57 protein-coding genes (2 of these 57 running past the window's edge) are annotated in these 56,983 nt (G+C 55.4%); 29 read left to right on the forward strand and 28 right to left on the reverse strand.

Annotation, left to right across the window (positions count from 1 at the left end; all coding sequences use genetic code 11):
* A protein-coding gene (locus MKS11_RS03410; RefSeq protein ID WP_032456492.1) for a fimbrial protein crosses the window boundary here: on the forward strand, window positions 1-240 show its 3' portion. Its footprint begins 855 nt before the window's first position; 240 of the gene's 1,095 nt are visible here — the last part of the coding sequence; the start codon falls outside the window, past its left edge; the stop codon is at window positions 238-240.
* Here the strand turns inward: MKS11_RS03410 and MKS11_RS03415 are convergent.
* Both MKS11_RS03415 and MKS11_RS03420 read right to left on the reverse strand, forming a co-directional pair.
* On the reverse strand, window positions 237-926 hold the full coding sequence (locus tag MKS11_RS03415) for a molecular chaperone (RefSeq protein ID WP_017900629.1): 690 nt from the start codon (window positions 924-926) through the stop codon (window positions 237-239). The genes MKS11_RS03410 and MKS11_RS03415 overlap by 4 nt on opposite strands.
* Window positions 927-968: 42 nt before the next feature.
* The gene (locus MKS11_RS03420; RefSeq protein ID WP_048295413.1) at window positions 969-1,520 is read right to left on the reverse strand and encodes a fimbrial protein; all 552 of its coding nucleotides are present in this window, start codon (window positions 1,518-1,520) and stop codon (window positions 969-971) included.
* Window positions 1,521-2,069: 549 nt separating this feature from the next.
* On the opposite strand from MKS11_RS03420, the gene MKS11_RS03425 reads away from it, so the two are divergent.
* Window positions 2,070-2,831 carry a transporter substrate-binding domain-containing protein gene (locus MKS11_RS03425; protein WP_032426131.1) on the forward strand — a complete coding sequence of 254 codons (762 nt, stop codon included), beginning with the start codon at window positions 2,070-2,072 and terminating at the stop codon, window positions 2,829-2,831.
* A gap of 54 nt (window positions 2,832-2,885) precedes the next feature.
* On the opposite strand, the gene MKS11_RS03430 is transcribed toward MKS11_RS03425, so the two are convergent.
* From MKS11_RS03430 to speB, 9 genes are all read right to left on the reverse strand, one after another.
* A complete protein-coding gene (locus MKS11_RS03430) occupies window positions 2,886-3,506 on the reverse strand; it encodes a hypothetical protein (protein WP_004205741.1) in 621 nt (206 codons plus the stop codon).
* Window positions 3,507-3,661: 155 nt separating this feature from the next.
* Window positions 3,662-4,456, reverse strand: a complete 795-nt coding sequence (locus MKS11_RS03435; RefSeq protein WP_043521343.1) for an SDR family NAD(P)-dependent oxidoreductase — start codon at window positions 4,454-4,456, stop codon at window positions 3,662-3,664.
* Between the two features lie 60 nt (window positions 4,457-4,516).
* A complete protein-coding gene (locus MKS11_RS03440; protein WP_284109372.1) occupies window positions 4,517-5,449 on the reverse strand; it encodes a glyoxylate/hydroxypyruvate reductase A in 933 nt (310 codons plus the stop codon).
* A 5-nt stretch (window positions 5,450-5,454) separates the two neighbouring features.
* Window positions 5,455-6,183, reverse strand: a complete 729-nt coding sequence (locus tag MKS11_RS03445) for a class II aldolase/adducin family protein (RefSeq protein WP_049093578.1) — start codon at window positions 6,181-6,183, stop codon at window positions 5,455-5,457.
* On the reverse strand, window positions 6,184-7,704 hold the full coding sequence (locus MKS11_RS03450; RefSeq protein ID WP_023318955.1) for an amino acid ABC transporter permease/ATP-binding protein: 1,521 nt from the start codon (window positions 7,702-7,704) through the stop codon (window positions 6,184-6,186).
* Window positions 7,705-7,734: 30 nt separating this feature from the next.
* Window positions 7,735-8,538, reverse strand: coding sequence for an ABC transporter substrate-binding protein (locus MKS11_RS03455; protein WP_087770862.1), 804 nt, complete (start codon window positions 8,536-8,538; stop codon window positions 7,735-7,737).
* A gap of 19 nt (window positions 8,539-8,557) precedes the next feature.
* A complete protein-coding gene (locus MKS11_RS03460) occupies window positions 8,558-9,625 on the reverse strand; it encodes an isopenicillin N synthase family oxygenase (protein WP_017900632.1) in 1,068 nt (355 codons plus the stop codon).
* Complete coding sequence (locus MKS11_RS03465) at window positions 9,622-10,485, reverse strand: sugar phosphate isomerase/epimerase (protein WP_048325427.1); 864 nt, start codon at window positions 10,483-10,485, stop codon at window positions 9,622-9,624. Before MKS11_RS03465 ends, MKS11_RS03460 begins: the two co-directional genes overlap by 4 nt.
* 10 nt (window positions 10,486-10,495) lie before the next feature.
* A complete protein-coding gene (speB, locus tag MKS11_RS03470; protein ID WP_004145693.1) occupies window positions 10,496-11,446 on the reverse strand; it encodes an agmatinase in 951 nt (316 codons plus the stop codon).
* A gap of 115 nt (window positions 11,447-11,561) precedes the next feature.
* Between speB and MKS11_RS03475 the strand changes: the two genes are divergently transcribed.
* Window positions 11,562-12,473: a LysR family transcriptional regulator gene (locus MKS11_RS03475; RefSeq protein WP_087770861.1), complete on the forward strand. Its 912-nt coding sequence runs from the start codon at window positions 11,562-11,564 to the stop codon at window positions 12,471-12,473.
* A 195-nt stretch (window positions 12,474-12,668) separates the two neighbouring features.
* On the opposite strand, the gene MKS11_RS03480 is transcribed toward MKS11_RS03475, so the two are convergent.
* Window positions 12,669-13,292: a hypothetical protein gene (locus tag MKS11_RS03480; protein ID WP_064183149.1), complete on the reverse strand. Its 624-nt coding sequence runs from the start codon at window positions 13,290-13,292 to the stop codon at window positions 12,669-12,671.
* 198 nt (window positions 13,293-13,490) lie between these two features.
* Window positions 13,491-14,612: an FAD-dependent oxidoreductase gene (locus tag MKS11_RS03485; protein WP_087770860.1), complete on the reverse strand. Its 1,122-nt coding sequence runs from the start codon at window positions 14,610-14,612 to the stop codon at window positions 13,491-13,493.
* A gap of 185 nt (window positions 14,613-14,797) precedes the next feature.
* Here MKS11_RS03485 and MKS11_RS03490 point away from each other — a divergent pair, with 185 nt between their 5' ends.
* The 8 genes from MKS11_RS03490 to MKS11_RS03525 all read left to right on the forward strand — a co-directional run bounded on the left by MKS11_RS03490 (window position 14,798) and on the right by MKS11_RS03525 (window position 22,973).
* Window positions 14,798-15,697 carry a LysR family transcriptional regulator gene (locus MKS11_RS03490; RefSeq protein ID WP_043521365.1) on the forward strand — a complete coding sequence of 300 codons (900 nt, stop codon included), beginning with the start codon at window positions 14,798-14,800 and terminating at the stop codon, window positions 15,695-15,697.
* Between the two features lie 120 nt (window positions 15,698-15,817).
* Window positions 15,818-16,975: a S9 family peptidase gene (locus MKS11_RS03495; RefSeq protein WP_064150737.1), complete on the forward strand. Its 1,158-nt coding sequence runs from the start codon at window positions 15,818-15,820 to the stop codon at window positions 16,973-16,975.
* Between the two features lie 22 nt (window positions 16,976-16,997).
* A complete protein-coding gene (locus tag MKS11_RS03500) occupies window positions 16,998-17,918 on the forward strand; it encodes a VOC family protein (protein ID WP_043521370.1) in 921 nt (306 codons plus the stop codon).
* On the forward strand, window positions 17,918-18,277 hold the full coding sequence (locus tag MKS11_RS03505; RefSeq protein ID WP_048295391.1) for a Rieske 2Fe-2S domain-containing protein: 360 nt from the start codon (window positions 17,918-17,920) through the stop codon (window positions 18,275-18,277). The genes MKS11_RS03500 and MKS11_RS03505 overlap by 1 nt, the downstream gene beginning before the upstream one ends.
* Window positions 18,255-19,238, forward strand: a complete 984-nt coding sequence (locus tag MKS11_RS03510) for a fumarylacetoacetate hydrolase family protein (RefSeq protein WP_048295389.1) — start codon at window positions 18,255-18,257, stop codon at window positions 19,236-19,238. Before MKS11_RS03505 ends, MKS11_RS03510 begins: the two co-directional genes overlap by 23 nt.
* Window positions 19,239-19,241: 3 nt before the next feature.
* Window positions 19,242-20,033, forward strand: coding sequence for a cyclase family protein (locus tag MKS11_RS03515; RefSeq protein WP_043521374.1), 792 nt, complete (start codon window positions 19,242-19,244; stop codon window positions 20,031-20,033).
* A 229-nt stretch (window positions 20,034-20,262) separates the two neighbouring features.
* Complete coding sequence (locus MKS11_RS03520) at window positions 20,263-21,465, forward strand: MFS transporter (RefSeq protein WP_224051453.1); 1,203 nt, start codon at window positions 20,263-20,265, stop codon at window positions 21,463-21,465.
* A gap of 233 nt (window positions 21,466-21,698) precedes the next feature.
* Window positions 21,699-22,973 carry a carbohydrate porin gene (locus MKS11_RS03525; protein WP_224998154.1) on the forward strand — a complete coding sequence of 425 codons (1,275 nt, stop codon included), beginning with the start codon at window positions 21,699-21,701 and terminating at the stop codon, window positions 22,971-22,973.
* A 136-nt stretch (window positions 22,974-23,109) separates the two neighbouring features.
* On the opposite strand, the gene MKS11_RS03530 is transcribed toward MKS11_RS03525, so the two are convergent.
* The 3 genes from MKS11_RS03530 to MKS11_RS03540 are packed head-to-tail and all read right to left on the reverse strand — an operon-like array spanning window position 23,110 to window position 27,267.
* Window positions 23,110-25,554 (reverse strand): glycoside hydrolase family 3 protein, encoded by a 2,445-nt coding sequence (locus MKS11_RS03530; RefSeq protein WP_087770859.1) that lies wholly within the window; start codon window positions 25,552-25,554, stop codon window positions 23,110-23,112.
* Entirely contained in the window at window positions 25,529-26,152 is a 624-nt protein-coding gene (locus MKS11_RS03535) for an NADPH-dependent FMN reductase (RefSeq protein WP_043521378.1), read from the reverse strand. Before MKS11_RS03535 ends, MKS11_RS03530 begins: the two co-directional genes overlap by 26 nt.
* A 20-nt stretch (window positions 26,153-26,172) precedes the next feature.
* Entirely contained in the window at window positions 26,173-27,267 is a 1,095-nt protein-coding gene (locus MKS11_RS03540) for an LLM class flavin-dependent oxidoreductase (protein ID WP_048325410.1), read from the reverse strand.
* A gap of 202 nt (window positions 27,268-27,469) precedes the next feature.
* Between MKS11_RS03540 and MKS11_RS03545 the strand changes: the two genes are divergently transcribed.
* A complete protein-coding gene (locus MKS11_RS03545) occupies window positions 27,470-28,114 on the forward strand; it encodes a TetR/AcrR family transcriptional regulator (protein WP_012967405.1) in 645 nt (214 codons plus the stop codon).
* 11 nt (window positions 28,115-28,125) lie between these two features.
* On the opposite strand, the gene MKS11_RS03550 is transcribed toward MKS11_RS03545, so the two are convergent.
* The 3 genes from MKS11_RS03550 to MKS11_RS03560 all read right to left on the reverse strand — a co-directional run bounded on the left by MKS11_RS03550 (window position 28,126) and on the right by MKS11_RS03560 (window position 32,727).
* Entirely contained in the window at window positions 28,126-29,373 is a 1,248-nt protein-coding gene (locus tag MKS11_RS03550; RefSeq protein WP_023290709.1) for an MFS transporter, read from the reverse strand.
* A 269-nt stretch (window positions 29,374-29,642) separates the two neighbouring features.
* Window positions 29,643-31,142, reverse strand: coding sequence for a GMC oxidoreductase (locus tag MKS11_RS03555; RefSeq protein WP_043521381.1), 1,500 nt, complete (start codon window positions 31,140-31,142; stop codon window positions 29,643-29,645).
* A 127-nt stretch (window positions 31,143-31,269) separates the two neighbouring features.
* Entirely contained in the window at window positions 31,270-32,727 is a 1,458-nt protein-coding gene (locus MKS11_RS03560) for an MFS transporter (RefSeq protein ID WP_087770857.1), read from the reverse strand.
* Window positions 32,728-32,947: 220 nt separating this feature from the next.
* Here MKS11_RS03560 and MKS11_RS03565 point away from each other — a divergent pair, with 220 nt between their 5' ends.
* From MKS11_RS03565 to MKS11_RS03580, 4 genes are all read left to right on the forward strand, one after another.
* Window positions 32,948-33,721 carry a TIM barrel protein gene (locus MKS11_RS03565; protein ID WP_043521383.1) on the forward strand — a complete coding sequence of 258 codons (774 nt, stop codon included), beginning with the start codon at window positions 32,948-32,950 and terminating at the stop codon, window positions 33,719-33,721.
* Between the two features lie 20 nt (window positions 33,722-33,741).
* A complete protein-coding gene (locus MKS11_RS03570) occupies window positions 33,742-34,755 on the forward strand; it encodes a sugar phosphate isomerase/epimerase (RefSeq protein ID WP_023290705.1) in 1,014 nt (337 codons plus the stop codon).
* Between the two features lie 11 nt (window positions 34,756-34,766).
* Entirely contained in the window at window positions 34,767-35,159 is a 393-nt protein-coding gene (locus MKS11_RS03575; RefSeq protein WP_050533619.1) for a DUF6379 domain-containing protein, read from the forward strand.
* A gap of 274 nt (window positions 35,160-35,433) precedes the next feature.
* The gene (locus MKS11_RS03580; RefSeq protein ID WP_064183144.1) at window positions 35,434-35,913 is read left to right on the forward strand and encodes an Rrf2 family transcriptional regulator; all 480 of its coding nucleotides are present in this window, start codon (window positions 35,434-35,436) and stop codon (window positions 35,911-35,913) included.
* A 68-nt stretch (window positions 35,914-35,981) separates the two neighbouring features.
* Here MKS11_RS03580 and oqxB read toward each other — a convergent pair whose 3' ends face one another.
* Together oqxB and oqxA are read right to left on the reverse strand one after the other, a co-directional pair.
* Entirely contained in the window at window positions 35,982-39,134 is a 3,153-nt protein-coding gene (oqxB, locus tag MKS11_RS03585; RefSeq protein WP_087770856.1) for a multidrug efflux RND transporter permease subunit OqxB, read from the reverse strand.
* A gap of 23 nt (window positions 39,135-39,157) precedes the next feature.
* Entirely contained in the window at window positions 39,158-40,333 is a 1,176-nt protein-coding gene (gene oqxA, locus MKS11_RS03590; protein ID WP_020803752.1) for a multidrug efflux RND transporter periplasmic adaptor subunit OqxA, read from the reverse strand.
* A gap of 333 nt (window positions 40,334-40,666) precedes the next feature.
* On the opposite strand from oqxA, the gene MKS11_RS03595 reads away from it, so the two are divergent.
* Window positions 40,667-41,029 (forward strand): helix-turn-helix domain-containing protein, encoded by a 363-nt coding sequence (locus MKS11_RS03595; protein WP_085783913.1) that lies wholly within the window; start codon window positions 40,667-40,669, stop codon window positions 41,027-41,029.
* Between the two features lie 10 nt (window positions 41,030-41,039).
* On the opposite strand, the gene MKS11_RS03600 is transcribed toward MKS11_RS03595, so the two are convergent.
* The gene (locus tag MKS11_RS03600; RefSeq protein WP_004174789.1) at window positions 41,040-41,612 is read right to left on the reverse strand and encodes a flavin reductase family protein; all 573 of its coding nucleotides are present in this window, start codon (window positions 41,610-41,612) and stop codon (window positions 41,040-41,042) included.
* 211 nt (window positions 41,613-41,823) lie between these two features.
* Between MKS11_RS03600 and MKS11_RS03605 the strand changes: the two genes are divergently transcribed.
* The 12 genes from MKS11_RS03605 to MKS11_RS03660 all read left to right on the forward strand — a co-directional run bounded on the left by MKS11_RS03605 (window position 41,824) and on the right by MKS11_RS03660 (window position 52,556).
* Window positions 41,824-42,708 (forward strand): LysR family transcriptional regulator, encoded by an 885-nt coding sequence (locus MKS11_RS03605; protein ID WP_087770855.1) that lies wholly within the window; start codon window positions 41,824-41,826, stop codon window positions 42,706-42,708.
* 134 nt (window positions 42,709-42,842) lie between these two features.
* On the forward strand, window positions 42,843-43,643 hold the full coding sequence (locus MKS11_RS03610; protein WP_087770854.1) for a hypothetical protein: 801 nt from the start codon (window positions 42,843-42,845) through the stop codon (window positions 43,641-43,643).
* Between the two features lie 572 nt (window positions 43,644-44,215).
* Window positions 44,216-45,061, forward strand: coding sequence for a DUF6387 family protein (locus tag MKS11_RS03615; protein ID WP_001067212.1), 846 nt, complete (start codon window positions 44,216-44,218; stop codon window positions 45,059-45,061).
* Window positions 45,062-45,341: 280 nt separating this feature from the next.
* Entirely contained in the window at window positions 45,342-45,548 is a 207-nt protein-coding gene (locus tag MKS11_RS03620; RefSeq protein ID WP_000795663.1) for an AlpA family transcriptional regulator, read from the forward strand.
* A gap of 20 nt (window positions 45,549-45,568) precedes the next feature.
* Window positions 45,569-45,868, forward strand: coding sequence for a hypothetical protein (locus MKS11_RS03625; protein ID WP_001019190.1), 300 nt, complete (start codon window positions 45,569-45,571; stop codon window positions 45,866-45,868).
* A 295-nt stretch (window positions 45,869-46,163) separates the two neighbouring features.
* Complete coding sequence (locus MKS11_RS03630; RefSeq protein ID WP_008322898.1) at window positions 46,164-47,366, forward strand: site-specific integrase; 1,203 nt, start codon at window positions 46,164-46,166, stop codon at window positions 47,364-47,366.
* Window positions 47,359-48,663: a tyrosine-type recombinase/integrase gene (locus MKS11_RS03635; RefSeq protein ID WP_008322896.1), complete on the forward strand. Its 1,305-nt coding sequence runs from the start codon at window positions 47,359-47,361 to the stop codon at window positions 48,661-48,663. The genes MKS11_RS03630 and MKS11_RS03635 overlap by 8 nt, the downstream gene beginning before the upstream one ends.
* A complete protein-coding gene (locus MKS11_RS03640) occupies window positions 48,660-50,534 on the forward strand; it encodes a hypothetical protein (RefSeq protein WP_059347504.1) in 1,875 nt (624 codons plus the stop codon). The genes MKS11_RS03635 and MKS11_RS03640 overlap by 4 nt, the downstream gene beginning before the upstream one ends.
* Before the next feature lie 14 nt (window positions 50,535-50,548).
* Window positions 50,549-50,935 carry a hypothetical protein gene (locus tag MKS11_RS03645; protein WP_001062149.1) on the forward strand — a complete coding sequence of 129 codons (387 nt, stop codon included), beginning with the start codon at window positions 50,549-50,551 and terminating at the stop codon, window positions 50,933-50,935.
* 95 nt (window positions 50,936-51,030) lie between these two features.
* Window positions 51,031-51,459, forward strand: a complete 429-nt coding sequence (locus tag MKS11_RS03650) for a hypothetical protein (RefSeq protein WP_001549555.1) — start codon at window positions 51,031-51,033, stop codon at window positions 51,457-51,459.
* Between the two features lie 90 nt (window positions 51,460-51,549).
* Window positions 51,550-52,251, forward strand: a complete 702-nt coding sequence (locus MKS11_RS03655) for an ankyrin repeat domain-containing protein (protein ID WP_001549554.1) — start codon at window positions 51,550-51,552, stop codon at window positions 52,249-52,251.
* A 74-nt stretch (window positions 52,252-52,325) separates the two neighbouring features.
* Window positions 52,326-52,556, forward strand: a complete 231-nt coding sequence (locus MKS11_RS03660) for a hypothetical protein (protein WP_001549553.1) — start codon at window positions 52,326-52,328, stop codon at window positions 52,554-52,556.
* 54 nt (window positions 52,557-52,610) lie between these two features.
* Here MKS11_RS03660 and MKS11_RS03665 read toward each other — a convergent pair whose 3' ends face one another.
* The 6 genes from MKS11_RS03665 to MKS11_RS03690 all read right to left on the reverse strand — a co-directional run.
* Window positions 52,611-52,928, reverse strand: coding sequence for a hypothetical protein (locus tag MKS11_RS03665; protein ID WP_001549552.1), 318 nt, complete (start codon window positions 52,926-52,928; stop codon window positions 52,611-52,613).
* Between the two features lie 19 nt (window positions 52,929-52,947).
* Window positions 52,948-53,334: a hypothetical protein gene (locus tag MKS11_RS03670; RefSeq protein WP_001549551.1), complete on the reverse strand. Its 387-nt coding sequence runs from the start codon at window positions 53,332-53,334 to the stop codon at window positions 52,948-52,950.
* 530 nt (window positions 53,335-53,864) lie between these two features.
* Window positions 53,865-55,067, reverse strand: coding sequence for a relaxase/mobilization nuclease domain-containing protein (locus MKS11_RS03675; RefSeq protein WP_284109374.1), 1,203 nt, complete (start codon window positions 55,065-55,067; stop codon window positions 53,865-53,867).
* Window positions 55,036-55,473 (reverse strand): hypothetical protein, encoded by a 438-nt coding sequence (locus MKS11_RS03680; protein ID WP_001549549.1) that lies wholly within the window; start codon window positions 55,471-55,473, stop codon window positions 55,036-55,038. Before MKS11_RS03680 ends, MKS11_RS03675 begins: the two co-directional genes overlap by 32 nt.
* Window positions 55,474-55,879: 406 nt before the next feature.
* Entirely contained in the window at window positions 55,880-56,557 is a 678-nt protein-coding gene (locus tag MKS11_RS03685; protein WP_009308466.1) for a hypothetical protein, read from the reverse strand.
* A gap of 66 nt (window positions 56,558-56,623) precedes the next feature.
* A protein-coding gene (locus MKS11_RS03690) for a phospholipase D-like domain-containing protein (RefSeq protein WP_001549546.1) crosses the window boundary here: on the reverse strand, window positions 56,624-56,983 show its end. 1,458 nt of this gene lie beyond the right edge of the window; the window shows 360 of its 1,818 coding nt (coding positions 1,459-1,818); its start codon lies beyond the right edge, outside the window — the gene reads right to left on this strand; it ends in the stop codon at window positions 56,624-56,626.

Here is a 56,983-nt window from a genome sequence, read left to right on the forward strand (position 1 = left end):
AGCGCCAGCGGCGTCGGCGTGAAGCTGACCTACGGCAATAACCCCGGCGCGGCGGTGCCCGACGGCACCAGCGTTAAGATCAATGAGGCCAGCAATCTGCCGATCCTGAAAAGGGTAACCGGCGCCAGCGCCGGGACCGCCGAGGCTATCAATTTTAACGCGCAGTATGTGCAAACCGACGCCACCGTGGCGGCGGGCACGGCCAACAGCATGGTGACCTTCGCCCTGGAGTATAACTAGCCTGGCCCCGGGGGCAGACTGCCCTGCAGCGGGATCGGCACTACCGCGCCGTAGTCGTCGATATAGTTCAACTGGTACAGGCGAGCGCTGTCGGTGGTCATTACGGTATGGCTGCTGTAGGGCCGGAGCATCACGTTTCTCATCGGCGAGAGGTGGCCTTTATTATCGATCAGCGCTCCGTTGACCAGGGTGATATGCAGAGGGCCTGAGTTCGTCAAGCGCAGGTTATTGCCGCTCTGCTGCCACTGCAGCTTTTGCACCTCTTTGACGAGGGTGGTGGCGATGGCGGGTGGACGATAAAACAGCTTTAGACGGGTGCGGACGACAAATTGCAGCGTATGATTGTCGCCGGCGGTCGGCGGCGTCTCCTGGATATTGACCCAGAACAGGCTTTCCCGATCGTCGGGCAGCCCGCTGCCGAGATAGATAAAGCGCAGTTGGGCGGATTGCTGCGGCGATAAATAGACCAGCGGCGGCGTCGCCACCATCGGCAGGCCGACGCGCGAGGCATTGAGCCCGGCGTCCAGCCAGATCTGCACTTTATAGGGGGTGCTGCTGCGGTTATTGATATTCAGGCTGGCGACTTTGTCTTTTCCTGAATAGATCACCCGTGAGGCATTAATGGTTATCCCGGCGCAGGCCTGAAAGGCCAATGCGCTGAGCAAAACAGCCACCTGAGTTTTCATGATCGCTTCCTTTACGTCGACGTTTCATCCCTGACCGGAAAGCTATTCCTGCATAATGGTAAACCGGGCCGTCGCGTTGCCGTCGCCAGGATCCATGTGGGCTTTATCCCAGGTGTAGTAGAAAGCTTTGAGCCTGAAGGTGCCGGAGCCGCCGTCCACCGGGATCTCAATGCGGGGATCGTGTTGCGGATCGATGCGTTCATCGAGGCTGAGCGGAGTGCCTGTACGGTCGGTGAGCAGAATTCCTACGTTGCCGGCTGGCTTGCCGCGGCCGTCGAGGGCCAGTACGCGATGTTCAGGCATGCCGGTGGGGGTGGGGCCATCCACCACAATATAGTAGGTGCCTTTCTCACAATCTTTGACGCGAATATCGACACCTACCGCCGGCCCGGTGCCAGACTGACTGTTTTTCAGCCGCGACAGCGGAATGTCGCCCATGCTGACGTTGATGACCCCGTTGTCGCCCGCTCCCTCAAGCTTGCATGCCCCGTTCACAACCTTACCGATAAAGTTCAGCGTGCCGTCTGCCGCGCCAACCGGGCCGGCAACCAGTCCGGCAACCAATGTCGCCAGACACAGCGAGATTAATTTCATTTTCTTTCCTTCTGTATTGCCGATAAAACAGATCGCCAGAGCATGAATTCTGCCGCGTCAGGGGGGAATTATTTGCACTGGATATGTTTTTAATTAATTTATTTAACTTACCAATTTATTTACGTCTGGAAATAATCTGCGCATGTTATTTATTATCGCTTTACCGGGATATTAGCGTGGGAAAATAGCGGAGTAAATAAGACGGACAATGACCAGAGTGGAAGGGGGAATATCGCGAGATAAAATGTTTTGTTATTTTAATACAATGAGTTAGATTTTTCCTGCTGCTGTTTTTGAACCTAATTTCGACATCACGTCAGGCTGGAAAATACGATCGCTGGCGTAAGGCTACGCCCGGCGGATGAGAAATCATTCACCGGGCGTAGCCCTGTTTCGTTGTCAGATTTGCGATCGGCAACCGCCACGCCGGGTTGTATGTCCCGGAATTTAAAAATAGGATGAATTCCCTGTTACGCGCGGCGGAGGGTGCTGACTGAGAAGCGGCCCGCCACCCCGGCGCGCAAACCCGATAACAATAAGGATGGCGAGATGAAACTGACGGTGGGGCTGGCGCTGACGCTGGCGATAATGACCTGCGGCGCCCAGGCGCGCGATATGCAAACCATCGAGCGCAGCGGTGAACTGAAGGTCGGCGTGCCGGGCGACTACGCCCCGCTGGCGTTTCGCAATGCCGCCGGCGAGCTGCAGGGCTATGACGTCGACATGGCCCGCGATCTCGGGCGCACGCTGGGGCTGAAGGTGAGCTTCGTCTACACCAGCTGGCCCGCGCTCGCCGCCGATCTGCAGGCGGACAAATTCGATATTGCGATGGGCGGCGTGACGCAGACGCCGGCGCGGGCGAAGGACTTCGCCCTCAGCCACCCGGTGGTAGCGAACGGTAAAATCGCCTTAGCCAACTGTCAGGCTGCGCCACGGCTTGGATCGCTGGAGAAGATTGACCGTCCGGAGGTGAAGGTGGTCGTCAACCCTGGCGGCACAAACCAGAGCTTTGTCGATGAGCATATTAAGCAGGCGCAGATTATTCGCGTACAGAACAACGTCGATAATCTGGAGGCGCTGCGGCAGAAAACGGCCGATATGATGGTGACCGATCTGATCGAAGGCGACTATTACCAGAGCAAAGAACCCGGTGTGTTCTGCGTCGCCAACGAGACGCCGTTCGCCGGCACCGCCAGCGATAAGGTGTATATGATGAGTAAAGATAATCCGGCGCTGCTGGAGAAAGTGAACCAGTGGCTGGATAGCCAGGACAAAGAGGTTCTCAAACGGAAATGGAAAATTCGCGGTTAACGCGGCGGCGCGTCACCGCCGGCGGGCGCGTCCGGCGGTGGTTATCGGCCGCAGTCAGCCCTGCGGCGACAGCGCCTGTCGCGCCAGACCGCGGAAGTAGCAGGCGTAGCCGAGGGTGGCGGTCAGGCACAGCATATAGCCAAACGACTCGCTGCCTTCCTCCACCGTATTTTTCACCACCCGGGCGAAGTTCTCATTCAGTACGGCGTACCACAGGCCGTGCATGCCGAACAGCCGCGAGAAGACCAGAATCGCCAGCAGGCCGCTGATCATCATGCCGTAATAGGGCGTGCGGGTATAAGCCGCCAGCTGCGACAGGGTCTGACGCAGATGGCGCAGCGGCGCCAGCAGCGACCCCGCGGTGGCCAGCAGGGCAAACCACACCCAGCTGCCATGGGAAAGTAAATCAAACAGGCCATCCAGCTCACGGATCAGCATGGCGAGGAAGAAGCCGCCGATGAGGATATTGCTGTAGCGTAAGTGGGGGTAGTTGCGCGCCAGCAGGAAGTGAACCAGTACGATGACGGCCAGCACGCTCTCCTGCACCACTTCAGTCAGCGACACCTCCGGGATGTCGTTGCCAAATACCCGAATATCCACCCACAGGCAGAGTACCGCGAGAGCGGCTGCGACCGCCGCGCCGAGAAAGAAAAGCAAGCTTCGTAACAGAGACATTAACACCACAACTTATAGTTAAAACAAATATCATAAGTTTTGGGAATACATGTTCCTGTTCACTTTGTGCGACTTTGCGGCTGTTTTTTAACATTTTGCGCTTTTTAGCGCCGGGAAAGGCGACAGGGGAGGGGGACTCCCCTGAATGAGAGGCGTCAGAGAATATCATCCACCACGCCGCCGTCGACGCGCAGCGCGGCGCCGGAGGTGGCCGACGCCTGCGGCGAGCAGACGTAGACCACCATATTGGCGACCTCTTCCACCGAGGCCGCCCGCTGGATCACCGAACTCGGACGGTGGGTCATGACGAACGCTTTCGCCAGTTCCTCCAGCGACTGGCCGGTTCTCGCCACTTCGTCTTTCAGCATTTCGGCAAAGCCGTCAGAAATCGTCGGCCCCGGCAGAACGCTGTTAACGGTCACTCCACTGCCGGCGACATATTTCGCCAGGCCGCGGGCCAGCGACAGTTGGGCGGTCTTGGTGACGCCATAGTGGATCATATCCGCCGGGATATTGCGCGCCGATTCCGAGGAGATAAACACCACCCGTCCCCAGCCTTTGCTGACCATCGCCGGCAGCAGCCCCCGCGACAGGCGTACGCCGGACATGACGTTGGTCTGCCAGTAGTTGTCCCATGTCGCGTCGTCGGTGGCGTAGAAATCCTGCGGGCCATAGATCCCGGCGTTATTGACCAGGATATCGACGCCGGTCACCGCCCGCAGCAGCTGGGCTGCGCCGTCGGCACCGCTGAGGTCGGCGATGGCGGGTCGCACCTTCGCGCCCGACACCTCATTTTGCAGACGAGCGATGGCGGCGTTCACGCTCTGCTCGCTGCGCCCGTTAATGATGATCTCTGCGCCGCTCTCCGCCAGGCCTTTGGCGATAGCAAAGCCAATACCCGCCGTGGAGGCGGTGACCAGCGCGACTTTCCCCGATAAATCAATCTTCATGTTCCTGCCTTCTGGTTGTGAATCACCCATTAAGCGTAGCAGCGACGGTATCGGTGGGGATCAGTAACCGGCGTGCTTATTGACCAGGTTTTTGAGCGGCAGCCCGCGACGCTGGCGCTGAATGTTCTCCAGCAGCTGGCGGGCGATCACCTCGGCAGGGGCAGCAGAGGCCATATGCGGGGTGATCACCACCTGCGGATGGCGCCACAGCGGATCGTCAGCCGGCAGTGGCTCCTGCGGGAAGACGTCGAGCACTGCGCCGGCGAGCTGGCCGCTCTCCAGCGCCACCAGTACATCCTCATTGACCATATGCTCTCCGCGCCCGCAGTTGATTAATACCGCTCCGGCGGGAAGCCGGCTGAACAGCGGCGCGGCGAGGATACCCCGGGTCTGCGCGGTGAGCGGCAGGAGGTTAATCAGTCCGTCAAGCGACCCGAGGAAGCTGTCGAGCGCCTCCGCGCCGCGATAGCAGGTGACGCCAGCCAGCTGCTTTTCACTGCGCGACCAGCCGGAGACCCGATAGCCAAGGCGGGCCAGCTGGTCGGCGATATAGCCGCCAATTTCGCCGAGGCCCATAATGCCGATATGGAAGTCGGCGGCGGCGCGCTGGGGATAGAGCTTCCAGGTTTGGGTCCGCTGGTGGGCCAGCGCCCGGTCGAAATGGCGCTGAAACCACAGGACGCTCCACAGGGCATATTCGAACATGCCGTGACGAAAGTCCTCATCGATCACCCGGCACAGCGGGATATCGCTGGCGAACAGCGCGGGCGGCAGATGATCGACCCCGGCGGAGGCAGCCTGGATCAGCTTCAGCCCCGGCGAGCGGGTCAACAGCTGCGGGTTCGGGAACCAGCAGCTGGCGTACTGGGCGTCGCGCGCCGCCTGGTGATGGGGCAGGAGCGCGGTGACGTCGGGAAACTGCTGCAGGGCGGCGCAGATATCGCGGGCGAAATCCGCGTCGTTACAATCCACCACGATAGTGATATCAGACATAGGCGTTAGTCTTGGTAAGAGGTATCGAGACGGTCAAGACGGCGCAACCACGCCTGCCAGACCTGTTGACGTTCATGCTCCACGCCCATCAGCTGCTCGCAGGCGTGCTGGCTGAGATGCGGGGCGATGGTGTGGACCGGGCTGAGGGCCGCCAGCTGGGCGGCGGCCATCTGGATCTCGCAGGCGCGGTTGAGGTAGTACATGATGTAAAAGGCGTCAGCCACGGTGCGGCCCACCGACAGCAGGCCATGGCTCTGCAGGATCATGGCGATATTATTCCCCAGCGAGCGCTGAATGCGCGCCCGTTCGTCAAGGTCAAAGGCCACCCCTTCATAGGGGTGGTAGCCGACGCGCTGGTAAAACTCGGTGCTGATCTGGTTGAGCTGCAGCAGGCCATCCTCGCAGGCGGCCACCGCCATCCCCGGCAGGGTGTGGGTGTGGATCACGCAGTGGGCGTCTTCCCGGGCCATATGCACCGCACTGTGGATGGTGAAGCCCGCCGAGTTAGCCGGCGCGTCGCCCTCGACGACTTTGCCCTGCATATCCACCACGATCAGGTTGCTGGCGGTGACCTCGTCAAACATCATGCCGAAGGGATTAATTAAAAAGCGCGGCTCGCCGTCGCCGGGCAGGCGCACGGAGAAGTGGGTGTAGAGGGTATCCTCCCAGCCGAACAGCGCCGCCAGACGGTAGGCGGCGGCCAGCTGCTGGCGCAGGTGTTGCTCAGTTGCCATTTAGCGTACTCCCATAAATTCACGGATTCGTTGCAGAGAAGGGGCCTCCAGCGGGCTGCGGATCACCTGCGGGGCGATGTCGGCCTGCACCACGCCGTTCTCCATCAGCACCACGCGGTCGGAAATCGACAGGGCAAAATCCATCTCGTGGGTGACAATCAGCATGGTCATGCCTTCGCGGGCCAGTGACTGAATGACCTTTAGCACCTCGCCCACCAGCTCGGGATCCAGCGCTGAGGTCGGTTCGTCAAACAGCATGATGTCCGGCTTCAGCGCCAGCGCCCGGGCGATCGCCACGCGCTGCTGCTGGCCGCCGGAGAGCTGGCCGGGGTATTTGTGGGCGTGGGCCAGCAGACCGACGCGGTCGAGCAGCGCCAGGGCCTGCTCGCGGGCGACCGGCTGATCCAGCAGCTGGTGGTAGCGCGGAGCCAGCATCACGTTGTCGAGCACCGTGCGGTGGGGGAACAGGTTGAAGCTCTGGAAGACCATGCCGATACGCCGCACCCCGGCGCGCATCTGGCGTTTATCGACGATGGCTCCGCCTTTCAGGTAGTCCTCGCCGTAGAGAATGATCTCCCCGCCATCAATACTTTCGAGGGCGTTGATGGTGCGGATCAGGGTCGTTTTGCCTGAGCCGGACGGGCCGATGATGCTGATCACCTCCCCATTCTCCACCTGTAGGTCGATGCCTTTCAGCACCTCATGCTGACCCCAGGATTTGCGGATGCCCCGCAGATCCAGCGCCGGCGGCGCGCCGTTGACGGCCGGAGTTTTGATCTCCTCCGTCAGCGCCGGCAGGCTCTGGCGCAGCGCCTGGCATTCCGCCTCGCTGAGGGTTTGCGGACGCTTGCGCTGAATATCGAGGCTATTCTCCAGCCCCCGGAACAGCCAGGTGAAGACGGTAACCACCATGACGTAGTACACCGCCACCGCCAGCAGCGTCTCCATCACGAGGAAATTTTGCGCGTACAAGCGCTGGCCGGTGAGCAGCAGCTCGGGTAAGGAGACCACCGACAGAATCGAGCTCAGCTTAATGATGGTGATGTATTCATTGATCAGCGTCGGCAGCGAGATGCGAAACGCCTGAGGAATAATAATTAGCCGCTGGATGCCGATAAAGCTGAAGCTCAGCGCATGGCCCGCCTCGCTTTGCCCTTTGGCCACCGACAACAGCCCGCCGCGGTGGATCTCCGCCATATAGGCCGCTTCGGTGACGGTCATCGACACCAGCCCGGCGATAAACGGCACCCCGAGCAGCGGCTGGGTCACCGGAAACAGCTGCGGCAGGTTGTAGACAAACACCAGCAGCACCATCAGCGGCACGCTGCGGAAAAACCAAATATAGAGTTCGACGGGGATCTTGATCCAGCGCGGCGCCGAGAGCTTCGCGCAGGCTAGCAGAAAACCGACCACCAGGCCGATCCCCCAGGACAAGGTGCTGACCACGATCACGGTCACGCACGCCTGCCAGAATGCCCCAATGCTAAACAATGAAAAAAAGTATCCCCAATCGAACGCCATACCGACTCCTGTTGCGCAGTGCTTATTGTCTTAATCGATGCTTTCTAAGTTGTATTTTTTGATCAGCGCGGCATATTGGCCGTTGGCTTTCAGCGTGGCGAGGGTGGCCTTAATCGCCTCCGCCAGCTCCGTGTTGCCTTTGGCGACGTAGATCCCCAGCGGCAGCGGGTAGACCAGGCGCGTCGAGCTTATCGCCAGGCGACCGCGGCTCTTATCGACGATAATCTGCGCCGCCGGGGCAATCTCGAGCTGGGCGTCGATATTCTTCGACAGCAGCGCCTGGGAGGCTTCCGGCGCCGTCGGGAACTCCTGAATGGTGATGGCCGGTTTACCGTTTTTCAGGCACCACTCATCGGAGTGTTTTTTCAGGCTGGTCACCCAGGTGGTGCCTGCCTGCAGACCGACCTTCACGCCGCACAGCTCATCTTCGGTTTTCGGCTGCACCGCGCCGCCCTTCAGGGCGATGATCGACGCGCCGGAGAGGGCGTAAGGGATGGCGTCGGCTTGCTTCTGGCGTTCCGGCGTCACGTACATCCCGGAGATCACCGCGTCATATTTCTTGCCGATGCCGAGGATCAGGCTGGTGAACTTGGTGTCGATCAGCTGCGGTTTGGCCTGCAGATGCTCGGCGATCAGCGTCGCGAACTCCGGGTCGAGACCGACGATGTTGTTATTGCTGTCATAGGACTCAAACGGCGGGTAGGTAACCTCCATCCCCACCTTAAAGACGCCCTCGGTCAGCAGTTCCGCCGCCTGGGTGACAGGGGAAAAACAGGCGCTGACGGCGAGGGTAAGCGCGACACGGCGCGAGATTTTTTTCAGGGTGCTAGTCATCATGGTTCCTCACGGGGGGTTAGGGGTTTTTTTGCTGTGCCTGTTTTTTCAAATGGCCAAAGGTATTGGTGCCGCGCGCGCGCTCCGGCAGCTGGAGCTCGCCGCGATTGACCTTCTCGCGCAGATAGCGATAGGTTTGCAGCGCCTGGCTCCACATATGCTCTCCGATGCTCAGCTCCTGATATTCGCTGGCTTCGCCGGCGGCCAGAAAGGTCGGTAGCGGGCGGATCAGCGTGTGGTAATCGCAGGCGAAAAACAGCGGGAAGGAGTACCGCTCCTGCGGCACTTTGCGCACCCGGTGGGCTGTAGCAACAAATGTGCCAGCGCTGAGCACTTCCAGCATGTCGCCGATATTGATCACGAACGCCTCTTCTCCGGCGGCGTTCGTGACGGGAGGCGCGTCGATCCACACGCTTTCTTCATTGAGCACTTCAAGCCCGGGCTGGTCGGCGAGCAGCAGGGTGAAGCACTCATAGTCGGTGTGTGCACCAATTCCGGGAACATCTTCGACGCTGGCGTCGAACGGGTAATGGATTAGCCGCAGCTTAGCCGGCGGGCAGGTCACCATCGGTTTGAAATACCCTTCCGGCAGGCCGAGCGCGAGGGCGAAAGCGTCGAACAGGCGGTGGCCGAGGGCGAAGACCGCATCGTAGTAGGCCAGCACCCGCGCGCGGAAATCCGGCAGATCGGGCCACTCGTTGGCGCCGATCAGCGGTGTACCGGCGAGCACCAGCGGATGGTCGTCCGCCGCCTGGAAGCCGATATCGAACGCCTCTTTATGGTCCGGCTTGCCGGCGCCGTAGATCTCTTCTCCTTCCGGGACGTAGCCCTTATGGCTTTTGGAGCGGCCGATGTAGTAGTTCATCTTCTCCTCCATCGGCAGGGCGAAGATCTGCTTCGCCGCCTCGCGGACGCCGGCGATCAGCGCCGGGTCGATGCCGTGGCCGGTGATGTAGAAAAAGCCCACCTCGCGCGCCGCGCGGCCGATGGCGTCGGCCACCGCCTGGCGCCTGGCGAGATCGTCGCCGGCCAGATCGCGGATATCGATGGTCGGGAGTTCAGTAAAAGCGTGCTTCACGGCGGTCATGGCTGCGGTTCCTGTTCAGTGAGCGTTAAAAACTGCTGAAAGTGGGCCTGCTGGCGCGCGGCCATCCAGGCGTTGAGCGACCAGAGATCGGCCACCGGAACGTTGGTGAACGGCAGGTGGTGCAGATAGCCGTCGGCGCCAAACTCCGGCGTCAGGGTAGTTTGCTGATAGCCGCGCCGGCGCTGTGAATGCCAGATTTGCTCCCAGAAGCGCTCGGCAAAGGCCAGCGCCGGCTGATACTCCGGCGCCGCCGGGTGCGGCACCTGCGGCCCCTGGTCGTAGCCCACCCGGGCCTGCACGTGATGCACGCGGTCGATAAAGGCGCTGAAGTCATCGCAGGGGTCATCCAGCAAGCGCTCGCTGACCACCACCCAGTGGCTGATGTCGGCGGTAAAGCGCAACTGGGGGAGTTGCTGAACAATCTCCAGGGTGAGCCACGGGCTGTACAGCGAGGTGGCGCGATGGGTTTCAAAGCTGCAGGTCAACCCAAACCCGGCGGCCAGCTCGTGCGCCCTGCCGAGAAAATCGACCTGCTGCGCCAGCGGCCAGCGATCGTTGCCCGCCAGCAGATTGACAAAGCGCGGGTTGAGACCGCTGGCCTCGGCGAAGCGGGTCTGCAGGCGCGCCAGATGCTGTTCCGGCGTTTCATGCTGGGCGGGGAGCACCCCACCGCCGCTGAAGAGGATGGCGATATACTCCAGCCCCGACGCCTGCAGGCGGTCGGCGAGCTGCCGCCGCTCCTCCGCCGTCAACGGGACGCGGGCTTCGATACCGCAGCAGCCGACGCGCTGCAGTTCATCCAGCGTTTGCGGCCAGGGGGTCGTCACTCCCCAGAGGGTGCGAAAGCATTTCAGCTCCATGGCGGCTTCCTCAGGCGTACTTCACGCCGGGCAGGACGCAGAGCATCTCGTACAGCAGGTTGGCCGCCAGCTGGGAGGTATTACCGCTCACGTCGTAGGGGGGCGAGACCTCCACCAGATCGGCGCCAATCAGGTTCAGGCCGCGGCAGCCGCGGACGATCTCCAGCGCCTGAATGGAGGTCAGACCGCCAACTTCCGGCGTCCCGGTTCCCGGAGCCCAGATGGGATCGAGGCTGTCGATATCAAAACTGAGATACACCGGCCCGTCGCCCATCTGCTGGCGGACTTCGGCCATCAGCGGCGCCAGCGAGGTATGCCAGCACTGCTCCGCCTGCACCAGGCGAAAGCCCTGGTCAACGCCCCATTGGAAGTCGCCGGCGGCGTAGCCCTGGGCGCGCTGGCCAATCTGCACCACCCGTTTGAGGTCGAGCAGTCCCTCCTCAACGGCGCGGCGGAAGGTAGTGCCATGGGCGATTTTCTCACCGAACATCTCATCATTGGTGTCGGTATGGGCGTCGACATGGATGAGCCCCACCGGCCCATGTTTTTTGGTCAGCGCCCGCAGGATCGGCAGGGTAATGGTATGGTCCCCGCCGAGGGTGAGGGGGATCAGCGGATAACTATTCAAACCGGTGTAGTAATCTTCGATAATTTGCACCGATTTGAGCAAACTGTAGGTATTGATCGGCACATCGCCGATATCGGCCACCGACAGCGAGTCGAACGGCGCGGCGCCGGTCGCCATATTGTACGGACGGATCATCACCGATTCGGCGCGAATATAGCGTGGTCCGTAGCGCGTACCTGAGCGCTGCGAGGTGCCGATATCCAGCGGAATGCCGACAAACGCCGCATCAAGTCCCTGTAAATCTTCGATAAACGGCAGGCGCATCATCGTGGCGCGGCCGGCGAAGCGTGGCATCTCATTGCCACCCTGCGGTTGGTGAAAGAGGTTATCCATGTCTGCTCCTGAATCTGACGGATGAAACGTAACAGGAGAGATAGTGCGCAACCCGCGCTGGACTTTACATCGTCTGGCGTAAATACTCAGTTCATTTATTGGTGAACTAAATACGATGCATAATGACGCCAGCCTCAATATTCGCCAGCTGCAGGTTTTCGAGGCGGTGGCGCGCCTGGAGAGCTACAGCCGGGCCCAGCAGGAGCTGGGCATTTCGGTCTCCGCCATCAGCAATGCGATGTCGCAACTGGAGGGACAGCTCGGCTTCACCCTCTGTCAGCGCGGGCGCGGCGGCTTTTCCCTGACCGAGAAAGGTCAGCAGTTTTTACAGCAGGCGATCCGCGTGCTGAGCGAACTCAATGAGCTGGGGCGGCAGTCGGCCCTGCTTAAAGGGGAGCACAGCGGCACCCTGTGCATCTCGACGCTCGACTCCATCGAGACCGAAACGGCGCTCTCGCTGCCGGTGGTTCTGCGTAGCTTCAGCGACAAATTTCCCCATGTGCATATCAAACTGATTATTCGCACCCCGGCGGAGCAACTGAACGGGGTGCTGAACAACCATATCGACCTGGCCATCGGCAGCTACAACTCGCAGGTGCATAACATCATCAGCGAGCCGCTGTACCGCGAGCAGCACTGGCTCTACTGCAGCGATCTGCACCCGATGTTCTTCAGCCGCCAGCTCGATAAAGAGCAGATCAGCCAGTGCCCGCTGGTGACCCGCAGCTACTGGAACACCAGCGATCTCCGCCGCCGGGGCTTCAGCAAAGGCAGCGCCACCGTTGAGACCGTCGACGCCCAGCTGCTGCTGATCCTCTCGGGAAAATATATTGGCTATCTGCCGGAGCATTACGCCTGGCCGTGGATCAAAGAGAACCGCCTGCGGGTGCTGCTGCCCAACGAGTTTGGCTTTCAGTCGCCGTTCTCGGCTATCTGTAAGCGCGGGCGCAGCAATGAACCCTATCTGAAAGCGTTCCGCGATCTGCTGAAGAAGAACACGGTGGCGCGGCCGAAGTGGAATTATTAAGCGGGGCGGGCGCTTCCCTCCGCCGTGGCGGCGGTTTTCGCGCTAAGCGCGCTGCCCGGCGGGGGCGGTTTCCCTGTTCAAAAAACGAACGGCAGCCGGTAGCCCGCCCGGGCTGCGGCTGCCGGACAACTGCCTCCAGGTTATCCACAGGGTTAGGCGCCGCAGGTGTGGACAGCTCGCCTGGCGGCGTGGTCGTTAGCGATTCGCTTTAATGGTTTTTTCCGCGATCGCGATGGTGGAGATTTTGTGCAGGCAGATCAGCGCCAGACAAATCCCGCAGGCAAACAGATAACTCGCCATACTCAATTTTTGCAGACGGGATAAATGATTGATTCTGTCAATCACCGCCGGGCTGGCGAGACCTTCATACAGGAAAGGCAGGGCCGTTAAGAAGCCGCCAATAAAATAGAACACCAGACTGAAGACTTCGACAGCCTTACGGTATAACCAGAAGCGGTAACCCCATTTCTTCCATTTGAATATGCGTTTCTCATCGTTGACCGAAATCAGATGCTGGCATTTGCTGTAGTTATCAATATCGCTGACCGGATTTTTGCATTTCAATAATATCTTTCTTTGCGCCATGGTCAGGTTTTTATCTTTGGTCAGCGCGGCGATACCATATTCGTATGCGATCCGTTGCAGCTCGGGGTCGTTACTATTTTTGTACAGCGCGGCGGCGAATTCACTGATATTTTTGCGCGAGGTGAATATCTTATCTTTGGGAAATACCCAACCTGAACGCACGGCGACAATCTGAATAATCAACGTGATAATCGCGATCGCGTATTTGAAAAACTCTGCCGAGAGAATATTCATATCCGTATATTCCTTTCCATGATGAAGGGGAGCGCTGAAATATACCTTAGCCATGGGAGCGCAGGGGTGTCAAATATGATACTTCGCGAGAAGAATATCGTCGTTGACAAGGGATTAGCGGCGGGTGAAAGGGGAGTGCCGGCCAATGAACCGGGGAATAATCCGCCAGCGTGGCCGGCGGAGGGCGCCGGGCAGGGCTTATATCGGCTTCGCCGTCAGGGTCATCATATCGCCGATCGCCCGCTGTCGGTCAAAATGGCGATCGCGGTGGATCTCGCTCTCGCCGACCTGCAGCGAGGCGGCCCAGATCTGCTGACAGCGCGGCCGGCGGCGGGCGTCAAAGTGCGCCAGCGCGGCCGCGACGCTGTCGGTCTGCTGCAGCGCTTCGCGCAGCACGATGGCATCCTCAATCGCCATGCCCGCCCCCTGACCGAGATGCGGAGTGGTAGAGTGAACCGCGTCGCCCACCAGCACGACGCGTCCCTGATACCAGGGATCGTCGACGAACAGCTCTTCCAGCGGCTTATAGACGACCTCGTCGTTGTTAACGATATGCTCGCGCAGGCTGCCCGGCAACCCCGCACCGGGCGGCAGACGGCGGCGCATCTCCGCCGCCAGCTGATCGCGGGCGTAGCGGGGGTTATCCGCTTCGTGGGAGGTGATAAACAGATACATCAGATCGTCCCCCAGCGGCACCAGCCCGCAGTTGCAGCTCTCGCCCATAAAGCACATCAGATGGTCCACCTCCGGCGGTCGCGGAAAGTTGTAGCGCCATACGCCCTGACCGGTAAAGCGGGGGCGATAGCGCTCGCCGTACAGCATGCCGCGCACCCGGGAGTAGATCCCATCGGCGCCCACCAGCAGATCGTAGCGCCCCTGACCGCCACGGCTGAAGCTCACCTCAACCGCATCGTCAACCTGACGGAAGGCGTCAATGCTCTCGCCGGTGGTCAGTCGGACCCCCAGCTCCCGAGCGGTGGAACAGAGTACGTTGTGCAGGGCCAGGCGGGAGATGCCGACGTTGGCCGGGAACTGTTCACCGGCCAGCCGCTGGCCGGGAAAGCTGGCTAGCTGCTGGCCGCTCAGGGTGTGCACCGAGACGCTGTCAAACGGCCAGGCGGCGTCCAGATAGCGTTCCAGCACCCCAAGCCGCTGCATTTCGCGCACGACATTGTTCTGCTGAATGATACCGACGCCGTAGACCCGCCACTGCGGTTGGATCTCTACGACATCGACGGCGACGCCGGCCTGGCGGAGGGCGATGGCGGTACACAGACCGCCGATGCCGCCGCCAACGATTAATACGTTATTGATGTTCATCGTAGCTGTTTTCTCGAGGGGACAGAGTAGAGGACGTTAACCAGGCCAGCGGCGCGCTGACTAATCGCGATAAAGAATGATCGCTATCGCAAAAAACGATATCGCCGTGGAAATTGAAAACAAAAAGTTGCAGAAAAGTTAAATTAAGCCACAGGATAAGCACGCCATTTCTCGCCGGGGGACCCATGCGTTACCAACATCTTGATCTGAACTTACTGGTGGCACTGGATGTGTTACTTGACGAACAGAACATCACCCGCGCCGCGGGCCGGTTGCATATGACCCAGTCTGCCACCAGCGGGGTGCTCAACCGGTTACGCACCTACTTTGAGGATGATTTGCTCACCCAGGTGGGCAGAAAGATGCGGCCCACGCCGCTGGCGGAAGAGCTGCGGGAGCCGGTCCGCGACGTGCTGATGAAAATTCAGACCTCTATTGCCCGACGGCCGGTGGATGAGCCGGCAACCAGCAAGCGCCATTTCCGCATTATGGCCTCGGATTACGTGATCAACGTGATGCTGAAGGATGCGCTGCAAACGGTGCACCTGCAGGCGCCGAATATGACCTTTGAGTTTTTCTCGCCGGACGCCCAGTCCACCGGCATGCTCAACCGCGGCGAGCTGGATATCATCGTGGCGCCGGAGCGTTTTATGGCCGCCGACCATCCCGCCGAAGCGCTGTTTGACGAAGAGTTTGTCTGCCTGGCCTGGGCGGACAATCCCCACACCGGCGAGGCGCTGACCCTCGATGCCTGGCAACAGCTGGGGCACGTGTCGGTGGTCTTTGGCCGCGAGCGGCAGCCGGGGCTGGAGGGCAATCTGTTTGCCGAGTCGGGGCTCAGCCGCCGTATCGAGGTGGTGACCCACAGCTACCACTGCGTTCCGCAGCTGCTGATCGGCACCTCGCGGATCGCCACGCTGCACCGGCGGCTGGCGGAGCAGTACGCGGCGATGCTGCCGCTGCGTCTTTTCCCGGTCCCGGTGACGCTGCCGGTGATGCGCGAATTTATCGGCTGGCACCGCTCGCTGGATAACGATCCTATCTTCGGCTGGCTGAAAGCGAAAATCGTCGCCAGCGCACGCTAACCCACTGGTATTGTTCCCGTCGATACCTGACATCCTGAGACATGATTGGTCGCCCGCAGGTGCTTTATGTGACAGTGCCTGCGCTACAGCGATTGCGACTGAATGTTGAAGGATGACCCTATGTTTCGCTATTTCCCTAAAAACTATGTCTGGAACCTGTCGGTGGATCTCTCCATCGAGATGGGCGCCCGCATCGGTGAGATCGAAGAGATGTGCGCGCCGCTATTGGCCGCGTCCGAGCATCCCGACGCCGAAGGCACCCGCGCGTTCCGGGAAACCTGGTCCCGCATGGCCGATAAATTATGCGCGCTGGCCGGCGAAGATGAGGCGCGTGGACGGCGGCTGTCGGCAGGAGAGAAATATCTTCGGGCGGCCAACTATTACCTGACCTGCGAGCGCCTGCAGGCGCATGGCGCGCCGGACCGCGATGCGCTGTACTGCCGCTTTCTCGATGTCTTTGCCGCCGGGCTGCACCATACCCATGCTAACTGTCAGCGGGTGACTATCCCCTACGAGGGCAAAACCCTGTCGGCGCTTTACGTCCGCGCCGAAGGGATGACCGGCCGCGCGCCGCTGCTGGTGCAGGTCAACGGTCTCGACTCCACCAAAGAGATGAAATATCTGGTGGGGCTGCCGCAGTGGCTGGCGCGGCGCGGGGTCTCCTCGCTGGTGGTCGACCAGCCGGGAACCGGCGAAGCGCTACGTCTTCACGACATGCAGGCCCGCTATGACAGCGAGCACTGGGCCAGCCGCATCGTTGACTGGCTGGAACAGCACCCGGAGGTGGATGCCGGGCGCATCGGCATGGAAGGGGTCTCGCTGGGCGGCTATTACTGCCCGCGGGCGGTGGCGTTTGAGCCGCGCTTCGCCTGCGGCGTGGTATGGGGCGCCAATCACGACTGGCGAGAGGTGCAGCAGCGCCGCCGCGAACGCGAAGGGGATTTTCCGGTACCGCACTACTGGCAGCATGTGCGCTGGGTGTGGGGGGGTGAGGATATCGACGCTTTTATGCGCATCGCGGAGAACGTCCATCTCGACGGCATTCTTGACCGCATACGGGTGCCTTTTCTCGTCACCCATGGTGAAAAGGACTCGCAGATCCCGGTGAAATGGGCGCAGCGCACCTACGACCAGCTGGTGAACAGCCCGCGCCGCGAGCTGAAAATTTTCACTGACCGCGAGGGCGGTGTGCAGCACTCCAGCTTCGACAACTCGATTAACGCCGGGCACTACATCGCTGACTGGGTGGCGGAAGCCCTCGGCGGCCGGGTGGCCTGAACACGCATAAGGAACAACCGCGATGAATATTCTTGGTCCGGATTATCTGGTATTTGGCGTCGATGACCTGGCGGGCTGTCGACAGTTTCTTATCGACTACGGTTTACGCGAGCAGGAGAACGGTTTCTTTAGCGCGCTGGATGGCACCGGGGTGCTGCTGCGGGGACGTGACGATCCGTCGCTGCCCGCGGCGCTGCCCAGCGGCAGCCAGCTGCGGGAAACCGTCTATGGCGTGGCGGATAGCGCCACGCTTGAGGCTATTGCCGAGACGCTGCGCCGCGATCGCGAGGTGAAACTTGGCGCCGACGGCGTGCTGCGCTGCGTCGATGATGCCGGCTTTGCCCTCGGGTTTCGCGTCAGCCAGCGCCAGCCGCTGCAGCGGGAAGGTGAGAAAATCAACGCTCCGGGGGATCGCGCCGGGCGGCCGGTCAATCAGACCGGGGCCAGCGCCGACATGGCGGCGGAGCCGCGTTCGCTCTCCCATGTGGTCTATTTTGTGCCGGACGCCGCGCGCGCGGAAGCTTTTTATCAACGGCTGGGCTTTGTCTGTACCGATCGCTTCACCCACGTCGGCCCCTTCCTGCGACCCGCCGGCACCCAGGATCACCATACCCTGTTTCTGATCCAGGCCCCGCCGTTTATGACCGGCATTGAACACTTTACCTTCCACCTCGGCGGGCCCACCGAGTTGATGATGGCCGGCAGCCGCTTTCAGCAGAAGGGGTATCAGACCTTCTGGGGGCCGGGGCGCCATCAGCTGGGATCGAACTGGTTCTGGTACTTCAACAGCCCGCTCGGGTGTCATATCGAATACGACGCCGATATGGATCAGCACGATGACCACTGGCAGCCGCGCGAAGCGCTGCCGGGGGCCGATAACTCGCAATATTTCCTGCTGGGGTATCGCGAGAAGTGGGCTCCCGGTCCGGATAACGCCCGCTGATGGTTCGCCTGTGCCGTGCCGACAGCCTGGCTGAGGGCCAGGCGCGGGGATTTGACCCCACGGGCAGCGGGCAGGCGACGGTGATTGCCTGCCGCTATCAGGGAACGCTCTATCTGTGGCGCAACCGCTGTCCGCATCTCGATACCCCGATGAACTGGCGGCAGGACGCTTTTCTCAACGCCCGGGGCGACCGGCTGGTCTGCTTCGCCCACGGGGCGATTTTTATGCCGGACAGCGGCCTCTGCGTGCAGGGCGCCTGCGCTGGCCAACGTCTGAGTCCGCTGGCTGGCGACGTGGACGTCGACGGCTGGCTATGTCTGCTGGAGGAGGCAGGTCATGAAACTGGCAACACGAGATAACGGTGAACGCGACGGCTGCCTGGTGGTGGTCTCAGGCGATTTGACGCTGATGGCCGATGCGGCGGACATCGCTCCGACGCTTCAGCAGGCGCTGGAGCAGGCCGCGCGGGTGTGGCCTGCGCTGCAGGCGCGCTATCAGGCGCTCAATGCGCGCCGCTATCCGGCGGCGCAGCCCTATGATCCCCGGCGCCTGATGGCGCCGCTGCCCCGGGCGTGGCAGTGGCTGGACGGTTCGGCCTTCCTGAGCCATGGCGAGCGCATGCAGCGGGCCTTTCACCTGCCGCCGATTGCCGGCGCCGACCAGACGCCGCTGATGTATCAGGGCAGCGGGGACGACTTTCTTGCCCCCCACGCCGGGATAGTCTGCCGCCGGGTCGAGGATGGCCTCGACTTTGAGGGCGAGTTCGCGGTAGTCGTCGACGAGGTGCCGCAGGGCTGCTCGCCGCAACAGGCGCTGAGCTGTATCCGCCTGATCGTCTTGCTTAACGATATCAGTCTGCGGGCGCTGGCGCCGCGCGAGATGCAGACCGGGTTTGGTTTTATTCACGCCAAACCCGCCTCGGCCTTTGCACCGGTGGCCCTTACCCCGGATGAACTGGGGCAGGCCTGGCAGCACGGGCGGGCGGCGCTGACGCTGCAGGTGACCCGCAATGGCAAGCCGTTTGGCTGCCAGTCGGGTAGCGAGATGCATTTCCATTTTGGCGAACTGATTGCCCATGCGGCGCAGACCCGCCGTCTGCGCGCCGGGACGGTGGTGGGTTCCGGCACGGTGTCCGGGCCGGACGCCAGCCGCGGCGCCAGCTGTATCGCCGAGGTGCGGGCCATAGAGATGCTGGCCTTCGGCGAGCCGCGCACGCCGTTTTTATCCCCGGGGGAGCGGGTGACGATGGAAGCCCACGCCCCCGATGGCCGGCCGCTGTTTGGCGTACTGGATCAACACGTTGTGATGTTAACGGAGTAAACCATGATCAATCTTTTACAGGGGCGTCGGCTGGTCGACCTCTCCGTCACCCTGGACAACAATCCCTGGACCGATCCGCCGCCGCTGCTGCCGAGCATTGAGTATCAGGATCATCAGCAGGGATGGCCGGAAATGGCGGCGATGTTCCCGGGGCTGGAAAAAGCGCAGATGCCGGGAGAGGAGGCCTGGGCCTCGGAGCGCCTGACCGTGACGCCGCACAATGGCACCCATATGGATGCCCCCTGGCACTACAGCTCGACCACCAACGGCGGCGAACCGGCGTTTGGCATCGATGAGCTGCCGCTGGAGTGGTGCCTGCGCCCCGGCGTCCGGTTGGATTTTCGCCATGTCGCCGACGGGGCGATCCTGCAGCCGGAGGATCTGCAGCGCGAGCTGGCGCGAATAGACTATTGCCTGTCGCCGCTGGATATTGTGTTGATCAATACCGCGGCCGGCGCCCGCTACGGCCAGCCGGATTACCTGCAGCGCGGCTGCGGCATTGGCCGGGCGGCGACGCTGTGGCTGCTGGAGCAGGGGGTACGGGTGGTTGGCACCGACGCCTGGAGCTGGGATGCACCCTTCCACTTTACCCGCGAACGCTTTCAGGCCAGCGGCGACGCCGGGCTGATCTGGGAGGGGCATAAAGCCGGCAGGGAGATCGCCTATGGGCAAATGGAGAAGCTGAGTAACCTGGAGCAGCTTCCCGACCACGGCTTCTGGGTGAGCTGTTTTCCCTACAAGATCCGCCGCGGCTCGGCCGGTTTTATCCGCGCGGTGGCGATTGTCGACGCCTGAGGGAGTCGATGGTTATGTTAATTTAGTGTGAATGCATTGTATTAATTGTGATAGCAATCGCAGTCCATGCCACCTGCATCCGGTAGGGTAGAACGGTATGTGTGCTGAGTTCGCTGCGGCGTGTTCAGCCAGGATACCGGGGCGACAGAGCGCCTTTCTTTACCGATAAAAAATAGAACTGTAATTCATATTCTAAATAAAGAGCAGTGACGGAGAGCGGAAGATGGTGATGCACAAAGTTTCAGCAACCCCGCGCGAGGCGGGGGCCGTACAGGCGATGTTACTGATGTTGGCGGCACTGTTGCCGATCATGGGGACCTTGACCATGCTGCCGGTGATGCCGCTCCTGTTCAGTCATTTTGCCGCGCAGCCGCACGCCCAGCTGCTGGTGCCGATGATCATCACCATACCGGCGGCGAGCATGGCGCTGCTGGCTCCGCTGGCGGGGATGGTAGGCGATCGCCTGAGCCGTCGCCGCCTGCTGATTGCTGCCACCGCTCTGTACGCAGGGTTTGGCCTGCTGCCGGTGATGCTCGACGATCTGTATGCCATTTTGCTGGCGCGGCTGGTGATGGGTATTGCCGACGCCTTTATTCTTACCACCGCCAATGCGCTGATTGGCGACTACTTTACCGGTGAGGCGCGCAGCAAATGGCTGGCGGTGCAGAGCGGCATAGGGTCGATACTGTCGACGCTGATCGTGCTGGGCGCTGGCCTGCTGGGAACCCTGGGCTGGTATGGTCCGATCTACCTGTATGCTCTGGCGATCCCGGTCTTTATCGGCCTGTGTCTGTTCACCGCAGAGCCAGCGACGCGCCGTCGCGTGGACAGTGTCGCTGGCGAGGAGGCTGTCGCTTTTCCACGGCGCAAAATGGCGGCGATCGGCCTGATTACCCTCGCCAGCGCGATCCTCTATTTTCTCGAACCGCTGCAGATAAGCCAGGTGTTCAGTCAGCTCGGGCTGACCTCCAGCAGCCAGATTGGCATCGCTACCGCCGTTGCCGGCATTGGCGTGCCGCTGGGCGCCTGGCTGTATGGCCGCAACGCCAGGCAGCGCGTCGACAGGCAGTTTTTCCTTTTTTACGCCATTTTTGGCCTCGGGCTGCTGTTTATCGCCGTGGCCCACAATCCGCTGGCCGGCGTGGCGGCAGCGTTCGTCGCGCAGGTCGGTAACGGAATGCTGATCCCTCTGATGCTGGCCTGGATGATGAAAGCCTTGCCGGCGCCGCACCGGGCGACGGGGATCGGCATTTGGCACACCTTCTTTTTCCTCGGCATGTTCATCAGCCCGGTTCTGATGACCTTGCTGAATGGCATGACCGGCAGCATGCAGGACAGCCTGCTGCTGTTTGCGCTGCTGACGCTGGCTATCGCCGGCGCGACGGGTATCGCCAGCGCCCGGATGGGGGGCCGCCGCGCGCTGGCTCGTTAATTTCACCTGACGACATGATTACCACACGCCCGCCGGTCTCCCGGCGGGAAGGGGAGGCCATTATTTAGAAAAAGCGTACACCTTATTTAGCGTTAACTTTCAGCCTAATTAATCCCTGTAAATAAACGTATTGTGACCAATTTATTTTTCACGATATGGCGCATCTTACCTGCAAAAAATAAAAATGAGGGTTTATTATGAGTCTCTGCTGTACCGACGTAAGTAAGAAAATAGTGTTTCCACTTTCGGCGCTGACGCTGGCGATATTCTCCAGCACCGCGCTGGCCGATACCTGGACCTGTGAGCAACTGGATAAACTGAATACCCGCTCCGCGCAGGTCGTCAGCCCTCCGTCGACCTGCGAATCGCTCATCGGCGATATTGGCGGCTTTCGCAGCGCGCTGGCCGACCGCGGGTGGGGCGTCCAGTTAAGCTGGAACCCGATGGTGATGTACGATCTGAAAGGCCAGTCCGCCGACCCGCAACAATATGCCGGGCAGAATTTTACCTGGTCACAAAATATGTCGCTGAACGTCACCTATGATTTAAGTCGAATTGGTTTTAGCAAAGACGCGCAATTTACATTCTCTCCCCAGTGGGCGACCTCGAATTATCATGACAGCTATCCGGAACTGCATAATATTGCGGTGCTGGCGGTGAACCAGCCCTTATTAAACGGCCAGCTGGAGCTGCAGTATGGTTTTTATCCGTTAATTCGTCAGTTTTACGGCATGGTGCTGGGGGGCAACTCCTCCTCAGCCGCGCTGGGGCCGACCAGCGTGATACCGGTGCAGGTGGGGATCAGCCTCAATGCGCCGACGCCGACCTTCACCGCCATCGTCCGCGACAGCGATAAGAAATTCTATAACAACTTTGCCGTCAGCCGCAGTATGTCGCCTGCCGGACACCTCGACGACGTGGAGCAGAACCCCTCGGGGCTGAAATGGCACGTCGATGGCGCCAACCCGATCCTGGTAAACGAGTTTGGCTTTAAGCAGGCGGCGGGCGAGTCGCAGCGCTCGCTGTGGTTCCGCGCCGGGGCTATCTATAACACCTCGCACTACCAGTATTTTGACCAGCCCGGCGACAGCAGCAGTAACTATGCGTTCTACGTCGCCAACACCATGCAGCTGACCCAGCCGAAAAAGGGGCTTCCGCTGGGGCTGTATCTCGATGTGAAAGCGGACTACGCGCCGGACGATCGCAATGCTTACACCAGCGACTTCCAGGTGACCTTCTTTGACATCGGCCTGTTTCCCGGCCGAGAGCAGGATATGACCTCGCTGGGCTACACCCGCTCCTTTATCAGTAAGAAGTTCCGCGATTATGTCGGCGAGGCGGGAATGGAGGCGCCGCAGAGCATCAACGCCATCTCCCTGTCGCACGCCCTGCGCGTGACGAAAGGGATTTACTGGATCAACGGTATCACCTGGCAGGATAACCCGACGCTGGTGCCGAAGCATGAGTCGGCGGTCCTCTGGCAGTCCTCGATGTACTGGAACTTCTGACACAGACCGCCCGAGGATTTTAATCCCGCCCGTCGGTACGCTGCCGCCGGGCGGTTTTTTTATCGCGAACCGGCTGGCGCAGGAACAAAAAAAGAGGGCCGGCACGTTGCCGACCCTCTTTGCCATCGGTCCGGGCTTAGCCCCGGTGGCTGATTTTCCCGTCGGGAGTGAGCACGAAGTCAAAGGTTGCCCGGATATCGTCGCTGGCGAAACCCACCGCCAGCTGCCAGGGGCCGCTGGCCAGGCGCCATTCCTGGGCAGGCACCTGCCAGCGCTGCAGCGCGTGACGCGGCAGGACAAGGGTCAGGGCGGCCTCGTCGTGCGCCGGGACGCTGACTGCCGCAAACTCCGCCAGCGCCGACCAGGCCGTCTCCGGCCCCCGCAGGTAGAGCTGGACCACTGCTTTCCCGGCGCGGGCGGCGCGGTTTTCCAACCGGCAGCGCAGCTGCAGAGCGTCCACCTCGTCGCCTGTCAGCGCGGCGGCGATCAGGGTGATATCAGCATACCCCAGACCGTGGCCGAAGGCCCAGGCGGCGGGGCGTTCGCGGGCGTTAAACCAGCGATAGCCTACCTGCTGGCGCTCGTGATACCAGAGATCCCCCGCGGCGTCCGGCGTCAGACTGCGTACCGGATAGTCGTCCAGGCGCTGGGCGAAGGTGACCGGCAGGCGACCGCCAGGCTCACGATCCCCGGCCAGCACCGAGGCCAGCGCCGGGCCAAACTCCTGGCCAGGATACCAGACGACCATCACCGCCGCCGCGTCAGCCAGACACCCGGTATCCACCGGATGGGCGACATTCAGTACCACCACCGTCCGCGGGTTCGCCGCGCAGACGGCGCGGATCAGGGCAACCTGATGCGCCGGCAGCGCGGTAGCGTCCCGGTCGATGCTCTCCAGACCGGCATCGGCCGTTTCGCCGATCACCAGCACCACGCTGTCGGCCGCCCGGGCATGGTCGACCGCCTGCTGCAGCAGGTCGATGGTTTGCGGGGGCTGGCAGCCGAACCAGATGCCGTGGGCGATACTGCTGCCCAGCGCCATCTCGGCCCGGAAGGTCAGGGTTTCCCCCACCTGCAGCGGGAAGTCGAGACGGGTATGCGGGGCTTGCATCAGCTTGCCCATGATATCCCCCTCCAGCGCCTCGCCGTTAAAGGTCGCCATGCGCTCGCCGTTCAGCTGCAGGGCGATCTCCCCGGTGCCGCCGATCCAGAAGCCGTAGCGGCCGCTCACCGGCGCGGTGAACTGGCAGCTTACCGTCACGGTGGCGCGTTCGGTCAGGCGCAGCATGTCGCCGACGCCCGGCATATCGCGGAACCAGATCAGCGAGGAGGCGTCGCGCACCTCCTGATGAACCACGCCCCCGTCAGCGGTGGCGTAGGCAACGTCCAGGCCGCGCTCGCCGGCGGCGGTGCGCAGCGGCAAATGATGCAGAGGTGGGATGCGGTAATCGCTCTCCACCCCCTGGGCATAGCTTATTTCGACCCCAGCGGCGGAAAAGCGCTGGCGAATGGCCTCCAGAGGAGAGATCAGTCCCGGCATCAGCGCCACTCTGGCAAAGGTCCCGCCCTGGAAGCAGGGCGTCGTGGCGTTGGGGCCAATCACCGCCAGCCGCTGTCCCGCCTGCGCCGCGAGGGGCAGCAGCCGCTGGCGATTGTGCAGCAGGACAAAGCCCGCCGCCGCCGCCTCTTCGAGGGTGTGACGCCGCTGCGCCTGGGCGGCGGCAGAGCCATCCCAGGGCAGAGGATGGCTGACCCGTTCGGCCAGCCGCGCCAGCCGGGCGGCGGCATCGTCAAGACGCCGGGCGTCGCTGTCGGTATCCATCAGCGCGGGCAGCAGGCGCTCGCCCATATGGCGGGCCGGGCCCGGCATCTCCAGATCCAGCCCGGCGCGGAAGCTGGCCGGGCCGTTCTGGGTGCCGAACCAGTCGGACATCACCAGCCCGTCCCAGCCGAGATCGCGCTTCAGCCACTGGCTGATGGCCTGATGCTGCTCGGCGCAATAGATCCCGTTCACCCGGTTATAGGCGGTCAGCATGCCCCAGACGCCGCGGCTGGCCGCCACTTCGAACGGCCAGAAATAGACTTCGCGCAGGGTGGCTTCATCGACGACGACGTTCATGGTCCGCCGATCGGTTTCTGAATCGTTACAAACCATATGTTTGACGATGCAGCCCACCCCCTGGCGCTGGACGCCGTCGATCCACGCCGCGCCCAGCTCGGCGATATGCCGTGGGTCTTCGCCGAAAAGCTCAAACGCGCGGCCGGCAAGGGGGCTGCGCAACAGGTTCAGGTTAGGCGCCAGCAGCGCCTGCGTTCCGGTGCGCAGCGCCTCCTCGCCGATGACGCCGCCAACCCGGCTGACCAGCTGGCGGTCCCAGCTGGCGCCAAGCGCCAGTCCGCAGGGGCTGAGCAGGGCAATATCTCGCTCGTCCACCCGGCCGCCGGTGATCCCCATCGGGCCATCGGACAGGGTGACTGAACCCAGCGTGGAGTGGGGGATAGGGTGGGTGGACCACATCCCCATCCCGGCGGTGAGCCGCGCCTTTTCGGCAACGCTAAGCGACAGACTGAGCGCAGGCATCGGCTTGTCTCCGTAAGGGGGCGGCGGGGGCGAAGGCCAGCGCCTGTTCGGCTACGGTGGCCAGCGCGCGCTGGACCGCGTCGTCAGTGCAGCGGCCCTCACTGTCGAACAGCGACACGCCGGCGGTGTTGAGAGTGACCCCCAGCGGGGTCGGCCAGCCGCGCAGGGCATGAACGATCCCGCGCATGGCGCCGAGGGTGGTGTTGCAACCCTGCCAGCCGGCGGCGGTGACGATGCAGCCCACCGCCCGGCCATCAAGATAGACCCGGCTGTCGCCGCGCAAATCTTCCAGCAGGTCGATGGCGTTCTTCACCAGGCCAGACACCCCGCCGTGGTAGCCCGGCGAGGCCAGCAGAATGCCGTCGGCCTGGCGCACGGCTTCCACAAATGCCGTCTCCTGCGGCGTGCGGGTGGTCACTTCCGGATTAAACGGCGGCAGGGCCGCCAGTTCAGCGCCGCCGAACAGCTGGGTCTGCGCGCCGAGCGTGCGGGCGTGGGCCAGCGCGGCGGCGAGGGCGCGCTCGGTGCTGGAGCCCGGGCGGGTGGTGCCGCCGATGCCGATCAGCAGCGGCGGGCGTGAGAAAGCAGGCTTATTCATAGCAGGATCTCCCGGTTGGATTAGCGAAAGCGCGGCAGGATCTGGTCCGCGAACAACGAGATCGACTGCTGGCTCAGGCGCAGGCGCTCCTCGGTCAGCGGGCCGTTGGTGAAGCCGAGCAGCACGTTGCCGATGCCCAGCCGCTGATGGCGTTCCAGCTCCTCGGCGACGGTCTCCGGGCTGCCGTACAGGCACCAGGTTTTGATCCACTCTTCGCTGAAACAGTCCGGATGGCGGTGCAGCGTAACGCCGCTGAACTCTTCCGCCCGCTTGTTGTACTCATATTCCCGGTCGATGGCCTGCTGGTACCAGCCCATGATCTGCAGCATCTCTTCGCGGGCCTGCTCGTCGGTGGGGGCAATATGGACGCACTGCCAGGTGTGGGTGGTCCACGAGAGGCAGTGGTTCACCACCTCGTCGCTATGGCCGGCGTTGAGCAGGGCATCGCGGTAGCGGGTGAAATAGTGGGTCAGCTGGCCAAACGGATCGTTGCTGGCCGGGATCGGCGGCGTAAACGCGGGAATAAAGGCCGGCCAGCCGTTGTCGGCGGCACGCTGCATGCTGGTTTCACGCAGCGCCACCGGCATAATGCGGTTGAAGGGTTTTTGCCAGGGGGCAGGAACGATGCGCTGGACCACCGCGCCCTTATAGTGGCCGGTTTCGAAGATGATCGGATCGTCTTCAATATTTTTCTCCCACAGCCGCTGGACCAGATCGAGGTTCTCCTGCAGTAGGCTGGAGGCGTCCTTATAGTTCACGCCAAAGCCGATCATCTCTTCCGGCGTGGTGCCGCTGCCGATGCCCACCAGCAGGCGGCCTTCGGTGAGTTGATCCAGCAGGTTAACGCGCTCGGCGAAGCGCACCGGGTGGTGCAGCGGGACGGTAGTCACCGACATGCCGAAATGGATCTTTTTCAGCTGGCCGGCCAGGTAGGCGGCGAAGACAAACGGATCGCTGGACATCGGCGCATAGCCGGTGAAGTGATGGTCTGGCATAAAGACCGCATCGAAGCCGCGATCTTCAGCCTGGCGCGCATGTTCGATCAGCGACTGCATGACAAAACGATCCTGCTCGGGGGCGGTGGAACGGCCGACGAGGAAAACAGAGAAACGCATAGCAACTCCTGGGTTGTGTGGTGGTTGTTATTATTAAATAGAACTAGAATTATGATTCTAGTTGTTTATCAAAGAATGAAAATGACCGCCATCACACTTTTGTCACATCGCCGACGGGGGAGTCGGGTGGGCAATTTGCAGCGCGGTCGCTAACTGCAATACACTGCGGGGGTTTTCTATGGATAAAGAGGTGAGAACTGCGATGACCGATCTTCCCGCGATGCGCCAGCCGAAACAGGACCGGAGCCGGGTGGCGCTGGAGCGGCTGATGGCCGCCAGCCGTGAAATCCTGCATGAAGGCACCTTTGAGCTGCTGACCATTGCTGAAATCAGTAAACGCTCGGGCGTTTCTGTCGGCTCGATCTATGCCCGCTTCGGCGGCAAAGAAGATCTGTTTATCGCCGTCATGATGGAGGTGATGCAGGAGCTGGACGCCGAATGGCAGCAGCTGATCCAGCAGCTGCACGCGCGCAACCTGCCGCTGCGCCAGCGGCTTCCGGCGCTGATGGATGTCCAGGCGGAGTATCTGCGTCGCCATGCCGGGATCCTGCGGCCGTTTATGGCGCGGGCGGATGATGAGCGCGTGGCGGGAATTGGGAAAGCCGCTTACCAGAAAAACGAGCAGACCTTTATCGACCAGCTGCTCGATGCCGCGGCGGAGATCCGCCACCCGGAGCCAGAGCAGGCCGCCCGCTTCTGCTTTACGGTTTCGTATGCCGCGCTGGCGCGCTTCCTCGGCCTGGGATCGGCGGCGGAAGCCGCCGGTGAGGGCGACTGGGAACAGCTCAAACGCCATCTGGGCATGATGTGTCTGAGCTATCTGGTTACCCCCGTCGAGGCCGGCTAAGCCGCGGGATTTTACTTCGCTAACTGCCAGGCGCTGGCCTGCTTGTGCTGACGCAGGCGCTGGCTATGGCGGGAGAAAGTATAAAGAAATATCGCGGCGGCCAGCACCAGCGCCGCGATGCCGAGCGTCAGGAAGGCGCTCAGCACATCGTTCCCGGCCCGCAGGCGGATCGCGCCAACGATGATCGGGCTGACAAACATGCCTGCGAAGAAGGCCCCGGACCAGGCGCCCATCGCCCGGCCGCAGTAGGCGGGCGGAATCAGCGACCCTACCCAGTAAATCATTGCGTTAATCGCCATGCCGGCTCCCAGCTGCTGGATGGCGGAGCCGATCCCCATGGCGATCAGCGTCCGCGATTCGCCCACCACCAGCATCCCGATCCCCATCAGGCAGAGCATGATGGCGAGCACGCGCTCCGGCGTATAGCGGCGGGAGACCAGACCGAACAGCAGCGAACCGACCGGCACGGCGAGGCTGACCAGCGACATAATCAGGCCAATACGCTGCGGACTGGCGTTTTGCAGGGTATGAAAGGCGTTGGCGCCATTGATGGTGTACACGTAATAAATGATGGCGCAGACAAAGGTCAGCACGCTGAGGGCGATCACTCGCGGCCACGGAAACGGATTATGCTGCGCCGCCTGGGCGGCGTGCTGCGGACGGGCCGCCTGAGCCGGTTCGAACATCCAGAAGTACATCGCCAGGAACAGCAGGATGGCGACAAAGTAGATCATAAAGGCGCCGTTCCAGCGCAGGGCGGTCAGATAGCCGGAGCTGGCCAGCACCAGCACCGCCAGCGCCGGGCCAATCACTCCCTGCACCGTCAGCCAGAAGCGGCGCTGTTTGTCGTCAAAGTAATCGATCAGCATGGTGTTAGCGATGGTCAACACTACCGCCTCCGCCAGCCCGACGCCGAGGCGGCTGCAAAAGATGCCGGTCAGGGAGGTGATGTACAGCGGCATAGTGCCGCAGATGCCATACAACAGCGTGGCGCTGAGCAGCAGTTTACGGCGGCCAAATTTATCCGCCAGCCAGCCGGTGCACGGCCCGGCGATGGCGATCACCAGTCCGGGCGCGGTCAGCATCAGTGGCACCAGGGTTTCGACATAAGGCACCCCGGCAAAGTGCTGGATCAGCGTCGGGACCGCCGGCGCCAGGGAAACGATCGCCAGGATGGGCAGAAAGGCGGTCAGGGCGATGATGATGCCCTGGATCGCGCCGGCTTGTGGTGCGTGGGGCGGATTCAGGCTATGGCTCACGACGTTCTCCTTTTATCGCGCGGGTCGCCTGTCGTTGGCGGCGGCGCGGTTTTTTAGTATGCAGGTCAGGGATACAGGTGGCGGCGGGAATAGCCGCGGATTTAAGAGTAGGAGCAGGAACGGCGCGGGGAAAAATTGTGATTACGTATGTGATCCATCACAAACAAAAATACCATTGGTTTTATGTGGGTTTTGCGGCAATAAAAAGGCGACCGATGTCGCCTTTCGCGAGGAGCCGGGGCCGCTTTTGCCCCGGTAAGCCAGAGGCGCTACAGCAGGCGCGCCACGATATCGTCAGCGGCGAGGATCGCCAGCGCGACGCTGGTCAGCGTCGGGTTGCAGGCGGTTGGGGTGGGGATCACGCCGTTGCCGCCGACGTACAGATTGTGAAAACCCCACACCCGCGAGCGGCGGTCGGCCACGCTGGTGCCGTCGTTCGCTTCTCCCAGGCGACAAGTTCCCTGGTAATGCAGCGAGGTGCCCGCCGGCAGGATAATGGCCTCACCGCCAGGCGCGACGCGGCCCAGCGCGGCGCCGACGCGTTCGGTCACCGCCACCGCCTGCTGTAAACGCCGGCGATCGCCGTCGGTTAACTGATAGTTAAGCTGCATTTTCGGCAGCCCTACGGCGTCGGTGTCATCACTGAAGACGATTCGATCCTCCTCGCGCAGCTCCTTGGCGAGAAACAGCCCCAGGCCCACCACCGGCTTCGTCGGAGTCCCCGGCGGCTGGGTAAAGGCGATCGGCGAAGTATCCATCTGCATCAGCTGACCGTGGAACGGGAAATCAGGCTCATGGAACGGCAGCCAGGTGACGCCGGAGACATTGTCCCGTCCGTCGCGCAGCGGGGAGGTCGGCGCGGCGGCGGCCGGCGGGGCGTCCACTTCAATCAGGGCGATCACCTGCGGCTGGTCGTTGAGCCAGCGCCCCAGCGCCCGCGGGCGGATGCCCGAGGCGTACAGCAGCTGCGGGGTACGCAGCGCATCGGCGGCGACCACTACCGCTTTGGCCGTCACTACGTACTGCTTGCCGGTACGCAGATCGCGCAGCTCCGCCCCGCAGGCGACGCCGTCCTCACTGAGGATCCGGGTGCACAGGGTGGCGGTACGGATCTCCACCCCGCGCTGGCGGCGGGTCTCTTCCTCCGCCAGCTCGCCAAGCACCGCGTCGACGCCGGACCAGCGCGGCTTGCCCTCCGGCGTCGCGGCGCAGGCCAGCGGCATAGGCTGCGCCAGCCGCGCCGGCGGACGGTCGCTGGCGAAGTGCTGATTAAGGGCATCGACGATTTGCCGGCCGATGGCGGTGGCCGGAAATCCTTCGCGGGTCACCTGCAGATAATGCTCAGCCGACTCCCAGGCGTCGGCCATCTCCCGCGGATCGAGGAAGGGAATGACTTCGCTGCCGCCCGGTCGCGGACAGGCGCAGGTCCAGTGGACGCCCATGCCGCCGAGGTTAGTGGAGAGCGCGGCGGCCGGCATGCCGCTGTGGGGCGCCGCCGGGTCGAGAAGGTGGGTGCCGGGCCGTGCCTGCAGGGCGTCTGCCGGCAGGTTCTCCGGCAGGGCGGCCAGCGGAAACGCCCGGGCGCGGTCGTAGGCCGTTTCCCGCTGCGCTGGCGCCAGGTTGCGGATATTAACCCCGGTCGCGGACGTCAGCGCTTCGCCGGCTTCCACCACCAGGATCCGCGCGGCGCGGCGATCGGCAATCCGTCGCGCGAAAGTGGCGCCCACCGGGCCGCTGCCAATAATCAGTACATCGATGTTTTCATCCATATCAGTCCATGCCTTTGTTGTTCTCCGGGCGCATGCCCGTTGCAGGTGTACAGAAAAGAGGTACTACAGCTTTGTGCGTCCTGATAAATGGTTCCTCATGATAGCAGCCATTGCCGGACGCGATAGGTCATGGCTTACCCGCCGGGGGAAGCACTGAGGCGGGCAGCAGGCGGCTGAGGGCGGCAATCGCCAGCAGGATCAGGGCGCCAAGGGTCAGCAGGGTGATAAAGGCCCCGCGCCAGGCATCCGGCGCGGAGGCGCTTTGCGCCAGATAGAATCCGCCGAGGGTCGCCATGCCGAGGGCGGCGCCAAACTGCTGGCCGGTGCGAAATAATCCCGACGCCGCGCCGGCGTGGGCCACCGGGATCGCCGCCATGGCAAAGGCCGGCAGTGGGGCGGAGATAAGCCCCATCCCACAGCCGCACAGGCCGAACCCTAGACCCAGCGCGGTCAGCGCCAGCGTTCCCGGCGCCGTGGCGATCCCGTAGCCCATCAGCAGCAGGCCGCTCATCTGCACGGCCACCCCGACCAGCGTCACGTTACGCCCAAGACGAGGCGATAGCCGGCGGCCGGCGACGGCGATGGAAAACATCGCCCCGAGGGCGAAGGGGATGTGCAGCAGGGCGGTATGGAACGGGCTGAAGCCCAGCCCGTTCTGCAGCACCAGCGCGGTGGCCAGCAGCAGCGAGGCGGTGGTCAGTTGATAGAGCAGGGTGATGACGATCCCGGCGCGAAAGAAGCGGTCGCGCAGCACCGCGGGGGGTAACAACAGCGTGCCGCCCCGGCGTTCACGGCCCAGCAGATGTCGCCAGAGGAGGGCCACCGTGATGAGCGACAGCAGCGGCGGCAGCGCCATCCATAGCGGCCAGCGCAGGGCGGGGCCTTCGATCAGGGTGAGCAGCAGCGCGCCGCCGCCCACCACCGCCAGCAGGGTACCCAGCGGATCGATACCTTTGGCCGCCGGGCTGCGCACCACCGGCAGCGCCCGCCAGGCCAGTATCACGGCGACGACGATCACCGGCACGTTGATCAAAAAGATCGGCCGCCAGCTGAGGCCGAACAGATTGCTTTCGATGATGATCCCGCCGAGCACCGGGCCGAGGATCCCGGCGGCGCCGCCGAGCAGGCCGAAAATACTCATCACCCGGAAACGCTCGTGCGGGCGATACAGCACCTGCATCAGGGAGAGAATTTGCGGGCCCATCATCGCCCCGCTGGCCCCCTGCGCAATACGCATCGCCACCAGCATCTCCGGGCTGGCGGCCAGTCCGCAGCCGGCCGACGCAGCGCCAAACGCCAGCAGGCCGCTGATAAACAGCCGCCGGTAGCCATACAGATCGCCGAGCCGACCGCCGGTGAGCAGCAGAATGGAGAAAAAGAACAGGTAGCCGGTGACCACCCATTCAATTTGCCGCGGGCTGGCGAGCAGATCCCGCTGTACCACCGGGATGGCGACATTAATGATCGAGACGTCGATGATCTCCAGCACCAGCGCTATCGAAACCACCAGCGTGGCCAGCGTGCGCTGCCGCTCGCTGGTATAGGCAGGCGCCTGAACCGCGGCCGCCGAAGCGTTATTGAGCATGATGTACCTTCAGGTTTGGTTAAAAACTTGTTAAATAATGTTGACAATTTATAGCAACCAGAGATTAGAATTAGAGCACTCATTCTGGTTGTGCCGCGTCAGATCCTGCTGTTGACCGCGAAGCCAGAAGGGAAGGCGTCACACTGCCGCTCCGAAACAGAATAAGAATTCTTATTCTAATTTTGTTTGTTTTGATCTGGCAAGTAGAGAAGGGGGTCGGATGTATTTGTCCGCATGTATTGAATGGCTGTTTCGTGAAGAGTATCCCGATTTCAGCGATCGGGTCCGGGCGGCGAAAGCGCAGGGATTCAGCCATGTTGAGTTTCATCTCTGGCGTGATAAACCGCTGGCGGCGCTGGCGCAGGCGCTGGAGGAGACCGGCGTGAGGCTGTCGAGCTTCGTGGTGGAGCCCCGGCGCAGCCTGGTGGATCCGGCGGAGCATGAGCAGTTTCTGGCGGCAGTGAGCGACAGCCTGGCGGCCTCGCGCCAGCTGGGGTCGCCGCCGCTGGTGGTGGCCTCTGGCTTCAGCCGCGAAGGGGTGGCGATCGCCGAACAGCAGGCGCAGGCGATCCACATCCTGCGCCAGGCGGCGACGCTGGCGGAAGCCGCCGGGGTCACTCTGCTGCTGGAGCCGCTCAACACCCGCATCGATCATCCGGGGATGTTCTTAAACGACACCCGGCTGGCGCTGGACATTATCGAGGCGGTCGACAGCCCGCGGCTGCAGCTACTGTTTGACGTCTATCACTCGATGGTGATGGAAGAGGAGATGGAGGAGGTGCTCGGCGGCAGAATGCATCGGGTGGGGCACGTGCAGATAGCGCAGGCGCCGGATCGTAACGAACCGGATCCGCGCAGCGGCGAGTGGCCCAATGTGATCGCCCGGCTGCAACGCCTGGGCTACAACGGGGCCATTGGCCTGGAGTATAAACCGTCGCTGCCCGCAGCGGCCTCGGTGGCCCGCGCCCGCGAAGCGACCGGCTTATCCTGTTAACCAACTTACCTGGTACTTTTATGACTCAGAAAATAAAACGCGGCGTCAGTCTGTACAGTTTTCAGAATGAGACCTATCTCGGCAAGATGTCCCTCGATCAGGCGATCGGTCACTGCGCGGCGTTCGGCGCCCGCGGCATTGAAGTCGTCGGCGAACAGACCTTCGCCGGCTGGCCGGAGTGCGGCATGCCGGAGGCGGCGATCGCCGACTGGCACCGTCTGATGCAGCGCCATGACACGGTGCCGGTGTGCCATGACTTTATGCTCGACTATAAGCGTTATAAAGACCGGCCTATGCCGTTTGACGAGCAGGTGCGCAGCGTGCAAAACGACATCGATTTTGCCGCCCGGCTGGGCATGCGCTTTATCCGCTCTCTGGTTTCCGTGGCGCCGGAGGTGCTGGTGGCGGCGGCGCCGTATGCGGAAGACAAAGGGATCACCATTCTGCTGGAAGTGCACGCCCCGCTGCATTTCGATCATCCGTGGATTATTCGTCATGCCGAAGCCTATGAAAAAGCCAATACCCGGGCGCTGGGCTTCCTGCCGGATATGGGAATGTTTTTAGCCCGCTTCCCGCGGGTGTGGAAAGAGCGCTTTATTCGTAACGGTTGCCCACAGGCGGCAGCGGATTTTATCGAGAAAGCCTATGAGGAGCGGACGCTCAGCGAATACGTTATCCTGGATGTGATGCAAAAATGGGGACCGGGCCCGCAGCTGGCGATGGCGGAAACGTTGCGCCACAACGCGGCGTTCGAGCCGAAGCGGATGCTCGATTTTATGCCGCGGATCCACAACATTCATGCCAAATTCTATGAGATGACCGATGAGATAAGCGAGTGGTCGATTCCCTACGATGAGATCTTCCGCGTGCTGCAGAAGGGCGGCTATGAGGGGTATGTGTGCTCCGAGTATGAAGGCAACCGCTGGGTGGAAGACGCGCAGGAGGTGGACAGCCTGGAGCAGGTCCGCCGCCAGCAGCTGATGTTCTGTCGCCTGTTAGATGAAACCCCACCCCCGGCGCTGCTGGGCCAGTAAGGAGCATTATCATGTTTGATCAGCATATTATCTGCCGCGAAGGTTTCGGCAACGTCACCCGCGACGGGGAAATTATCGGCGTGCGCTTTTTGGCCCGTCTGCCTTACTACCGCGGTCTGGGTTTATCGATGGTGGAAGATATCGCCGTGACCCTCAACGGCGAAGCCATCCCGCGGCAGGCGATCCGCCTGGCGCTGCGCGGCCGGGAGTGGACGCTCGACGAGCTGGAGAGCGTCTACGACGACCGGTGGAACTTCGGTGAAAAGGCGACCATCACGGTGCTCAAACCCGGCGGCCTGCCGGCCGGCTGGCATCGCCTGAAGGTGGCCGAGAGGCTGCGGATCTCCTATCTGCCGTTTGTGCCGGTGACCACCTTTGAAACCGAGCTGGAATTAACGGCATAACACCCTGCAGGATCCGCTGCCGTTATGGCAGCGGATTTCTTTAACGCAGGGGGCAGCCACTGGGAAACGGTGAGGAGATTGCCGTTCAGTAAAACCGGTACGGAAGAGCGCGGTTTCTCAGCCCGTCTTTGCGGACGAAATCAGAAAATTTACTTCGCAGGCTAACCGCAGATTGCTTCAAAAAAATTCCCGTATTTGTTATATTGTTGTTCATTGATTACTCACCTCTGCGGTGCCAAAAAGAACAAGATTCACCGCAACCCAGGACAAAACCATGTTAGATTACCGCTTCCCGACAGCTTTGCAGATGGTTCTCAGCGTAGCAATGGCGGAGCAGATGGGTGAACGTTCAACGAGTGCGATTCTGGCCTACGGCCTGGAAGCCAACCCGAGCTTTATCCGCAAATTAATGGTTCCGCTCACCCGTGACGGCATCATTGTCTCCACGCTTGGCCGCAACGGCTCTATTCATCTTGGCCGCCCGGCGGACAAAATCACTCTGCGTGATATCTACCTTTCCGTTATCGAAGATAAAAAACTGTGGGCGTCGCGTCCTGAGGTCCCGGCCCGCTGCGTGGTCAGCGCCAACGCCTGCTGGTACTTCAAATCGGTCGCTGACGAAGCGGAGCAGGCTTCGCTGAACGTTCTCGCTCGCCATACCGTGGCCAGCGCGCTGGAGGCGGTCAAAAACGCCGATACCAGCGGCTGCGACCCGGTACCGGAAATGATCGCCCGGTTTAAAAAAGCGCATTAATCATTTTCTGGTGACGAAAAAAAACCGCCTTCAAATTGTGAAGGCGGTTTTTTGTTATCTGCTGCAGGCTAGGCGGGCAGATCCTCCTGGATCGGCTTACTGCGGGTCACCAGTTTCCGTAGCGTCACGTAAAACACCGGTGTCAGGAACAGACCGAACAGCGTCACCCCCAGCATCCCGGAGAACACCGTGATCCCGGTGACGCCGCGAACTTCCGCTCCTGCGCCGTGGCCGAGGATCAGCGGAATGGTCCCGGCGATAAAGGCGATGGAGGTCATCACAATCGGGCGCAGACGCAGGCGGCACGCCTCCAGGGCGGCTTCCATGATGCCTTTGCCCTGAATCTCCAGCTCGCGGGCAAACTCGACGATCAGAATGGCGTTTTTACAGGCCAGGCCCATCAGGACCACCAGCCCCACCTGCACGAAGACGTTGTTATCTCCCCCGGTCAGCCAGACGCCAAATAGCGCGGAGAGCATCGTCATCGGCACGATAAGGATCACCGCCAGCGGCAGGGTCCAGCTTTCATATAGCGCCGCCAGCACGAGGAACGCCAGCAGCACCGCCACCGGGAAGACGATCAGCGCCGTGTTGCCCTGGGTGGCCTGCTGGAAGCTGAGATCCGTCCATTCAATATTCATCCCATTCGGCAGCACCTGTTTAGACATGGCGTCCAGCAGCGTCATCGCCTGCGAGGAGGAGAGAACGCGCGGATCGGCATCGCCAATCAGGTCCGCCGCCGGATAACCGTTGTAGCGGATCACCGGATCCGGCCCGTAGGTGGTACTGATCTTCACCATACTGCCGATCGGCACCATTTCGCCCTGATTATTGCGGGTGCGCAGATTGGCGATATCTTCCACGCTCTCGCGGTATGGTCCGTCAGCCTGGACCATCACGCGCCAGGTACGCCCGAACTGGTTAAAGTCATTGACATAAGACGAGCCGAGATAGGTCTGCAGCGTGCCGAACAGATCGGTCAGCGATACCCCCTGCGCTTTCGCCTTATCGCGATCGACCTGCACGTCCAGCTGCGGCACGTTAGCCTGGTAGGTCGAGATCGGGAAGTGCATCCCCGGCGTCTGCATAATCGTCCCAGACATCGCATTCACCGCGCTTTGCAGCGCGCCATAGCCCAGCCCACCGCGATCCTGGATGTAAAGGGAGTAGCCGGAGCCCTGACCCAGTCCTAAAATCGGCGGCGGCAGGATGGAGAAGCCAAAGCCCTGCTGGATTTGCGCGATTTTAGCGTTGATTTCCGCATTGATTTCCGCCGCCGAGTGTTTGCGCTGGTCAAACGGTTTCAGGCCAAAAAAGACCGTCCCGGTATTCGGCGTGTTGGTGAACTGCAGCGCATTAAGACCGGGGAAGGCGACCGCATAATCGACCCCTTCGGTATTCATCCCAATCTCGCTCATTTTGCGGATCACCGCATCGGTGCGCGCCAGCGACGAACCTTCCGGCATCTTCACGCCGCCAATCAGGTACAGTTTGTCCTGGGTGGGAATAAATCCGCCGGGAACGACTTTAAACATCACCCCTGCGGCGCAGAGCAGCAGCAGGTACACCACAAACACTGCGCCACGGCGACCGAGGGTTTTACTCACCAGCCCCTGATAGCCGTTCGAGCTGCGCAGGAAAAAGCGGTTAAACGGACGGAAAATCCAGCCAAACAGACGATCGATCAGCCGGGTAGGGAGGTCTTTCTTCGCGCCGTGCGGCTTTAACAGCAGGGCCGCCAGCGCCGGGGAGAGCGTCAGCGAGTTGATGGCCGAGATCACCGTGGAGATGGCGATGGTCACCGCAAACTGCTTGTAGAACTGACCGGTAACGCCTGAGAGAAACGCCATTGGCACGAACACCGCGCACAGCACCAGCGCAATAGCGATAATCGGCCCGGAGACCTCTCGCATCGCCTGATGCGCCGCGGCAAGCGGCGCAAGCCCCTCTTCGATATTGCGCTCGACGTTTTCCACCACCACGATGGCGTCATCCACCACGATACCAATCGCCAGTACCAGCCCGAACAGACTCAGGGTATTCAGCGAGAAGCCCAGCAGATAGAGAATGCTGAAGGTACCGACCACCGATACCGGCACCGCGATCAGCGGGATAATCGATGCGCGCCAGGTCTGCAGGAACAGGATCACCACCAGTACCACCAGCACGACCGCCTCCAGCAGCGTCTGCACCACCGCGCGGATGGAGTCGCGGACGAAAACCGTCGGGTCGTACGGCGCCGCCCACTTCATATCTTCCGGGAAGCGGGTGGCCAGCTCGGCCATTTTGGCACGCACGGCGTTCGACAAATCGATGGCGTTAGCCCCCGGGGACTGGAAGATACCGATCCCGACCGCATCCTTATTGTTGAGCTGGGAGCGCAGCGCATAGCTACCGGAACCCATCTCGATGCGCGCCACGTCGCGCAGGCGGACCAGCGAGCCGTCCTGCGCCGTTTTCAGAATGATATTGCCAAACTCTTCTTCGGTATGCAGACGGCCCTGGGCGTTAATCGAGATCAGGAAGTCGCTCTCCTGCGGCAGCGGCTCGGCGCCAAGCTGACCGGCGGAGACCTGGACGTTCTGCTCCTGCATCGCCGTCACCACATCCGAGGCCGTCAGACCGCGGGCGGCCACCTTGTTGGGATCCAGCCAGACGCGCATCGCGTATTCGCCGGAGCCAAATATCTGGATCTGGCCGACGCCGGGCAGGCGCGCCAGCTCATCCTTCACCTTCAGCGTGGCGTAGTTGCGCATATACAGCGAGTCGTACTTACCGTTTGGCGAAAACAGATGCACCACCAGGGTCAGCGTCGGGGACTGTTTCTGGGTGGTGATCCCCAGACGGCGCACGTCCTCCGGCAGACGCGCCTCGGCCTGCGCGACCCGGTTCTGCACCTGAACCTGCGCCTGATCCGGGTCGGTACCCGGGCGGAAGGTCACGGTGGTCACCAGCACGCCGTCGGAGCCGGCGACCGATTTCATGTACATCATGTTTTCAACGCCGTTGATCGCTTCCTCCAGCGGCGTCGCCACGGTCTCGGCGATCACTTTCGGGTTGGCGCCGGGATACTCCGCGCGCACCTGCACGCTGGGCGGCACGACGTCAGGATATTCGCTCACCGGCAGCAGCGGGATGGCGATTAACCCGGTGATAAAAATTAAAATCGACAGCACCGCGGCGAAAATGGGCCTGTCGATAAAAAAGCGGGAAAAGTCCATGTCTTGGATTCTCTGATTAGGGATCAGTTAAGGGTGGCGCTGGAGGTCATGGCAACGGTTTTGGCGTTAACCGGCATACCCGGCATAAACACTTTTTGTAAGCCGTCGACGATGACGCTATCCCCAGGATTCAACCCCTTCTGAACGATGCGTAAACCGTCTGCCAGCCGCCCTGGGGTAATGTCGCGGCGCTGTGCTTTACCATCTTTATCAACGATATAGACGTATTTACGATCCTGATCGGTCAGTACCGCTTTGTCGTCGATAAGCGTGGCTTTGAACTCTGCGCTGCCCGGCAGACGCACGCGGGCAAACAGCCCTGGCGTGAACAGACGCTGCGAGTTATCCAGCAGCGCACGCATGCGGATGGTGCCGGTACTCGGCGTTAACTGATTATCGAGAAAATCCACTTTGCCCTGGTGGGGGTAACCCTCCTCGCCCACCAGGCCAATCTCCACCGGGAGCGCCTGATTATCGCTGGACGCGCCTTGCCCGCGGCGGGCGAGGTTTTGATAGTGGAGGTAGGTTGACTCGTCGACGTCAAAGTAGACGTACACCGTCTTCTGCGAGACCAGGGTGGTGAGCACGCTGGCGGTGTCGCCCGCGGTGACCAGGTTACCGCTGGTGATCAGCGCCCGGCTGGCGCGGCCGTCAATAGGGGCGGTCACTTTGGTGAAGTCGAGGTTAAGCTGCGCGGCATCCACCGCCGCCTGCGCGGCGCGAATGTCGGCCTGCGCCTGAACCGCGGCTGACCGGCGCTGCTCCCACTCTTCACGGGAGACGAGGTTGGTATGGACTAATTTATCGGTGCGGTTCGCCTCGCTTTGCGCGAGGCTGGCCTGCGTTTTGGCTCTTGCCAACGCCGCCTGCGCCTGCTCCAGCGCGGCGCGATAGGTTCTGTCATCTATCGTGAACAGCACCTGGCCCTTTTTCACCTCCTGGCCGTCGGTGTAATTCACTTTATCAATGTATCCCGAGACGCGAGGGCGAAGCTGAACGCTCTCCACCGCTTCAATGCGACCGTTAAAACTATCCCACTGACTGATCGACTTCACCAGCACCTTAGCGGCGCTGACTGTCGGGGCGGGAGGCGCAGCATTCTGCGCGACGCTGTCGTCGCAGCCGACGAGCAGAAAGGAGAGCATCATCGCGCAGAGCGCGGTCAGGTGAATGTTTCCCCAGGTTTTTTGCAGGCTCATTATTTTTATTCCGGTAAATGTAGCCGCCGGGCAAGACGCAGCGTGAGAAGCCGCGCCACTTCCTTTGTCCGGGCTGGCTTAAGGCCATTTGTGTCGATCATCGCCACAAAACTGTAACAATTTCGAATACACTATCGCGGCGATTGTAGGAAGGCGCTTAACTAAGTGCAAGAATAATTGTTGCACTTTATGTGCGGTCCAGGGGGAGATAAAAAACCGCGATCACGGCGTGGATTTAAGTGTAACAATAAAACTTGCATTTTGTGTAAAAACAGGCCACCTTTAAATGCAACTGACAAAGATGCTTTTAACCGGCCGCGAGGGGGTAACATGATGAACACTGGCGCCATCATTCAGGATCTGATCGACTGGATCGACAACCATCTTGATAGCCGTCTGGATATTGACACCGTTGCCCGACGAGCCGGCTATTCGAAGTGGCACCTGCAGCGGATCTTCAAAGAACATACCGGGCAGCCCCTCGGAGAATATATTCGGGCGCAAAAGCTGCAAAAGTCGATCGAACGCTTAGCCCACAGCAACGAGCCGATCCTGAACGTGGCGATTGCCCTCGGCTTTGACTCCCAGCAGTCCTTCAACCGCAGCTTCAAGCGCCAGTACGGCCAGGCGCCCGGCGTCTGGCGCCGGAGTATCAGCCGCTCTGCTGCGCAGACATCTCGTCAGCGATCCGCATGACCGGGGAGGGTCAGTCCTGACCCGGCCCATGATCGAATTTGCTGCCTTTGCCGATGGCATAGAACTGCCCGCCTGCGACATAGTGAACGGTCCGTAGCTCGTCCGGCGCATCATCAAAAATCCAGTGTCCGTTGCGGAATACCCGGTCATCGCTCCAGGCTGCGACGATGTCGCCCATAAACAGATTGTGCTGTTGCTGGATGTCCGGGTAAGGCATCACTTTACACACCAGCCAGCCCGCGCAGCCTGCCACAAGGGGGAGATCGAACTCCGGCTGATAAAAGAAGGGGATGGTGTCATTTTTATCCGGCGCGTCGGCATAGCTGCGCCCACCAGCGTAGAGGACGGTTGCCATCTGGCTGACTACGGGGATCTGCACCACGAAATAGCCGCTCTTTTCCACCAGCTGACGAGTGAAAGCCTGGGTGCCAATATAGGCCACCACTTTTCGCTCGCCTGCCAGCCCAACCCAGGCGGCTGACATGACATTTTCGACGCCATCATATTTTGCGGAAATCATGGTGGTGGACCCGACCTGCAATAAACGATAGGCCTTACTTATTTCGACAGGCTGAACGGACATGGTTTTTCCTTTGTGCATGCTATTTAACGTAATGATTATCTGGATATTTATTGAGGGCATGTTCATTTTCGGGCCCCCTTTCGTAATCCACCGTGCAACGATACGCCAGGCGATTAAGCGTAAAAAGGTGCGTAAATTGTTTTCATTATTCATAATCCACGAATAATCATGCCGTCTGTCGGTAAGCTGCTCGCTACAGGAGAGAAAGAAGGTGGATCGTATTCAGGCTATGCAGATGTTTATGCGCGTCGCGGAGGCAGGGAGCTTCGTGCGTGCCGCGGAAACCCTTTCCCTGCCGGCCTCCACTGTCACCAGTACCATTAAAAACCTTGAAAAATACCTGAAGGTGCGGCTGCTGAACCGGACCACAAGGCGGGTGAGCCTTACCCCGGAAGGGATGCAGTATCTGGCGCAGTGCCGGGAAATTCTCGCCCTCATCGAACATAGCGAATCCAGCCTGGGCGAGTCTGTGGCGCGGCCTCAGGGGCGCCTGCGGGTTGATATGCCCGCGGGCATCGCGCATTTCATCGTCATGCCCCATCTGCAAGACTTTTACCGACGCTACCCTGACATCTACCTGATGATCGGCGTCAGCGATCGGCCGGTCGATCTCATTCAGGAAGGCGTCGACTGCGTGATACGCACGGGAGAGCTGAACAACTCCAGCCTGGTGGCCCGCCCTCTGGGCCGCTTTCGCTGGGTCACCTGCGCGTCACCGGACTATCTTCGGGAATATGGCGTGCCGCCGTCACCGGAGGCGCTCTCTCAGCACCGGGCTGTGCATTATTTCTCCGGTCAGGCGAGGCGGGCCGATGAGTTCCGCTTCGTTCGCCATGGCGAGACCTTTTCTGTACCCGTCAGCGGCAACGCCGCGGTGAATGAAACGGGGCTCTATATAAAAATGTGCCTGGCAGGATTTGGGCTGGCGCAGCTGGCGGAGAATATCGTTGCTGACCACCTGCAGGAGGGGAGACTGGTGGAAGTGCTGACGGACTGGCAGCCGCCCCCGGTACCCGTCACATTGCTCTATCCGCACCAGCGCTTTCTCTCTCCCGCCGTGCGGGCGTTTGCTGAGTGGATGCGGGAGGTGGTTTGAGGGAGGTATTGCTTACGATATAGCGCGTCGGGAGCCTCGCCAGGGAGGGGAGGGTTCCAGCAGAAATATCTGGTCTGCCGATCAATCACTCGATATTCTGTAATGCTTTGTCTTTTTTGTGAACAGGAAAAAGCATGCTGAATACGCTACCCGACTTACACAGAAGTTTCGCAGAGCAACTGAAGCTTAAATTACAGTCCGATTCGCGGATCCACGCCCTTCTCGCCGGCGGCTCGTTTATCCATGGCGGGTTTGATCAATACTCCGATCTGGATTTTGTGGTGGTGGTCGACCCTCTCTATTATGACGAAATCATGGCTCAGCGTATGGCGTTCGCCGGAACCCTCGGCCATCTGCTACATGCTTTCACCGGGGAACACGTCGGTGAGCCTCGCCTGCTGATCTGCCTGTTTGGCCCGCAACTTCTGCATGTCGATCTCAAATTTATCACCCTGGACATGCTCACTCAGCGCGTTGAAGAGCCTGCCGTGCTATTTACCCGAGATCACGATGCTCTCGAGCGACAGCTGGCAAAATTTAGCGCGCACTGGCCGAACATGACGCCGGAGTGGTTTGAGTCCCGGGCCTGGATCTGGCTGCATTATGCCGTGGTTAAACTGGGCAGGGGCGAACTCTTCGAAGCGCTGGGGATGCTGTCCTTCTTCCGGGAACAAGTGCTGGGGCAGATGCTGTTCCGTCGCGCCAATCTACCGCAACGTGGCGTTCGCCGAATAGAAGCCCTCGGCATTGATCCCGATGGCCTGCTGACTTCCACCCTGGCATCGCACGATCGTCACTCCGTCGGGATTGCCATCCGAAGGGCTGCTGATGCTTATGTCACTCTGCGGGCTGATGCGCTGCCTGACAATATCGCAGACGATGCGGCGCGTTGGGCGGTCCTAGCCATGCTGGACGCGTATTCTGACAAGGGGTAAATCTATCCCTCCGGCCGCGGACGCGGCCGGAGTGTGCAAGGGTTGTGCGAGATGTCGCGAGTGGTCTTATCCTGAGAGGGGGGCTAGCGGGGTATCGGTAACGTGAAAATACCAGAGCTTTTCGTTGGGCCTATCAATGGGCCTAAAAGGTTCGGATTTAATGAGTTCTCTTCGGACTTCGCGGGACAAATTGCAGATACAAAAAAGCCCGCAGGGCTTGCGCCGTGCGGGCTCTCAGGACTTCATCGGATGACTCTGGTAATCACCGATGGAGAATTTTGGGCTGGCGTCCCTGTAATTAGCCATTCATTCCATTGATTTTTAATGTTATTTATACTTTGAATTTTATGTGTGGTTCTAAAAAGGAACCATAAATCGTAATGGTATGGGTTATCACGATTAGCGGATTGGAGAATTGTATCAAAAGGAAACAAATTCTTCAGTTCAACTCCCTGCTAGTAGCTGAACTGCGCAAGCAGGATCTGCTTTTCACCGATTAGTGAATGCGGTAGTTTTTCAGCGAAACTGAATTCTATCCGTAGGGCAGTACCAGCATAGGTGGAGAATGGATTTTGAACAACTGGTCACCAGAGCACACAAAAGACATCAAGAGTTGGTTTAAGATTGATACATATCGCAAATTTGAAGACCTCTCATTGCTCCAGTTTTACCATGAGATATGGGCTCGTAACTTGTTCTTTAAGGAGTATCGGGAAGAGTTTGAGAGCAGAACTCTTATGGGTTACTTCTCAAAAATTTTCAGTGGCAATCCTTTTTTAATTGAAGAAGGGCAACTGGGATACATGACTCCTGCCAATAAACTTTTTCAGCCTCCCCATTTTTTTCTAACAACTCTTGATCGCCTTGCTGAAACGAGCATCATTGCTATGCAACGCGGAGGTTTTGTTTGGGATGGTGATGACAATTATTCAATAAACAGAGATCTTCGGGAAGAATCACTTTCAGATATTATGCCAGATCAGTTTTCACGAACAGTCATGTTCGAGATTGATTTGGCAAGTGGCACAGACGAAGAGATTGCAGAGTCGCTTAAAGCTGCATTACCGCAGTGGCGTAAAATCAAAGGTATCGAACCAGATCCTTTAGAATCAGTTCGCTTTGGGTATGGAACTATCAAGAAACTCATCAGTTATCGTGTGATACCTATGCTGGATATCCTGGTGTGGGCAGCCGTTAAAAAAATCCGTGTCTCTGACGACAGGTTATCCAGACTGCTATATACAGACGATGACGAAGAAAGCGAAATGAGGCAGTCTAGCCAAATCAAAGATACCGACAGGCCTTTGGCTCTTAAATCCTGCACAACTGACTTTATCCGACAATTCCATTACTTCATGAACAAAAATAGCCATTTGAAGCAAATGAAAGTCTCTGATGTAATGAAACTATCTGATTAGAATTACATTTATAACTATTTGTTTTAATTGTTAAAATTAACTAAAGGCATCATTGTGAATGGTGCTTTTTTTTGCGATTTTTACTTTAAACCGGGCATTTTGACACTTGCTATAAAACGGGGGAATTTCAGCTACTCTCAAGTTCCCCTTTTCTGTACGGCACCAACTTCGAGAAAACCATCCTGCATAGCTACGAAGAACCTCCGCTTCAGGAGCTTCGCTCTTTTCTTTTCCCAACTGTTCGTATAGTGACTTCACCGCAACGACAAGGGATAACGAAATGAAAAATCAAGCAACCCGCCTAATACGATTACCAGAAGTTCTCGAACGAACTGGCTACGGAAAAGCCTGGATATATCGTCTGATCAACGATGGTAAGTTTCCTGCTCCTGTCAAAATTGGAAGTCGTGCAGTAGCTTTCGTTGAAAGTGAGATTGATACCTGGATTCAGTCTGTTATCGAAACAAGTCGAAATAATGTTGCTTAATTGAACTTAGGAGTGATTTTATGAATATCGAAGAATTTGTAAGCGAAGAAAACCATATGTGCAATTTATGCGGAGATCTTTTTTACAAGATCTTTGACCAAGAAGTGATTTATGACTTACCTAATAACGAGTTTAATAAAGAAATCATTTACTGGCTCAGTCAGTACCTTGTAGGAAATCTGAGAGAACCTTTAGACTCGATCTCTGAGCTTAATGCTTGCAAACAGATATATGTTTACGAGACCTGGTTATCTCTAATTAAATGTCCTGATGAATTGAAACTCCTAGCGAAGCGGATAATTTTATATCTAATGGATTAAGAGCTTTTTATGAAAATGTAAAGTTTGGCTGCATAATTTATCTTAAAACTTTACAGAATAACTTACATTATTTTGGTTGCCGTTTATTAGCAAGGCAGTGAGATAGTTTTCGAAGTATTAGGTGTACATAAGATTAACTAGATCTACCAGATGATAATTTGACAAGAATAATCGTCTATCTCACTGTTTTAATTTAAATAAATATCTTAATCGATCCAAATAAATTTGTAAATCTACGAAATGCTTATTATTAATATATTGGAATTATACTTTTTGTAAAGTTTAGGAGGAAAATATGTGCAGTATTTGTGTGGATTCTTTTATGTTCGAAAATGGTGAGAGATATTGTCATGTTGTAAATAAAGATACTGGTGAGCCATTGTATTATCCAAACTTGTATATAACAACACAAGTCAGGAATCGGTCAGAGTCTATATCAACAATGAAGGTTATCGCTGGGAGCATTTCATTGTTATATCGATTCTTTATGAGAAAAAATATCAATATTGATGAAAGAATTCAGAAAAGGATATTTCTGGCTCCTCATGAAATTGAAGATTTGATCGAATTCACTTCATTCAATTTTCGAGATGGCGAGAATGATAATTTTAGAAGTTCAAATGTCAAAAAACCAACTAAGTACTTTCGGATAACAACCATAGCTAACTATCTGGAATGGCTGTGCAAAATACATCTTTCTCATACAGGACAGAAGGATACTCTCAAATATATTTTAGATTTCATAAACAACATAAAACGAAAGAAACCGAGAAATAATGATAAATATAATATGGATATAGAAAAAAGTTTAAATAATGAACAATTGGATTCTTTGTTTAGCATTCTTGCACCGGGTAGCAAATTAAATCCTTTTTCAGAAAAAGTGCAAAAAAGAAACAATCTAATATTCCTGCTATTACACTGCTTTGGCCTGAGAGCAGGTGAACTTTTGAATCTGCGAATTGGTGATATAGATTTTGCAGAATCGACAATTGCAATAAGAAGAAGAGCAAATGATAAAACAGATCCGCGAGTGTATCAGCCTTTAGTTAAAACTTGTGAGAGGAAATTAATTGCTGATAAAAAGCTCATGTTTGAAATTTCAGATTATATTCTGAATGATCGAAGAAACATAAAAAATTCTAACAAACATGATTTCCTGTTTATTACTTATAAGGAAGGAAAAACTCAAGGGCAACCTATTTCATTTTCTTCATATCACAAAGTGGTGAGTGTTGTTCGTCAATCCTCCTCACTTCTAGGGGGATTGACAGGTCACAAACTCAGACATACATGGAATTATGAGTTTTCGAAAGCAATAGACAAGAATCAGGACATATCCGATGAAAAAGAGCAACAAATCCGTTCTTATCTCATGGGATGGCGACCGGGTTCAGAAACTTCAATGATTTATAATCGCAGGCATATTTATGAGCTATCGAAAAAAACTGCACTTGAACAACAAGAGCAACTATTCAAAGGAGAATTTGATGAATAATTTAATTAAAAATAAATCTGATAAAATGTCTTTGCATGAACATAAAATCGTCAGTTCGATTGAAAATAACGGAATCAATCTTACAAACTTAATATATGCTATGAACGAAAATTTGGTTTGTGGGTTTGTATATACAGTACAATATTATTTTAATAGCAACAGCTATTTGTATGTGAAAAATATTGTTAGAAATATGGAGAGTCTTATCCGTAAACTATCTCCTACTCATATTGATGATAAGGTTCTAATTGAATATCAAAATAAGAAATTATCAAAAGCCTCAGCATCATTTCGCGTTTTACGACCATTTTTGATTAAATGGTTTGAGTTAGGATATCCGGGAATAGATGAAAGTGCGGTAGAACTGTTAAAGCATTTGGACCTAAAAATAAAAAAATCTGGTCAGTCTGTGCTTCAAGATGATCCAACAGAGGGACCATTAAATAAAGAAGAACATACTTCTTTGATTAAGGCTATGAATCATGCATATAGAAAAGGTGAACTGTCACTGCCACATTATGCAATATCACTATTGATCAGTCTTACAGGTAGAAGACCTCAGCAGTTAGTTATGTTGAAATATAAAGACCTTCTTCAAAAGAACTTAGATAATGGCAAAGTAGAATATGTAATTTCAGTGCCACGAGTAAAACAACGGGGTAAAGAACTACGATATCGAGAACTTGCAATAATATCAGAGGTTGCATCAATTGTTCAATTGCAAGCTAATCAATCAGTGAAACTTGTTGAGCAAGCTCTTGGAAAAACTCTTGATGATTATTCTAAACGAGAAGTTCCTATTTTCTTAAATGAGGAAAAACTCTCAGATTTATCCATAACAGGTTCAATTCTTCTGGAATATAATAAATTATATGCGAAGCCTACAATTGCTAATGTAGCATTGAAAAGTATTGTTAATAATGGGAATGTAATATCCAACCGTACCGGTTCGATACTAAATATTACTCCTCGTAGGCTTCGTTATACAATAGCAACTATGCTGGCTAAGAATGGGCATAATGTTAATACTATAGCTGAATTATTGGATCATTCATCTACTTCAAGTGCGGGGATTTATATTAAAAATCATGCTGACAGTGTTGAAAGGATTGATTCCGCTGTTTCAGAACAATTGTCATTTGTCGCTGATATTTTTATGAACGGAATCAAATCGAAAAAGAGTAGTCATTTCAAATTTTTTTCTTCAAGTAGATGCCAGAGTCAGAATTCAGGATTTCCTTGCAATCAATGTATGTTTTTTATTCCGATTGATCGCAGTGAGGTGAATCAACTATGAATAATATTATTTTGTTCAAATCAAAAAAACATATTCTTGTAGAAGAAAATTATAATGAGTTCATAAAATTTTGTCGCTATCAACTGCCCGGACTAACCCAAACTCAGGATTGGGAGCAGTATGCCTGGAAAGGATATGTCACATTTAGAAAAATAGGGATTGGAAATAAAATCTTTGATTCCATTGATGCAATGCACGAAGATTATATCAATTTTGCGAAAGCATATATCAGATATCAACACACATTGAAACCATTAAAAAATTATGGGGTTATTATGATGGCCTTGCGATGTCTCGAACAGGCCCTTTTGCAGGTTCAGAAAACTGGTCTCATTTATAATGTTACAGCCGTTGTTTTCGATGAGGCAATGCAGATCGGGAGTAAATATTTTGAAGGTAACGTTTTGGCTAAATGTGGAATACAGCTTGAAAAAATATCAAAGTTTCTGTGTGAACATAATCTTGTGAAGTCAGGATATATCTCATGGAAAAACCATGTAAAACAGAAAGTCAAAAACAATTATCTTCCTGAGATTGAGGATTATCACCGAAGCGATAAGTTACCAGATGAAGAAGCATTGCTCGCTATTGCTGATATTTTTTCTCAAAATGATGAGTTACTGAGTCCAAGGGATATGTTCACCAGTTCAGTATTTGCACTTCTACTTTGTTGTCCGAGCAGAATTTCTGAAATTTTAGCCTTACCTGCTGATTGTGAGATTACACAAATAGATGGCAAGGGTATCGAAAGATATGGTTTGAGATTTTATTCGGTAAAAGGGTATGGCCCTAATATCAAATGGATTCCACGGGTTATGATACCAGTTGCAAAGAAAGCGATTAGAAGATTACTTTCCTTATCACAAAATGCAAGAGCACTTGCTCACTGGTGCGAAAAGTACCCGGATAAATTTTACCGACATGAGCTTTGCCCAACAGTTGATGAAAAAGCTAAATTGACCGTTGTACAAGTTTGCCATGCACTGGGGTATAATTTATTTGATCATAAATCATGTGTTTTAAAAATTAAAAGAACGAGTTTGGATGGTGGGAAAAGTTTCTTAAACCACAATGATTACAACTATTCATTGAGTAATTTGTGGGAAATTATTAGTTCTAATTTTAGCAGAGATTTTCCATGGTATGATAAAGAAAAATCCATAAAATTTAGTAATGCTTTATGCTTGCTCAATACTGATCAATTTTCTTTATCAAGAATGACTTCAATTTTCACATTTTACAAACCTACTAAAAGTTTCTTTTTCAGTGACATACAAAGAAAAAAAAGCTATGAGATGAATTATAAAAATATATTTTCCCGATATGGGTATTATGATGATGAAGGTAAACCACTACTTATTCGCTCACACCAGCCACGGCACCTTTTAAACACAATAGCCCATTATGGTGAAATGTCTGAACTGGATATAGCTAAATGGTCTGGTCGTATCAATGCGAATCAGAACAGAGTTTATAACCATGTGTCAGAAGAAGATATGTTAGATAAAATCAAAGCTATTAAATTGAATAGGAGTAATTACTGTCAAAGGGAGTCAATACCCACAAATGAATTGACAATTGATTTTGATAACCTTAATCAAGGTGCAATACACTTAACTGAATTTGGTTACTGTGTACATAACTATTTAATCAAGCCTTGTACAAAAATTAATCATCTTATTGAATGTGATAATGAAACACCGGACTTTAACTCAGTAGATAGAATTAGGCTGCAATCTGTCCGAGAGAAAGTAATGCAATTAAAGAGAATAACTCAGATCGCTTATGAAAATGGTGATTATGGTGCAGACAAATGGTTGCAACACCATGAAAAAAATTTGGAAAGAATTAATAAGCTTTTGAATAATTAAAACAGGAGATACTTATGGCAAAACATTTGAACAGGAGTGAAATAAAAGCAATTAAACACATTATACTGACTTGGGACGGTAAAATCACATGGAGTGATTTATGTGAATCAGTGTATAAGAATCTAAACAGAACTATCACAAGGCAATCTTTAAGTGCTCATGATGAAGTTGTTGAAGCATATAGAATAAAGAAAAGTTTGTCCAATTTGAAAAAATCTGGTCTAAAGAAACCAGCTAACTTAACTATTGCGGCACAACAAATAATAAACCTTAAAGCCGAAAACGAAATGTTGAAAAAACAGAACAATAGATACAAAGAGCAATTTAGCTATTGGCAGTATAATGCTTACAGACATGGTCTCACTATGGAACAATTGAATAGACCATTTAATAAAAAATAATAGTTGATAGGTTACACCTATTGACAAGTTAAATAAATGAGATAAATATAAACATATGGTCAGGAAGACTATTTCATTATGCAAGGATGCATTTTATGGACAAAAACATCATCAATCTAGAGTTTACTCTAGAAGAGCAACTTATCATTATTGTCGATAAGTATATCTCAAAAAGATACCAGCCAGGCGATAAAAGTTTCTCATACCAGCTATACCTGCTTTTTGTTGGCTATCATTTAAAGTATTTCTACCCAAGACAGCTATACATTCGCTCTAATCGTAACATAGACAACATTATGACGATGTTCAGTTCTGTATACAAATGCCTTACAAGTACTTTGTTGCAGCGATTGAACAATAAGGAGGCTGTTATCAGAGAGCTAAACTCTCTCGTGAACTATATTGACAACAATCAAGAAAAAGCAGAAGAAATCTATACAATTTTTAAAGCTCAGTATGAAATGAGAGTTATAGAGAAAGAAATTACTCACGAAGTTGTAAAAGTTAGAAATTTGCGGCTTTAATTATTATAAATATAAATCTGTAATTTATTTGAATATTATCTTTTTTCGCGCTAAATAAAAGAAAACGATAATATTTTTGCAGGATTAATTATGATAAGAACAGAATGGTTAGAGTTAGAGCCAGAGGTTTTACCACTTTCTACACATAGGGGGATGCTTGACCAGACTCTTTTATTTGAAGCTACAAGCGTTGATGAAGTGAACTGGTTGATTAAAAATGGTGTTGATATCAACCACCGAAATTTCGTTGGTAAAACCGCACTGTGGAAATCGGGTTATTATGATTATGAAATTGAAATAATAGATCGATTGTTTGAAGCAGGTATTAATCCAGATCTTTTAAATTTTGAAGGTGAGCATGTTTTATCGGGAATGGGTTATTTTGGACATCCTGAAATATTTATGAAGCACAGGGGCAAAATAAAGTCTACTGACATTCATATCAGGGATATACATTTATCCCACATTGATAAAATGAAACGAGGTATTGAAATACTTCTGGGAAATGGCTTTCAGGTGCATTATCCCCGCTATATGAATATTGAGGACATTACTCTCTGGGATGAAGAGCAGGCATGGTATCGAACAGAGCAAGAGAATATTAACATGAAAATATACTATATGAAAAAACGAAATGATTACATCAAATTTTTAGAGTATCTGGACAAACAAAAAAGAGCTATAAGATTAGTTAGTGTCAGAGCGAATAGCAAGGACATTACTCTCTTTGATATTAAGGAAATGATTGAAAGACTTCGATTAATGAAACCAGAATTGTATATTGTTAAGTAATCTAATTTTTGTTTGATTTTCCCAACGGATAGCATCATACTTATAGCTCATTTGGTTTATAAGAGAACAACCTCATGGCTTATGGAAAAAATCCCTTCTCAAAATCACCACTCCCAACAGGTGATTTTAAAACCTCTCAAAAAAGACTTACCGCAGAGATAAAAGAAGTCGAAGGTAAAAAAGTCATTTTTATCTACTATGAAGGGACTAATGATGTTTATGATGGTCCAGAAGCGACTCAATACACTACACTTGAAGATGCACAAGGTTTCTGTAACAATTATAATAAACAGCTAAATATTTAATGAATATTCAAATAAAAGCCCCTACTATTAGGGGCTTTAAAGCAATATGGCTTTCTATTGTTGTATTTCTTTCCAGATACCATCAGCTTTCACAAGCTTAACAGGCTTTGTCTGTTTCATATTGCTAATCGAGGCATCGACAATGCAGTTATAAACATTGTTTGCTTCTTCTGTGCAACTTACTTTCTTCACATAATCGATTCTTAAAAGATCTTTTTCGGGAATACTTGAGTTCAGAGCTTTCATACTTGCATTTGACCTGTCTACAACACTTTTAAAAACATTAAATATATCTTTTTCAGAAGGTTCTGAATTACAGGCTGTTAATAGAAAAGTAGAAAGGATAACTGCGAGAATTGAGTATGTTTTCATTTTCTTGTCCAGGAAACGATTAATTAAGAATGCCAGATTTTGTATTGTTATTATCAGTAGAGAATGTCCATTTGCTTACGGTTTCTCCATTGAAGTCGATTTCGAGAGTTTTAGACTGAGTCTGGGAACCGCCAGTTAGCAAACCAACAACAGGGATAAAAGTCGAGGCATTGAACTGATTGTTATACATGAAATATCTCCATTGCTCGTTGCCATCGTCAAGAGTCGTTCTGGTATCAGGCTCACCAAGTTGAGCAACTAGCTCTGCCTTAGTTGTTTTGTTTTTAATTATTTTTGATTGTAGACTCTGTGCCGTTTCATTTTTGATTTTTTGGTTGCCGGATGTAGAACAGCCAGAAATTGAAAATATTGCAATAAAAAATGATGTAACAATAAATTTATTCATTTTATCTTCCTTATTATATTTGGACAGGGTTAGCTTTTATGTGTGAAAACGGCTCTGTGTGCAAATTTCTTACGTAAAAAAAATCTTAAAGAAATTGCTGACGCAAAATAGATAACGACAGTTAATATAAAATTTTGACTGATAGCGAATATAAGAAAAGCAATCGCTAACAGCACAATTCCTATTAGTAAAGCTAACCAGGCTGAAACGGCTCCATATCTAATAGTTGAATGACAGCCAGTGCAGACACGGACACCAAACGGACTCTCCTGAAAGCAGAACGGGCACTTAATTGTTTCGTTTTTCATAGCAACCCCAGGGTGGAAGATTTACTGCTGTTTGTAGGGATTCTCGATGACCGACTCGCTTTAGTAAAATTGCTTGTACCGATCGATGATTGTTACTTGATAGTTATTGTCTATCATAGCTAGATTATCGATCTGTAATAACGATCAATATTTTCTTGACTAAACACAAATTTATTACTAAGCAATTGAGTTAGGTTACGAAAGGTGTTTACAACTAGCTGTCTATAAACGAATTTTTCTTGTAGGTTTCAGATGATGTGTTGAATAGACTTCTGAGAAGTTTGTAGGAACCTTGTGGAGGATGCTCTTTCCATATTTTCTGAGAAGCTCTATGAGCCGTTGTAAAAAGGGAATCCAGCCGGTGAGCCTGAGATGCTTTTGCTGTTTGGCTGCATTCTTTTGAAGGATCTTTTCTACGATTTCGTTCCGTTTGTCTTCTCTGAGCCGTAGTTCCAGTTCTGCAATTTTTTTACCGATACTTTCCTTTCTCTCAGCGGTTTTCAAAACTATTGCAGGAGCAGGAGCAGGAGCAGGAGCAGGAGCAGGAGCAGGAGCAGGAGCAGGAGCAGGAGCAGGAGCAGGAGCAGGAGCAGGAGCAGGGATAACTCCCTTTGTTGTTCGCAGAGCTTCTAAGTGATCTGGGTTGTAGTTAAGCTGCTTTTGAAGATTTACCCAAGAGTATGCCTTTCCAAGTTTGGATGCCTTGAAAGCGATATCGCGGTATTCGAATGAGAAGCCGTTCATCTTACCGGTAGAAGCAATGTTAGCCGTCCAGCCGACTTCAGCTTCTTCCAGTCGTTTTATAAAAGTTAAAAGATCAGGTGTATCTGCCAAACTTTTATCAAGTATCTGTTGTAGAGCTTCTTTAGGGGAGGGAAGGCCAGTCCGTTCTGCAAGCATCTGTTCATTACGGGAAACTTTTCTTCGCTTCTGTTGCTTTGGTGTAATGGAAGGGGCTGGCTTGGTCACTGTCAGACCGTGAGCGATTTCGAGTTCACTAATGATCCGTGTGCTGATAAGGTTTTCATTCCTACCCAAGTAGAGCTTCCCTCCATTGAGGTCTATGCGACTTGCGATAATGTGTATGTGCTGACCAGCCGGATCGTCATGAAGCACATAGCAACGAACATGAGTATCACTGAATCCCATTCTCTTCATGTAGTCGTCAGCTATCCTTGCCCATTGGTCATTCGATAATGATTCACCATCAGGTAAGCGAAGCGAGTTGTGCCAAACTGGTTTTGCGACATCCTGGCGAAGATGCTTGGTGCTATCGAACTCTGCAATCATTTCATGGGCGGTGTCACCCAGCATATTGCCCCCGATTACGACTGGATCGCATTTATGATGTGCTCCCGGTTTCAATGCGTATTGGACCACACCAGCAAAGTTCTTACCCCTGCGAATCTTCCGCATACCCTTCATTCGGGAGGCTCCATATACTGTCACTTAAAAGATTCGTGCGAAGCTCTTCCAGTTGTCGCTTCACAGCGAACAATTCAGTATGGGTAAGCTGACTGTCCTTGCTTTTACAATCTATATGGGTCGCAATTCGATTTAGCTTTTGCGATATATCAGTTAAAGCTTTCCAGGCTTTGGTATTAATCGTTGGTATAACAGGAGGCAACTTTTGAAGGGAAGCCATGCGAAGCCACTCGCCTTTTTTATAAGAGCCTCGCTTTATATTAAGGAGTTGCAGTTCTTCAACATTCAATCGGACACTGACACAATAGCTTCTTACTGCTTCTGAAGGAATTTTACTTTTATTAAAACTACCACGGCGGGAAGTTTTGGATAGATCTATATCATCGCTATAATTTATCTTATGCATATAAACTCCATTTTGTATGATATTAATTAGTTAGCATAATCCATATGCTTTATATATCACTTATATAACGAATGAGTTTTTTGTCAATCTATAGGATGGATTGTTTTGATTTCTTTTATTGTCTGACTGAAAGGAAGCAAGAAAAGCAAGAGCTTTATAGAACGGTGCAACCGCTTCTATAAATTAGCTCTTGCTTATATTTAGAGGGATTGTTGACTTTGAGATTGAAATTGCTATAACTGTATTTATTAATAATGAGGAGGGTATATGAAGATAGCTTTTTTCCTTGCACTTGTTGCTTCAATCAATTTAAATGTATTGGTTTTTTTTCCGAAGTACTCTGGTTGGTTAGGCATGATGGATTTTTACATAGTGATTTTTTCATTAGGATGGGTTCTTTATCAAGTTAAATATAGTCGCGTAAATAAATAAAAACCCAAGGTGCACTTGTCATTCCAATCGCTACAAATAGAACTAATTTGTAATAAAAGTTATTGTGAGTTATTAAGTCTGGTATTGCAGTATTTGATGGTGTATTATTCATAACAGAAGCCGAAGGTCCATCATTTTTGGGTTCAGCATTCAATTTCTTTTGCTTTATTACCTGGTTTTCTTTATGTCTGTCATTTATAAATTCGACTATTGTTATTAAAGTTTTACCAACAGTTGAAATAAGTATTAAAACTTTTATACCAATTTGATAGAGGTGTTCTGCAATGTACTGCAAATCTGTAAAACTTTTATAAAATTCATAATCGAATAAAAATAAATATAAAGCATAGCTTGCTGATGCAAATAATATTGCATCATTTAATGATTTAACGGATTTACCTCGGTAAATATACCATAGTGCTATAAAAAGACCGCCAGCAATAATAGGGAGGATGCTAATGTAATCAGGGATTATATCGGTGCTTAGAGGTTTTAGATAATGTTTTACGTTCTTGATTAGATAAAATATGCTAATTGAAAGAGCAATTAAACATGCAATAAAGAAAAAAATATTTTTGATGATTATTTTCCATTTTTTTTCTTTATTGGGATAGTTGCTATTGCTATTGCTGTTGCTAATTTCTTCAGTCATATAGTTACCTTGCAAATAACATAAGTACAATAGGATATCTTTCTACAAGATATCCCATAGCTTGTTTCAGTAATTAGGCGAAATTAAAGAAAATATATCTTTTCTTTCTATAAAGATGCCAAGCTCATCATATGGGTTTCCGTAAGCTGAGGCTGAAAGCCAATTAAGACTCGTGATCAAAATGTTGTCATTATCCCATGATAATATTTTTGCATGAGAAATAGGATCTTTCTTCTTCTCTAAAGTAATTCCATTTTTTCTTAAAGAGTTACTCATGTCATCAAGTTGCTGTGAATTGATACCTCCGCTAAGAGATGAGTAATACATGTTAATATTAAGACTGCTATTGGCTGTCATTGATGTTATCAAGGGAGTTAAAATAGGTCTTTCTGCATTATTACTAATTCTATGACTCGCAATAAATAT

Origin of the sequence: Klebsiella sp. K5-45 (genome assembly GCF_030128605.1) — a bacterium.
Classification (GTDB): domain Bacteria; phylum Pseudomonadota; class Gammaproteobacteria; order Enterobacterales; family Enterobacteriaceae; genus Klebsiella; species Klebsiella quasipneumoniae.

Coding starts and splice junctions, on each gene's coding strand:
- MKS11_RS03415 (WP_017900629.1), bottom strand. CDS start 926: ATGAAAACTCAGGTGGCTGTTTTGCTCAGCGCATTGGCCTTTCAGGCC.
- MKS11_RS03420 (WP_048295413.1), bottom strand. CDS start 1,520: ATGAAATTAATCTCGCTGTGTCTGGCGACATTGGTTGCCGGACTGGTT.
- MKS11_RS03425 (WP_032426131.1), top strand. CDS start 2,070: ATGAAACTGACGGTGGGGCTGGCGCTGACGCTGGCGATAATGACCTGC.
- MKS11_RS03430 (WP_004205741.1), bottom strand. CDS start 3,506: ATGTCTCTGTTACGAAGCTTGCTTTTCTTTCTCGGCGCGGCGGTCGCA.
- MKS11_RS03435 (WP_043521343.1), bottom strand. CDS start 4,456: ATGAAGATTGATTTATCGGGGAAAGTCGCGCTGGTCACCGCCTCCACG.
- MKS11_RS03440 (WP_284109372.1), bottom strand. CDS start 5,449: ATGTCTGATATCACTATCGTGGTGGATTGTAACGACGCGGATTTCGCC.
- MKS11_RS03445 (WP_049093578.1), bottom strand. CDS start 6,183: ATGGCAACTGAGCAACACCTGCGCCAGCAGCTGGCCGCCGCCTACCGT.
- MKS11_RS03450 (WP_023318955.1), bottom strand. CDS start 7,704: ATGGCGTTCGATTGGGGATACTTTTTTTCATTGTTTAGCATTGGGGCA.
- MKS11_RS03455 (WP_087770862.1), bottom strand. CDS start 8,538: ATGACTAGCACCCTGAAAAAAATCTCGCGCCGTGTCGCGCTTACCCTC.
- MKS11_RS03460 (WP_017900632.1), bottom strand. CDS start 9,625: ATGACCGCCGTGAAGCACGCTTTTACTGAACTCCCGACCATCGATATC.
- MKS11_RS03465 (WP_048325427.1), bottom strand. CDS start 10,485: ATGGAGCTGAAATGCTTTCGCACCCTCTGGGGAGTGACGACCCCCTGG.
- speB (WP_004145693.1), bottom strand. CDS start 11,446: ATGGATAACCTCTTTCACCAACCGCAGGGTGGCAATGAGATGCCACGC.
- MKS11_RS03475 (WP_087770861.1), top strand. CDS start 11,562: ATGCATAATGACGCCAGCCTCAATATTCGCCAGCTGCAGGTTTTCGAG.
- MKS11_RS03480 (WP_064183149.1), bottom strand. CDS start 13,292: ATGAATATTCTCTCGGCAGAGTTTTTCAAATACGCGATCGCGATTATC.
- MKS11_RS03485 (WP_087770860.1), bottom strand. CDS start 14,612: ATGAACATCAATAACGTATTAATCGTTGGCGGCGGCATCGGCGGTCTG.
- MKS11_RS03490 (WP_043521365.1), top strand. CDS start 14,798: ATGCGTTACCAACATCTTGATCTGAACTTACTGGTGGCACTGGATGTG.
- MKS11_RS03495 (WP_064150737.1), top strand. CDS start 15,818: ATGTTTCGCTATTTCCCTAAAAACTATGTCTGGAACCTGTCGGTGGAT.
- MKS11_RS03500 (WP_043521370.1), top strand. CDS start 16,998: ATGAATATTCTTGGTCCGGATTATCTGGTATTTGGCGTCGATGACCTG.
- MKS11_RS03505 (WP_048295391.1), top strand. CDS start 17,918: ATGGTTCGCCTGTGCCGTGCCGACAGCCTGGCTGAGGGCCAGGCGCGG.
- MKS11_RS03510 (WP_048295389.1), top strand. CDS start 18,255: ATGAAACTGGCAACACGAGATAACGGTGAACGCGACGGCTGCCTGGTG.
- MKS11_RS03515 (WP_043521374.1), top strand. CDS start 19,242: ATGATCAATCTTTTACAGGGGCGTCGGCTGGTCGACCTCTCCGTCACC.
- MKS11_RS03520 (WP_224051453.1), top strand. CDS start 20,263: ATGCACAAAGTTTCAGCAACCCCGCGCGAGGCGGGGGCCGTACAGGCG.
- MKS11_RS03530 (WP_087770859.1), bottom strand. CDS start 25,554: ATGCCTGCGCTCAGTCTGTCGCTTAGCGTTGCCGAAAAGGCGCGGCTC.
- MKS11_RS03535 (WP_043521378.1), bottom strand. CDS start 26,152: ATGAATAAGCCTGCTTTCTCACGCCCGCCGCTGCTGATCGGCATCGGC.
- MKS11_RS03540 (WP_048325410.1), bottom strand. CDS start 27,267: ATGCGTTTCTCTGTTTTCCTCGTCGGCCGTTCCACCGCCCCCGAGCAG.
- MKS11_RS03545 (WP_012967405.1), top strand. CDS start 27,470: ATGACCGATCTTCCCGCGATGCGCCAGCCGAAACAGGACCGGAGCCGG.
- MKS11_RS03555 (WP_043521381.1), bottom strand. CDS start 31,142: ATGGATGAAAACATCGATGTACTGATTATTGGCAGCGGCCCGGTGGGC.
- MKS11_RS03560 (WP_087770857.1), bottom strand. CDS start 32,727: ATGCTCAATAACGCTTCGGCGGCCGCGGTTCAGGCGCCTGCCTATACC.
- MKS11_RS03565 (WP_043521383.1), top strand. CDS start 32,948: ATGTATTTGTCCGCATGTATTGAATGGCTGTTTCGTGAAGAGTATCCC.
- MKS11_RS03570 (WP_023290705.1), top strand. CDS start 33,742: ATGACTCAGAAAATAAAACGCGGCGTCAGTCTGTACAGTTTTCAGAAT.
- MKS11_RS03575 (WP_050533619.1), top strand. CDS start 34,767: ATGTTTGATCAGCATATTATCTGCCGCGAAGGTTTCGGCAACGTCACC.
- MKS11_RS03580 (WP_064183144.1), top strand. CDS start 35,434: ATGTTAGATTACCGCTTCCCGACAGCTTTGCAGATGGTTCTCAGCGTA.
- oqxB (WP_087770856.1), bottom strand. CDS start 39,134: ATGGACTTTTCCCGCTTTTTTATCGACAGGCCCATTTTCGCCGCGGTG.
- oqxA (WP_020803752.1), bottom strand. CDS start 40,333: ATGAGCCTGCAAAAAACCTGGGGAAACATTCACCTGACCGCGCTCTGC.
- MKS11_RS03595 (WP_085783913.1), top strand. CDS start 40,667: ATGAACACTGGCGCCATCATTCAGGATCTGATCGACTGGATCGACAAC.
- MKS11_RS03600 (WP_004174789.1), bottom strand. CDS start 41,612: ATGTCCGTTCAGCCTGTCGAAATAAGTAAGGCCTATCGTTTATTGCAG.
- MKS11_RS03610 (WP_087770854.1), top strand. CDS start 42,843: ATGCTGAATACGCTACCCGACTTACACAGAAGTTTCGCAGAGCAACTG.
- MKS11_RS03620 (WP_000795663.1), top strand. CDS start 45,342: ATGAAAAATCAAGCAACCCGCCTAATACGATTACCAGAAGTTCTCGAA.
- MKS11_RS03625 (WP_001019190.1), top strand. CDS start 45,569: ATGAATATCGAAGAATTTGTAAGCGAAGAAAACCATATGTGCAATTTA.
- MKS11_RS03630 (WP_008322898.1), top strand. CDS start 46,164: ATGTGCAGTATTTGTGTGGATTCTTTTATGTTCGAAAATGGTGAGAGA.
- MKS11_RS03635 (WP_008322896.1), top strand. CDS start 47,359: ATGAATAATTTAATTAAAAATAAATCTGATAAAATGTCTTTGCATGAA.
- MKS11_RS03640 (WP_059347504.1), top strand. CDS start 48,660: ATGAATAATATTATTTTGTTCAAATCAAAAAAACATATTCTTGTAGAA.
- MKS11_RS03645 (WP_001062149.1), top strand. CDS start 50,549: ATGGCAAAACATTTGAACAGGAGTGAAATAAAAGCAATTAAACACATT.
- MKS11_RS03650 (WP_001549555.1), top strand. CDS start 51,031: ATGGACAAAAACATCATCAATCTAGAGTTTACTCTAGAAGAGCAACTT.
- MKS11_RS03655 (WP_001549554.1), top strand. CDS start 51,550: ATGATAAGAACAGAATGGTTAGAGTTAGAGCCAGAGGTTTTACCACTT.
- MKS11_RS03660 (WP_001549553.1), top strand. CDS start 52,326: ATGGCTTATGGAAAAAATCCCTTCTCAAAATCACCACTCCCAACAGGT.
- MKS11_RS03665 (WP_001549552.1), bottom strand. CDS start 52,928: ATGAAAACATACTCAATTCTCGCAGTTATCCTTTCTACTTTTCTATTA.
- MKS11_RS03670 (WP_001549551.1), bottom strand. CDS start 53,334: ATGAATAAATTTATTGTTACATCATTTTTTATTGCAATATTTTCAATT.
- MKS11_RS03675 (WP_284109374.1), bottom strand. CDS start 55,067: ATGAAGGGTATGCGGAAGATTCGCAGGGGTAAGAACTTTGCTGGTGTG.
- MKS11_RS03680 (WP_001549549.1), bottom strand. CDS start 55,473: ATGCATAAGATAAATTATAGCGATGATATAGATCTATCCAAAACTTCC.
- MKS11_RS03685 (WP_009308466.1), bottom strand. CDS start 56,557: ATGACTGAAGAAATTAGCAACAGCAATAGCAATAGCAACTATCCCAAT.